The sequence below is a fragment of the Pseudomonas sp. S2_F07 genome (genome assembly GCF_054668325.1).
Window position 1 is genome coordinate 1320090 of sequence record NZ_CP162758.1, and the last position, 52409, is coordinate 1372498.

Consider the following 52409-nt stretch of genomic DNA (forward strand, 5'->3'; position numbering starts at 1 on the left):
TCCAGCTGGGCGGTGATCTTGGTGAATTCAGCTTCACCATAGGCACCGGTTTGGGTCAGCTTCGCCAGGCTGTCACGTTGTTTGGCCAGTTCCTGCGTGGAGGTCGCGCCTTTCGAAAGCGACTTCTCCAGCGCCTCCATCTCTTTCATCAGGCCGACGGCGGACTGCTCAGCGCGATCACCGGCCTTCGTCAGCTTGTCGAGATCGGTCGCAGCGTTGGCGGCATCAGCCGAATCGACCTTGATGCCGAGTTCTGCAATGTTCATCGACTCACCTTGAATAATCGCCCGCTCTCACGGGCTGTTGTCGCGGGCTTCAGCCATAATCGCGATGGCTTCCGACTCCATAACGCGGATGTCCTGAAACACACCGGGGCGATCCTTCACCGAGATGCCGACGAGCTTCATCACATTGGGCAGAACGCCGTAATCGAGACCGGTTGCGCCGCACGCGCCGGTACGCCACTGGGTGCCCATCGAATCCATGACGAGGAAAGACGGCCAGTTGTCCGGCCAGACTTCAATGGAGTCATCGATATCTGAAGGAGAAAGCCCAAACACCGAAAGGACATCGGAATCAGTGGTCTGCTCGTACAGCGCGCGTGCGACGTCGGTCAGTTTCCCAGGCGGGCCTTACCGAACGCTTCGCTATAGGCCTTCACCACGGCATCCGAGACACCGATGCAGCTCTTCACCAATGCGGTGATGGATTCGTCGCTGAGCTTGTCGGTGAAGCCCCAAGAAACAACCAGGTCCTTGATCTGCTCAACGCCCTGCTCGACTTCTGCGGCGGTGACCTCAGACAACGTCGGCTCAGTGCCCTTGAAGCGCTCGCCGATGGCTTCTGCCCTTTCCTTCCAAGCGTCGAACAGTTCAGCCAGCGCAGTGCGATCACGGTATTTGAACGTGAACGGCACCACGGCCGCCTTGCCGCCGACCTGCGGGATAGCTACGTCGACAGTGAACGTCGGCTTCGGTGCGATGGAAAACTTTGCCATGAGAATTCCTTACGACAGGTAGCGGGTAGGTTCAGCCTGCAGCGCCAAGTTGACGGTGCGGGTGAGCAGGTTGTTACGCGACACCGCCGGCTGCTTCGAGAACGAGGTGTACGCGCCGTAGAGAACGGTATCGGTACCAGGAAGGTTCATCCGTGCAGCCTGGATCTTCTTACCCGCATCTGCTGCGAGCAGCACAGCGTTGAAAGCCTGTGCCGGATCATCGGCAATGGTCAGCGCCATGCTCGCAGCAGATTTATCTGTCGGGATTTGCTTGCCTTGGTCGTCTTCGAGGAAAACCACGTCCAGGTAGTTTTGCTCTCCACCAGAGAACGCGACGTCAGTCACTTGCGGGATTTGCACCCAGGTGAGGACCTTCTTCAGGGTGCCAACACCACCGCCAGCCGGATAGACCTGGATGTCGGACGTATCGATGCCTTCGAGAGTGGTCGACGTTGCAGTGGCCATTTTTACTCGCACTACACGGTTGTTCAGGCGGCTCCAGCCAGCAGTGACCAAGACGATGTCACCTGCTGCCAATGTGCTGCCTACCACCGTGGCAACTGCTTCTGTGGCATTGGACATCGCAGTGAATGGCAGCTCGGCGGCGTAGGTGGCACCGTGCTGGATAGTCGCGCCGTTGGGGAGTTTGTAGCCCATTGGTTTTTCCTCTTTGCAGATATGACAAAACCCACTCAATGGCGGGTTTCGGGGGTGCCCAACGGGCGGATTTAGTTGGTGTCGGCTCGGTACAGAAACGAGACCGGCACCGTGTAGGTGGTGTCGTCCGGAATGCCGGGGCCGGGGTCTACCGGGCTCATGGTCACCACCGTAAGCGCGCCTTTCGTGTTTCGCTCGTACAACGGGAACAACGCGGCGATCTGGTCGGCCAGTGCGCCTGCCGCGCCGCGGTACTTGCCGGATGGCGTCACGATGCTGACCTGAAACACGCCGGTATACAGCTTGTGGTCGCCGCCGAGCGTGTTGCTTGCGGTGTCGGCGGGCAGCGTAAACGCCTTCAGGTAGGTGGTGCCGTCGACGGGCGTGTAGGTCTCGTTCTCGACTACGACTTTCAGCGGTACCGGCAAGGCTTTCGCCCAGTTGATCAGCTTAGTTTCGAAGATCGACGCGATGATTTTGTGGCTCATACCTGGTTGTTCCTGATGGCCTCCTGCACGATCTGCTGGAAGCGGGCCACGGTAATGCGGACCATACCGCCGGGTGCCTGGGTCGAATGCCCGAACTCGAGAGGGATCGCGTACGGCAGGTTGTTTATGAGGTAGGCAGTCTGGCCGGCGTTGAAGTCGCTGACTGCCGAGACCAGCGCGGCGATGGTTTCGCTTCCACTCGGGTCCACCTCGTCGAAGATGACGTTCTCGACGACATCAATCGAAAGGTGCCAATTGGCCCGGAACCGTCCGCCGACGTAGCCTTCTGGCGCAACGATATCCATGCCGTCGTTCAGCTTACGTCCTGGCTTGAGGCGGCCCGCTTTCGTCAAGTTGGCCGGATCGCTGCGCAGATCACTGTTGTGATCGTCTACGGCCTTGTTGTACTGACGGGCTACGGTGTTCTGTGCCCAAATCTCGGGATTGCCCACGGGTGACATGCGGATAACGCTACTGCCGACCTCGATGATGATCTCGCGCAGGCTCGCATCGATGGCCTCCTCGGCTTGGACCACGAACTCGGCAAGGCTCAGGGCAAAGCTGCCGGACTGGCCGGCGCCGGCGCGGCTCACGACCGCACCTGCAATTCATACAGAATTGGCGTGCCGGCCGGGTTGATCTCTTTCAGTGGAGGAACAATTGACCAGGTGCGCCCCCGGACGATGACTTTGTTCAGCAGATCAGGTACCCATGCCAGCCCTTGCGCTGCGATCTTGAGTTTTTTGTCGCCCTGCTTGATTAGGCTGTTGTTCTGAAATTCTTGGCCGGTGAAGTCGAGCAGGATGCCTTGGGCGGTCTGCTCGGTGATGGTGTCTGGTGGTGCGGTACCGGTTTCCGGATTGTACTCGCCGACAGTTGTTGCGCGGATGGTCACGGGCTGGCCGAACTCCGTGATCATCTCCAAAGCCATCACGGCCATATCGTCGTAAAAGGCCATGGTGGGCTCCAGATATGAAAAGCCCAGCGCAGTGGCTGGGCATGCATTCGATTACTCTCGATCAGGGTCCGATTTTTGCCGCTTCAAAAAACCAGCTTTCTGCAGCCAAATATCCAACATCCGATCCGCATAATCAGCAGCTTCGAGTGCTGCAGCTGCCGGGTTCAAGTCGCTTTTTGCGATAATAATTGCCCCTAAAGCTTCCTGGCTATACCGCATCCATGCTTCAAGTTTTGGCGGAAAATCTGCCATTTTAGAACTCCATTCTATTGAAGTTCGAAACGTACTCTAAGCACGGACAGCAAACAACCCGCGCCGCTGCAGGTAATCAGCAAACTGCGTGGCGCTCGGCCGGTCCGGCGCCGCCGGTAGCAGTCGGCCGCTTGTGTTCGGAATCGTTGCGTACTCGCGAGTCACCGCCCCTTCGACACGCTCCAACGTCACCGCGCCTTTGCGCTTCTCGATCGGATCAATATCGTCCTGATGGATTTCGGCAGCCAAGGCCATCTGCCCGTACTGGATCCGCGCCGGCAGGTAGTTATCGGGTTTGATCTGGTAGTCCAGTTCAACACCCCGGCGCGGCCAAGCCAGAGCCTGATCGCTGCCCGTCTTGCGCCCCTTCCAGGTCTTTCCATCCATCGCCAAGGCAGCCCGACGAAGTAGCGCTTCTTGCGCAGGAACTTCCGCCGGGATGGTCACGCCGAACTTTCCGGCGTACATGACCAGGTCCTCGGCGCTCGCGTAGCTTTCGGCGTCTGGCTTGCCGGTGCCGTCCTCGATGATGAGTGTCATGGATCAACTCGCTGGATTGAGTTTTGAACGATTGGCCGCCGGGTTACCGACAGCCTGCAGTATCACGCCTTGGGCAGATCAGCGACGAGCTTTTCCAAGGATTCTTTCGAGGCGTTGGCCCGGTAGTTCACACCAGCAGCGTCGAGCTTGGCCTTCAGGGCTTCGACGTCAACGTCTTCCGCCGCCTTCAACTCGGCGAGTTCATTGCGTAGCGTCTCATTTTCCATTGCGAGATCATCGCGCTGACCGGCCAAATCGACCATCTGAAGGCGGATGCCGTCGAGCGCCTGAAACAGACGGATTGCGAGCTCGCCGGCTTCCGGCTTTTCAATCTCGCCAGCGTCAAGCCCATCAATGACAGCGCGGACCATATCGCTTTCGATACGCAGCTTGCCGATCAGCTCTTCGAGTTCAGCCTTGGTATCACCAGCACCAATAATCAGCACCCGCGCAACGTTCTTCACCTCCACATCGACGCCGACATTCTCGTAGGCATCAACAACGTTCGGCCAGTCGCCAACCACCAACACGCTTGTCACGCCGGCTTCTGGCCGTTCGAAGTGCTCAGGGTTCCGGTAGCGCTTTTGCGGATCAAAATCCGACTTCTGAGCGGAATAGATGAGTTCCATGAATACCTCCAGGGCGACCATTGAAGGCCGCCCGCTGCGAGTAAGCCGATTAAGGCGCGGACAGGTCGATCAGGACGCCGGCAGTAACTTTGTCGCTGGTCGCGTATTTGGTCCAGTTGGCACCTGCACCGATTGCAGCCAGGTTCGGGTTAACACCACCGGTGGAGTCCTTCCAGCTGTACCCCAACAGGTCCAGGTTGAAAGTACCTTCGGCGCGGAAGCCCATCGCCAAGTTTTCCTGGTTGTCGATGTTGTACGAACGGAAGCCTGGAGCCTGGGACTCAGTGATTTTGATCGCACCTGCCTGCAGGCCGAAGATGGTTTCCGCAGGGATGGTGTCCGACACCAGGACAGGCTTGCCCATGGTGCCCGGCTGGCCACCGTAGATGACCACGCCAGCTTCTTCGTAGACCTTCTCGGTGATGGCCTGATCGACCATATCGAAGTAGGTCGCCGAATCCATGGTCCACAATGCGATGCGGCCGAAGCGGTCACCAAACTTGCGCATGCCCTTGGTCAGCGCTTTCTTGCCGTCGGTGGCAAAGCTAGCCGTAGCCACCATATTTGCGTTGGCGCCGATGGCCGCCTTCAACGCTGCCATGGCGTACTGGATGTAGCCCTCAAGCACAGCATCGGCGTAGTCCTGCCCCACCAATTCGGAGAACTCTTCAGGCGACCGAGCGCGGCGTTTGAAGGCCTCTTCAGTGGTTTCGTACGGACCGTACTTGAAAGGTACTTTTACGCCGACCATCTCGCCGGAGCCGATCTTCTGGCCGGCAACGGCAGCGACGGAGTTCACATCACGGTGAGCGATAGAACCGCCGAGTTTGTAGAACGAACGCTTGCGCAGGTCGCCTTCGATCAGTTCGTTATCGAGAATCAGCGCACCATTGGAAGAGGCATTGAAAACATCGATGACATCCTGGATGCGCTCCAGATAAGCGGTTTGGGCAAGGTCGTTGTAAACGATCATGTCCGAGGTGACGGTAGTCGCCATGGGTTACTCCATTATTTAGGCAATTTCAGGTACGCGTCCTGGCCGTTAGCGGTGATGAACTCACGCTTGGCCACAGACGTCATTTCAGAGCGTTTCAGAGCGGCCCCACCGCCATTTCCAGCACCTCCGGCCCCGCCGCCAGATGCCTTGCTACCCGCGATCAACGGCGCGAAGGCGGTATTGTTTGCAAATTCTGCTTTCAGCTCGTCCAGCGAAGATGCCGAGAGCTTGCCTTGCTTATCGAGCACGACAACCACAGGCTTCCCGTCACGCTGCTCGACACTCAGGCGGCGTTCAATGTGGGGCAGAAGAGCTTCTGCGCTACCCGGGATCGCTAGGGCAGACGCGATATCAGTAGCGGTACGGCCGACAGTCAGATCCCGGATCTGCCCACTCAGCGTTGCGCGTTCCTGCTCCAGCGAACCGTTCAGTTCAGCTTCGCGGCGGTTGTACTTCTCGGACCAGGAACGTTCGAGTTCTTCGACGTTGCCCGATTTGCGGGCCGCTTCTTCGCGATCAAGGCGAGCTTGCTCTTCAGCATCCTTGCGCGCCTTGTCGGCAGCCTTCTTCTCGTCCAGCAACTCCTGAACTTTCGACTTCAGGCCTGAAACGTCTTCGGGTTGTGGCAGACCTTCAATGCCGAGTACGAACTTGCCGTCCTTCTCGGTGTAAAGAGCGCGCACGGATTCATCGACACCGTCCAGGCTGTCCAGTTGGAACTTCAGCATTGGTTGTCTCCCAGAGACTATTTGCAGGCCCTGCCCGCAGATATGAAAAAGCCCCGTCATTGACGAGGCCTGTGTAAATCGTTGGCATAAAAAACCCCGGCGGCTGCCAGGGCTTGATTCAAAGCATGTAGGTCCGTGCGAATGGGCGGGCCTTTTGGGTGTTACATTTTTCCGTGTCAGTCGTCTTGATCTATCTGATCAAGAAAATCAACGTCATCATCATCTTCGTCAACAATTGCCTGAGCGTCTTCTTCAACCCATGACTCGTCATCATGGAATTCATGATCGAGCAGGTGGTCGTGCTCAGGCTCGGGAATATCTCGTTCTTCGCTCATGACTTACCGAAAAAAAAAATGAAAGAACGGACTGTATATGCAGATCCCCTCCCTCAGTCAACGATCACGAAACAACGACGCGTTCACGGAATAGCTTGGCGTTGTCTCCCAGAGACGAGGATGCAGGCCCTGCCTGCAGATACAAAAAAGCCCCGTCGCTGAACGAGGCCGGTGTAAAGCGCGGGTATAAGAAACCCAGCGGATGCCAGGGCTTGGAATTAGAGCATCGCGAAGTCGCGGAATTGTGTTCCGATGAATCTAATTACAGAAAGTCGAATTACCCACCTGACTGCAAGAGTGCCCGTCAGAACCGTAAACCGTATTTCCGATCCGGGTAGCACTAGAGCCGTCTGAGTTGTACATCGTATTGCCAATCTGCGTACTCGTCGCACCACTGGAGTCGTAGGTGCTGTTCCCGATGCGCGTGGACGTCGAGCCGTTTGAACCGTAGGTAGTGTTCCCTATTTGGTTATAGGAGCTGCCATCAGATCCGTACACCGTATTACCGATGCTGTTGTAGTTCGTGTTTGGCTGCCCGTAAATGTAGCCCTGAGCATTGGCGCCAGCGGCAGCAGTAACGATCAGAAGTGACGCGGCGATAAGAGGCCATTTCATGGCAGAGCTCCCTAATTGATATCAAGAAGCTATCAGATGCGCTTGACGCATACAATCAGAGCTAGACCAACAGTACCCTTTCCCGTTTCAACAAGCAGTAAACGCACTGCAGCGCCTTCGTCCCGCCATACGTCTTGTTCTTATTTGATGCCTGCCCGCTGGAACGCCAGAGGCTCAAGAGCCTTCATCTGCACAAGAGTCAGAGGTGAAAAATTGCGATCAAGCTGCAGCTCGGCGAACCGCTCGATGCTCAGACCGCCTTCACGAAACAGCTTGGCGCGGACCGGGCCGATGGCCTTGTCTTGAAACGCTGCCGGCTGCTGCTTGAGCCAGTCGTAGTAGCTAAGGTCTGCCCTCACCTGCTGGGCGCCCCCATCACCGATGGATGCGCGGGTGGCATCCTTGGCGAACATAGCACTGAAGCGTGTCACCGCCACCACCGTCGAGCGACAGTTGATGTGGATCGGAGGCCTTGGCCCCTCGGTCAGTTTAAAACGGTGCTTGTCGAGCGTCCGGCACTGACTGGTCGTCTTCGAATCCAGGGTGCTGACCCACTCCACCGCCTGCACGACGTCGGAGTTCTCTTTCAGCGTCTCCATACGCGCTTGGGTCGCGACGTGTTGCACCGCCGTCCGCACCACGGCGCCGGCATTCCGGTTCGTTGTGGCCAGGATGCCGTCGTTGTACTGGAGCGCCTTGGTCCCGCGAATGTTCTTGATGATCTGGAAGTTCGTTTGGCCTTCGAAGAAGCCCTGCCGGATCGCACCAGTGACTCGCTGCCGCTCGGTAGCTGTGAAGCCATCAATGAACGACTTGAGCAGCTTGCCGCCGTCCACACCACGCACGCTAAGCGGATTGGTGAGAATGGCAGCCCTGATTGCAGCAGCGCCTGGCACTGCGGCATCGAATGAGACGCCCACCGGCGCCGCTCGGGTCAGACTGGTCGCCTCAAACTCAGCCTCGTAGTTCGCGATATCGATCAGGTCAAGGTTCAGCTTCTCGCTGTACCGGTCGAAGATACCCAGCAGCAGGCTATCAACCTCACTCAGCAGCCGCTCCAGCCGAGCAACGGTGTAATCCGTCAGGTCGGCCCGCGTCAGCCGCTCACGGATCGAGCGATCAATCTCCTTGAGGAAAGGCCCGAACTTGGCAACCTCTCCCGACTTCAGTTGCTCAAGGAAGACGGCGTGCCGAATCGTGGCGTCAAGGATTGCCTGGTTTGCCGCCATTCGGGATTACCTCATCGTCGTCCAGGTCGGGACCGGGGTTCTCGGTTTCCAATTCGTCGCGGATCTGGTCGTCGGTCTTCTCGGGATCAATCACGCCGCGATCACGCAGGTACTGCCAGAAGTCGCCCGCCGGCAACTTGCCGCCCTGCACCGCATTGAACAGTGCAGAGAGGATCGTCGCGTCCAGAGTGATCTGGCTGAAGTCCTGATTGAGTTTGTAGAGCGTTTCGCCCGCCGCATTCACAAACTCAGCCATCCAAACCAGGCACTGGCTGTAAGCCTCGCTCACGTTGCTCACCACCAGCGACAAAACGCTATGTTCGGCGGCGCTGTCGTTGTCGGCCTGGGTCGCTGTCTTCACCGCACTACCCTGCTCGATCAGCCGGGCGCCCAGCGACACCATGTCCTCTTTCTTGGCGTCCATGGCCTCTTTGGCTACCGTGTTCGGCTGGGCTTGCCATACGCCGCATGTGCCACTGACCGGCAGTAGCCAAGGCGCACGAGAGCCGAGGAAGATGCCGTTCTTCTCCATATGGTCGCGCCACTGCTCATCGAGTCCAGCCATCCACGGCTGAGGCTGGCCCACCAGATATGCCGCCTCTTCGTAGTCAGCACTGTTGCGGTAGTGGCCGATATTGACTTCGGCCATGTCGTACAGCGGCGAATCATCGATGGTCGTGTCGTTGTTCTCGCTGCCCAGAAACTGGAACGGAATCACGCGCCAAGGCTGGCCAAGGCCACTCAGTGGGGTGAAGGGAGCGATGGTCATTGCTGTCTGGCTCGATCCCTCTTCCCACACTTCTTGCGTGTATACGCCGGCGGCATCCAGGCGTAGCACACGGTATTGGACAGCCTGCTCGCTGCCAAAGCCGTCGTCGGTGTCGACGTCTACCGTCTCGCGCAGCACGACGAGGCATAGCAGGTGCTGTCCGCCAACCTGGCGAGTCTTCCAGTTGATGATCGCCTCGGCGGGGTAGCTGGCGATGTTCGCCCGAGCTCGACCTGCTTGTTCGTCCGCCTTGCTCACGGTGCCGGCCTGGACAGCCGCGTAATCAACCAGCAGCCCGTGGCGGCCAACTTCGAGCAGATGCCCAATGACCGATTGCGACTGTTGGTAGATGCTCACGCCCTGCCCGTCGACATCCTTCGACACATAGTCGAGAGCCCCCGGAACTGTCAGCGTCGGCCAAGTGCGGAATACCGCGCCCACCAGACTGTGCTTCGTCCGCCCCGTGGCGTTGTAGAAAACAGCGCGCTTCTTGTACGCGTCGTAGCGGTCCTTGTTGTCCTGACTGGTGTCCGATGCGTTCGGCCGCGGCAGATATCGGTCGCCGGCAGCTTTGATGGTTTCCGAACCTTTGCAGGCGTCACGCACCAAGCGCCAGCGGTACTGTGCCGCGTCGTATTCGGGACGAGTAAAAGTGACGTCCGTCATCGGGCGACTCCCATTTTCATTGAGGTTACCGGCTTCACGATCGGGTACTCGCGGTGGATGAAGTAACCGCCGCCGTCGTTGGCGTGGTCGTTGCCTTGGCTCTTATCTGGCTCGCCGTTGGGCGCCCAGATCTGCTGCTCAAGACCATCGGCGTAAGTCGGGCATGTGAAGGGGTTGACCAGGTAGCGCCGTTCGCCCTGCGCATTGCAGAACATGGCATTCATGGCGTTGATCCGGTCCTTCACCGGAGGGTTGGCCGCCGGCGCGATGACAGCGAAACCGGCCTGCTTAAGCATGGCCAGGTCCGTGACGCTTGCGTTGACCGACTTCCGTGAATCGCCAGAGGCGTCCGGGTAGATCCGGATTTCACAGGTTTTCTCGAAGTCGTTGCCGTTGTGTCGCCAGTAGCGCTCCTTGATTCGTCGAATCATGTCCGGTGTGTCGTAGCCATCCATCAGCTCATCCACGGCGCGCGGCAGACCCTGATCACGTTTGACATGGGTGATGGCCGCCATCTTGCCGACGTTGAAGTCCATACCGATGAAAAGCGGTTCACCGGGCTGAACAGTGTCAACACACTGGTTCAGCTTGCGGTCGTACGCGTGGTAGATCGAGCCGGACGTCAGGTTAACGAATTGACCGTTGAGGTAAGCGCGGATCAGTTGCTCGGGATACGACTCCATCAGCGATGGAATGTAGTCGTCCGGCAGATTCAGTTCGTTGTCGAAGGTACTGGCCTGGATCAGGCCGTACATTTCCTTCAGCGCCGGCTTATCGCGCAGTTGCTTCACGAACTGAAGGAAGACGAACTTGAATCCTTCTGGCGTAGTGGTCACATCTACGCCGTTCTTCAGCCCGGGCAGGTTGTAGCGCATCCGGGCGATGATCTTGCGCCAGGCCTGCTGAGCCTTCAGCGACGTCAGCACATCCAGCTCATCGACCAGGGCGTGGCCAATCTTGAAACCGACGATTGTCTGCGGCTTCTCCATCGAGCGGCAAATCACAGTGCCGCGGTACTGCCGGCCGCTGAAAATATGAACCTCATGGTTCGCCTGGTTGATCTTGGTTTTTAGCCCCCAGTCGTAGGCAACCTCCTCCATCGTGGGATAGAAGATGTCCCGGATCTGCGGATACGTCGGCGCGAAGTAGCCAGCGTTGACGCCGGGCCACTCCATGAAGTGCTTGCTCAGTGCCGAGCATCCTACCCAGGTCTTCCCAGAGCCGAAGCCAGCAACGAATGCGCGGAACTTGTGGGGCAACAGAAGGAACTGCGACTGCGGAACGTTAAGGCTCGGCATTCGACTTCCTCGCATCCACCACATCCACCTGGATACGGGTCGGGATCGCCGGCTCGTCGTCAGGCTCGTCCTTCCGGTTGCGATTGACGTAGATGTCGCCGACTTCCTTCGCTGCCTGCTCCAATAGCTGAGCAGTCAGTGACATGTTCTTCATGTTCTCGGCTTTCTCAGCCATGCGACCAAGTGCCCGGAGTCGATACGCCCTATTGGCAATCGGGATGTCTTCCGTCTCTTCGCGGAATCGCTTGCGGGCAGAGTGAAATAGCTCCACCCACTTTGCGCCCAGGGCTCGACCGGCGAACTTTGTCGGGTCGTGTGATTCGCACTGCTGCCGGCTGACTTCAATGCCGAATTCTTTCTTGACCGACTCGACCACCTGAGATGGCGTATCAAAGCAGGCTAGAGCCTGAACGATGAAGGCTTTGACCTCGCTTCGTAGTGCTGCCATATGGTTGTCATCCGTCAAAACCTGTCAGAAATTCAGGCCGACTTGAGCAGACAGGTTCCGCAGGCCCTCGAAATGTTCAGTTTCCCCACCTCGGCAGGTTTGTTTGCAGCGTCTACCAACTCCTGCACGTCAGCACTCGCACCGTAGCGTCGGACGACACCGACGAACTCTTCAACGTCGTGTCCGCGCAGCTTCAGTTTGGGTATGCCTTCTTCGGTGAATGCTGAAGCGCCGTACTTATCTGTCGCCTGGGCGATGTGGTAGAGCTCGTGTTCGACCAGTGCGCAGAACTCAAGGTCGCTGCATTGAGCGCAGTAATCCGCTGCCAGTGTGATGATGAAAGCCGGCACTTGGCCGAACCAATCACGCATCTGCTGCTCCATCCGGAGCTTCTGCCAACCACCAGCGCGGAACGCTACCTGTTCGGCCTTGCCCAGAACTGTGCGGCCCTGCTTCTCGAAGCTGGAGGACGCCCACATGATTCGGATATCAGCATCCAGTAGATGTGCATGGTCTTCGTTGTGAATGGTGCCGGTGTCGGCAAGGATCTCGGCCTGGAGCCATTCCCATACTTCAGTGGCTGGAGTCAGGCGAATGCCGAAGTCGGAGAGCTCGGACAGGTCAAGCAGTGACGATGGAGGGTACGGCCTATCCATGGGTCACCTTGTGCTTGAAATGGTAGCGCGTAGCCGGTACGGCAGGAGTTGAGTCAATGCAGGAGGGAGAGCTATGCCGAAAGCTAATGTAGTTCCGCGCAAGCTAGGCATGATCACTGATTCATCCTGCCTGCCATGCGGCACCCTAATCTAAGTACTCGCATGAGAGGCCGGCCCTCTTAGCTTTCACCATCATGCACAGTGACCCTAACTCCCGTAGCGACAATCTCGTACTCAGTCTCAGAAATCTTTTTCACGTCACCACCAGATTGCATTTCGAAATGCTTCAGGCCTTCATGTCGAACCATGCCGTTTGGCGAGCGCTCAATGGTCTCGTCCTGATAGATGTTAATCACGTAGTGCAAGTTATCCGTGCCGACCCCAACTATTTTTCCAACATATTTATCTGCCATGTCCGAACTCCTTGCGTGGAATCTCAAAGTAGCTGGTACTGACAGATCAATCCAGAGCGTTGAACAGTTCAGCTCACCATGATGTTGGTCTGTACTTGGGCGTGCCCGTGCAAGAGAGATACGACTAGGCCCTGAGGCATACCGGCAGCCTTTGCGGCATCGATCGCCTTGGCGATGGCGCTATCCAGATCAGTGATGGCCTTGTTGATGGCTGGGCTCAGTGGCAATGCGTGATGTAGCCGAGTGACGCTGCTCATTTGTTCAGCTTCGGCTGAAGGATCACCCGGGCAACCATCACCAGAAGGCCCAGTACGCCGTAGGCTATCGGTGGCAACACGGCTTGCAGTTGCGGCATCAGCTGTTCAGCGATACCCAGGGCGGCAATGGCGCCACCCGCCTGAACGCTGTTCATGCTCAGCGCTTGTTTCCAGTTGTCGATCAGTTGCATGGGTCACTCCTGCCGCTTGGGCAATTTGAAGTCGGTAAATCGGTCAGCCAGGGCGGCAACCTTCTTCACGCCGAGAGTGCCGATGATGGCGCCCAGCGCTGCCGCCAGACTCGACGGTAGGTTGAAGTACTCGAGCAGCGGGAATGCCCCGGCCGTGATCGCACCACACAGGCAGGATTCGAGCAGGGCCTGTCGCCGCCCCCCTCCCCCGTAGATCACGCGCAAGAAGGCGATCCAACACGACAGCGCCGCGGCATAGAACATCGGGGCATGCTGGCTGAGCCAGGCCATGACGATGAGCCAGGTGTCTGGTTTGTCGGGCATGTTTGGCATCCGGATTCCTCCCTTGTGGGGAGCGATAGTTGGTCCGGCAATCCACGCCTTCCTCATCCGCTCGGAGCAAAGACGGGGGCATGGGTGCCAGATACGAAAAAGCCCCGGCAAATGCCGAGGCTTTGGTTTTTCTTGACGTCTTAAGCGCGGACTTCGCACCCTGGACGCGTCGTATCGATGACCAAGTCGCCTTCGACGCGAAAGCCGATCATCCCGAACAAGAAGGAATGGTTCAGCTGACTCATGACAACATCCGTCAGGCCCACCGCACAACTGTCCTGCTGGATAGCGTTATCCATTGCTGTCTTCATGTTTGGGATGCCAGTCGGGAAGATAATTACCGGGTAGTTATCCTCTCCCGTGACGCGCTTACCCTTTACAAATTTTGAGGCATTGATGTTGTAGTTCTTGGTGCTCGCGACCGTCATGTCAGCAACACGAATAGTGCAGCCCGAGGTGGCAACAGCAGCAAAAAGAAGTGCGATGGCGGCTTTTTTCATGAGTCCCTCCTAAAATTAGGGCGGGAATATATCAATTAGCCACTATCACAAACAGAAGTTTTCCACAAAAAAGCCCAGCGGATGGCCGGGCTTCTATGTGTCAATCCCTAACGCGCAAGATCGACAGGATGGATAAATATTCCCTCATTCTCTCACTACTTGCAATAACTATTCGCTAAGCCGCACAACTTTCGATTAATCCTTCTGCATCCATGATCTCTTGCGCCGCAGTCAATGCTTCGTTGACCAAGTCATCCAGGCTCTTGCGGATCGATGAGCGCCACCGGTACCGAGTTGATTCCGGCTTGCCGTCGTTGTCCCAGTTCGTGATGTCGTACCACGCTGCCGGAAGCACTGCCGCAGATCGTTTGCCGTCGGTGCCCGCAACCTGAGGGATTGCCCAGGTCAGAATCGCGCACTCCCGGAACCGCTTCGGTGCTGGCGACTTGACCGAGTTCAGCAGCTCCAGGATGGCGCCATGCTTGCGTTCGTCATGCGTGGAGTACTTCGCAACCAGAGCTCTCCAGTGTGCAGCCGACAGCGACTTGTGCAGGCGGCCGAACACCCAGCAGTCTGTGAGGAAAGCGGCCTCCTTGCCCGCGATCTCCCCTTTCTGCTTGGCGCACTGCACCTTGGGCTCAAAGTCGCACCCACCGGCAGAGTTGATGGTTTCGGCGGCCAGCGCCCGAACTACTGCGGATACCACGTTGCGATAGGTCATGCTGCTCTCCCCTTCAGCTGTCTTGTCTTTGCCCGGTAATCGGCGGTCATCGCCTTCAGCTCTTCGACGGTGTACTTCTTGGGCTCATGAGGGCCTTCGAGCCATTCCACTTTTTCGGCGCCGATCCGCTTCACCAGCTCAATGCGGTAATTCACGACGTTCCCTGACAATTTGGTATTGCACGGCGAGCACTGCCGGTGGCAGTTGAGCGGTTCGAAGCGCAGCGCGGGGTTACTCCCAACTGTGCGGTAATGCCCCGCGTCGTACTTGCCCTGGTGGTGCCGGCCGCAACTGATGCAAGGCAGATCGGCGTCACGCTCACGCACCCAGGCGTTAAAGGCGATCTGCGTGTCCTTGAGGTGGTCAGCCCGACTCTTGAGCTTCTCCTTGCGGACCTTGATCTCCCGGCGCTCGATCTGAGCCAATGCCTTGCGCTTTTTCTCCTGCCTGCTTCTGGCGATCACAACAGCGCAATCCGGCGAGCACCAGCTCTGAAAGCTCTGCTTTGGGATGAATACGGCCCGGCACGACATGACACTGCACTTCTTCGGTCGAGGCTGTTTGGCGGCGAGACTCATGCAGCCACCTCGCCCAGCAGATCCGTGAACACCACGCCACGTTCCGTGAAGTCGGACACGATGCGGTCGGTGTAGGCGATGCCCTGGGCGCGACTGAACAACCGAGTTACCGGGAATCCGTCAGGACCGAACAGCGGGCAGCTACCCATAAGGTCCAGCTTCTCCGCATAGGACAGGTGGCGCATGGTCCGGTACCAGCCGTTGCGGAAATCGTCGTCCTCGTTCACCAGGATCTGGACGCCGAAGTGCAGCTTGCAGTACCGGCGGGCATCCTCCACGTCGCCGATCTGCGTCATCGCGGCGATGCGCTGGTACAGGGAGAACCACAGGGCGTTCTGGTCGAGCGTACGGTCCTTACCCGGGCGCAGTGACACCACCACGAACTTCTTGTCGCGAAACATCGCACTGAGCTTAGTGATGGCCTCGGAGAGCTTGGCCTGGCAGTTGACGCTGATTTTATCGGTCATCACAGGCGCTCCTTGCGAATCAATTGCTCTACCGCTTTCAGTTGGTCAGCCTTGCGCGAGGCAAGTCGTCGACGCTCTGCCCGAAAATCCCATCGGGATTGAATGTCTTTGCGGCGGCGATGTGCCTGCAGCTCATCCCTGACCTGCTGCCAACGGGCACGCAGTTTTTCGGATGGCTGAACAGGTGACCCGGTCAGCAAGCCAGCAATGACCTGGCCATCTGCGGTGATGGGCGCAATACGCAAATCAGCCAAATACTCAGTTCCGGCTTGCTGGGTGATCAGTTGCATGCGTACCGCCGACTCGATGGCTGTCACCCGCCGAGCAGGGTCGAAACCGAGGGACACGCTCCATGTCACCGGTGCTGCTTCGGCGCGAGCCGTTGTCACCAGCCGCTCGTAGGCGCTCATGAAGGCCATCCGAGCTCCGACTTTGTCGCCAAGTTTCAGAATTGGTGCGGCGGCACTCATGGCCTGCCGGACTTCTGCGGTCATCACCACTGTTTCGATTTCATCACCGGCCATCAACGCAATTGACCATGCCTCGTCCTTGCCTGGGCGGCCGTCGGCAGCCTGAACACGTTGCAGGATGTCAGCCATGGTCAGCTTGCCTTTCACCTCGAGGCGGCAGGCCTTCAGCGCACCGCGCACTACCGGCACCGGGTAGGCGCTCAGGTCTTCCGCCATGATCGCCGCAGTACCTGGGTTCATTTCCTGCCCCATGGCCTCGGCGGTGGCGATGATGGCCGCCGCCAACCCTGCTACCTGGGCGTCGTTCATTTCAGAGGTATTCATTGCGCTCTCCTGCCTGGCGCTTGGCCAAGACCATCTGGGCGGCCTGTTCCGCAGCGGAGACGTTCGCCTCGGTGCGCTCCATCTGGCGAGCCGTGGCCCCATTGATGCGTTGACCAGTCACCCACTGCGTGTGGTAGCTCTCAGCATTCGCCAGCAGTTCGTTGAGGCTGTGGCACTTGCGCAGGACGGCGGCGTCACTGGTCTTCAGGAAGTGGGCTGCGACGTGATGGGCAACATCGGCGCCGAGGCGGTCAACGAGTTGCCCGAGTTGGCCACCGACCTTGGCGTTCCACACCGGCCAGGTGTTGTAGCGCTTGCGGTAGGCCATGGCGTAGTTCGCCCAGACCTTGAAGGTTTTGCAGGACTGGTCTTTGGGGCCCGGCATGTCGGCGGGAATCTCGACCCGTGGCGCATCGGTGCGATCAACCACCAGCACCAAGTTGCGGACCGGCTTGTCCGGACCATCCTGCAAGTCCTGACTGGTATCCTGATTGGTACCCTGATGATTGGTATCCTGATTTGTCGGAGATTTTTCCGACCCTTGCTCGGATTTTTCTCCGACCTTGCTCGGATTTTTTTCCGAGGTAGATCGGATTTTTTTCCGACCTTTGTTATTCGGTGGGGTCGGATATTTTTCCGACCCATCAAGCTTCTGGTTCCACTCGACCGCCTTCTCGGTCAGGCGAAACAGCGTGATGTTCGAGGTACTGGAAAGCTCAATCAAACCGGCCTCCTCCAGGGCCTTCAACATGCGGTAAGCGGTGTCTGGCTTATCGGTGAGCAGCGGCAGCTCCTCAATGATCTTGGCCTTGCTCAGCGCGAAGAAGATCCCGTCATCAGTCTTGATTGGCTTGGTCCAACTCGGGCAGCCATAGACGAAGGCGAACAGCAGAGCTTGCTGGGAATTCAGCCCCCACTCGAGCGCCTTCACCTGGTTGATCGTGACGGTGTATTGCATGTCAGGTATTCCTGACCAAGTGAGAAAGCGCAGAAGTACGCGACACGCTTTTCGAATTCTGAAAACGTGTCGCGACATTGGAAGAGGTATTGCTTGAATTGGGCTGGCTCTGCATAATCGGGCCTCTCTAGTTTTGCGAATCAGCCGACCTTCTCCGTCGGCTTTTTTGTGTCTGAAATTCAGGCGGCCTTCAGCGATTCGCGCAGCACATGCAGCGCGTCAATGGCTTCTTGAATGGCTTTATCGCCCTGAGCTTTTTCGTGCTGACTTATGTGGTTGTCTGCGGTGGCATCGAAGATCAGTCGGCCCACGTCGCCGCACTCAGCGGTCAAATGGCACAGTGCGACGATCAAGGGTTTCGGTGCTGGACGCTTGCGCAGGACCACATCACATTCGAATTGATTGGCCAGCGAACCGAGTACGGCGAGACGCCCTTCTTCGGAGAGATGCGTAAGGACCTGGCCAAACATTTCCAGATTCATTCGGTGGGCTTCACGATTCGGGTTCGCGCAATCAAGCAAGCGCGTTTCGTTGACACCCATGCGTTTGGCCAACGCAGTACCGCCGCCCGCCTTCACTTCGCGGTGCAAAGTTCGTTCAAATTCTTCCATTGCGAAAACCTCTCTTCGTCTCGCGTGGCACACCGCCAGTAGTTCCGCGATGATCTTTTCATCAACCGATCAAGGACGCATCCATGGCCAATCAATCTGAATTACAAGGCGAGATAGCCGCCCTTTGCTGCTTGGTGGTTGCCTTGGCATCCACCCTTCCCTTGTCGTCTCAGCTCCGGCTGTGGCCTGCGTTTGAGCGGGTTGCCGGCCCTTTGCGTGATCAACTTGGCGGCGATGAGCTGCGCGGTTTTGAGCGTGCTACCGTTTCGCTTAGTTTGAAACGCAGCTAGGCGGCGCCGAGTAGGACTTTGTGAGCAAGATCAACGAGATCAGGGCGAAGGCCTGCGATAGTGATTTCGTTACTGGAGGCGTCCTGAAGACGCTCAGCAAGCTCGGCGGATGCCTTTCGGTGGCCGCCGGCGAGTTGCCATAGATGGCCAACGGTGGTTTTTGCGGCGGCAGCTACAGCCTGACGCCGATCATTCGTAGCGTTGGCCAGCCAGTCACGCAGATGGTCATTCATGGGAGCTCTCCTTACACATGGTTAAAATTTAGCTCATGGCTAATTTCAGAGCAAGGAATATTTAGCTGTGAGCATATTTAGCATTGAGCTAAACGCTGGCATGCTGGCGCGCATGGATATTTATGCGATTCGAAAACACAATCTTATTAATCTGCTCGGGAGCCAGAAGAAAGGCGCCTGCGCTGAGCGCTGGGGCATGGCTCCAGCACATCTGAGTCAGATTCTCTCGGACAAGACAGCGAAAAACTTGGGCGACGACGTAGCTCGAAGAATTGAAGGTATCGAAGGATTGCCAAGAGGCTGGTTCGATTCGCTTCCAGCTGGGGATGAAGTCGAGATATCGCCGCCTGCTGATGAGGAATCGAATTCTTCCGCTGCCGATCAGGTGAAGCTGATGCTTGCCAAGGTCAAAGGCCTTTCGGCCGATGCTCGTGATCGTATCGTCGCAGCAGCCGAAAGCGATGATGGCCGTGTTATCGAAGTTGACTACTACCGCCCTGGAGTAGTCGGTGACGAGGTGTGGATCGCACATTACGACGTCCGCGCTGCCATGGGTGGCGGCCAGATCCCTCATGACTACCCTGAGCTGCTCCAGGATGTGAGGGTAAGCCCTCAGCATCTGCGCGAGATGGGCGTCGAGTTCAAGGAGCACTTCCATCTCAAGATGGTTACGGGCTGGGGTCAGTCGATGGCGCCAACGATCAAGCATCGAGACCCGCTGCTCGTCGACATCAGTATTCGGGAATTCGTGGGGGATGGGATTTACATGTTCTCTTGGGAAGGCCACCTGTACATCAAGCGCCTCCAGTGGATTGGTGATGGTCAAATCAAGATGATTTCCGATAACGACAAGCATCCCCCGCAAACGATCAGGGCTGACGAGACCTACATCCAGGCTCGGGTGCTGCTGGTTTGGAACGCTCACCTGGTTTAACGCCAAACGGTGTAAGCAATGTTTTAACTAAGTGGGCTCTGGATGAAAGACGCGATTAAGGAAATCACCGAAGCTCTGGACCAGCAGATGGAGCTGAGTTTTTTCATGGCTCGCAAGCTGATAGAGCTCTCCCCACCCGACGAGCGAAAGCACCTGAAAAAAGAGCTGCATACCCGACTCAGCACGCTAAGGGAGCGGACCTTAAAAGCTACTTTCGCACTTGATAGCTTGGTGGGAGATGACAAGCAGCCCCGACCCTCAGTGCTGCTAACGATCAAGAATTGGTTTTCCCGCAGCTGATATCCGGCACACCGAAGTTTTCAGGAGCCCCTATGTCCCTCACCAAACCGAACCAAGACCTGAAGCGCGACCTCCAGGGTGTCGCCTCTGATCTGAAATGGTCAGCAGTTGAGCTGATGCGAATTGCTGAGCGCGCCAGCCTGGCCGGCAATGAAGCAGATGCCCAGGCACTGCTGAAGATGTGCACCGTCTTCCACGCTGATGAGGATCGGCTGACTGCCTACGCTGAGGAAGTGAAGGCTGGAACCATAACCAGAACAAAGATCGAGTGATCTTGCTCTGCCGTAATTTTTGAGTGATCACTATCGAGGGTTCACGGCATGGCGCACTCACTTCACTACCAGATAGGTCAATCCATCCGTGCCATCGAGGTTGAGGTTAGGAAACTGCTCGATTTGGTTGCAACGCTCAGAGAAGCAGGGGAAGAAGACCTGGCTGTAGCCGTCTCGACCCAGGCGAATAAGCTGCTTGGGGCTGCGGTAATGCTGAGAATTGCTATGACCTTATGAAAGCGGGAAGGATTGTGCGGGGGAAGGCTGAGCAGGTGCAAGCGGGACTTGTAGGTGTGCATTTAAACTGTGTAAACCACCTCCCCCCCAAAGTTGAAGACCAGAAGTGCTAGCAGGGAAAGCAGATGCTTAAGCGCATTACAGCAAAAGAAATTATTAAGCAGAGCGAGCAAGGGCTCTCGGTTCAGCCATTTCTGGTTAGGGCCGATGATGGTCAGTCATACTTCGTCAAGGGGCTTTCTCGAGCCTTGGGGAACGGGCTCGTATCAGAGGCCATTGCAGCAGAGCTTGGCAAGCACCTTGGCCTTCCGATCCCGCAATGGAGAGTAATGGATATCCCCCAAGGGTTGATCGACTTCAGCCTGGTAAGCGGTGTTCGGGATTTAAGCGGTGGCCCAGCATTTGCCTCTCTTCAAGTTGAAAATGCGGCCGACCTGATGTGGGCGAACCTCAACTCTCTTCCTGTGGAGCTCAAGAAAAAAATCCTCCTTTTTGATTGGTGGATTTTGAATGGCGACCGCGGGCTTGGCGAGTATGGAGGCAACGTAAACCTCATACTTGATCCCAAAGGCGAGCTGGTTGTGATCGACCACAACGTAGCTTTCGATGCAGCGCTAGCTAATGATGAGTTTCGGAAGTATCACGTTTTCCGTGATCAGCTAGGCTCATTTGACGGAAATTTACTCGCTCGTCTGGATTATTTACCACTTCTTGACGCAGCCATTGGAGACTGGGGTAGGATCACCTCCCTTCTACCGGAGGAATGGCTTTGTCGTGACCATGATCCCGACAACGAATATGAACCAACCCTTCAGCAAAGGCTTCAAATACTGGAAAGGTTCAAGGATGAGCAGTTCTGGGGGCAATTATGAATATTATCTGTAACTACTCGATTCTCAGGTTCCTCCCTTACCCGGAAACGGGTGAGTTCGTGAACATTGGGGTCGTGCTGCTCGCAAATAATGGTGAGTTCCGATACAAGATCGCCACCAAACGGCAGAGAGTGACCAGATTTTTCGAGACCTTAGAGCACAAGGTTTACCTTCGCGCCCGGAACGAGGTTGAGGACGAATTCAATCGCCTGGTTGGCTTCTTCGCGAGCCAAAAAAGTGAGATCGGCTTACTCGCCAGCACTTTCAAGCACCTTATCCATCCTCGCGAAACGATGATGCGCTTTAGCCAGCCTGGATCTATGACGACCGACAATATCGGGCAAGCCTTGGACGAACTGTTTGATCACTACGTGAATCACAGCTTTGCCAATAAGGAATACCAAGAGAAGGTCCTTGAGCGCCAGCTTGGAACGCTGCTTGCCTCATCGAACCTGAAGCAACGCTATAAAGAACAGCGTCTTGGGACTAAAGATTATGACGTCAGATTCCCTTTCGTCATGCTTGCAGATCAGGTTGCCGAGCAGGCAATTAAGCCGCTCTACTTCGGCCAGGCCGAACCCTCGAAGATTCTTGAGCACGGGGATGCATGGCTCTCAAAAGTGATGCGACTAAACAAGGCTCATCGTCTGGCAAAAGACACGCTGTTCATCGCCGAACCGCCAGCGCCTGGAAAGCCCAAGCTGCTTAAGGCATACGAGGAAGTAACTCATGCATTGGCAGAGTTCGAAGGAGTAAGGGTGATTAGCGCTCAGATCCCCAATGCCCAAAAGCTTGAAGAAATAAAGCGAGGGGTGCCTGAAACCCTGCACTAAACCAGCCCGGCCCAGCGCCGGGCTTTTCGAATCTGCGACATCCTTTTCACCAATTACTCACAGAGCAGAGCGCAGATTGACCCTGCTCCTTTGAAGAATTCCCATTTGGCCCGCCCGCATGCGGGCCATTTTTTTGGCTTTCAGAAAGGGGCGGCCTCCTCCACTTCCAGCGCATCCTCCACTTCGACCACGCGGTCCTCTTCCGAACTTGCCTCCCACTTCAGCGTCACCGACTCATCGTCGTTGAACGTCATGTCTATGCCGTCCGTATCGGATAGCAGCCCCATCACCTCCTCCCACTCCCTTTCCCCATCCGTATCCAGGCGGTGAATCGTTACCCAGCGCTGAATCTGCGCGACGGGGTGATTGATCATCGATGAGACGCGGAGGCCGAGCCTTTCAAGGCCTGTCATCTCCCTTTGCTCGAGCTTTTTTTGCTTTTGCGGCTTGGCCATCAACTACTCCTTTTTAACTGTACATATATACAGGTTTTTTTCAGAATCATAGCTCAGTGCTAAGTCGCAGGTAAAGACGACCTTTCCCACTCCTGTCGATATTCAGCTCATAACACCCATCAAAAAATATCACTTAAAGCTAAATTATTTAGCTTGGAGCTATTGACGATCTTTTAGCTAATGGCTAAATTCACCTCAAGCCAACGCAACATCGGCCAGCAGCGAAAGCCGCGCCGCTCTTTAACACTTAGGAATCTTCGCGGATCGATCCTCGGCAACGGGTACAGCGCGAAACACAAATTTCGATCTCCATGCCAGCTCTGGAACTGGCCGGGCTCCCTACAAGGGAGAACGCCAAACCATGCAAGCCAGCCGGCGAAGAACACCGAACACGAAATGTGTGACGCCGGCCAGGTGGGGAAACCGAGGCGCCGAGCATGGGGCGGAAACGGAATTTTTCATTGATGCACCTGGTTACCCGGGTGCATTGGGAAATCAACCGGAGCAATAGTCATGAGTGAACCAGCAACAGCGGTGCCTACGAAATGCACTCGCTGCGGTCAGCCAGCCGATCCTGTGATTTACAAAAACATCATCGACCAGGCGTATGACCCAGTTCGCAAGAAGAAATACGTTCGCCAGCAGAACCTGCCGTTCTGCAGCGAGGAACACGCAAACCACCACCAATGGTCTTGCGAGGGTTGAAGCATCACTTCTGCCCATTCACTGAGTGGGCAGAAGTGATGTGAGTGATGTCAGTTGTTCTCGTTTTCTTCGGCAACTCGCCGCTCTTCGGCCAGCTCCAATTTTGCCTCTTGCAACAGAGTAATCAGTTCATCGACCTCCTGCTCAGCAAAGATCAAAACGTGCTCTTCACAATCCCCCTGATCCTGCTTGATGCAAATGTTTCCGCCTGCCGAAACGTAAACCTCAGCCCCGTATCGCGGCTCAATTTTTCCAACCATGGAGTGCACCTATGCGATTTACCTACGAAGTAAAGTGTGGAATGTACATCTACAAGGGTCCGCAAGGCCACGGCGGAATCGCTTACTCGCTCGACCAAATCAACCAGCGCCTGACCAAAGCCTTTGGTGCTTCTGGCTACGAACTGGTGAGATCCTGAACAACCAGCGCCACGTCAGTCTGACGATAACTGCCCAATGCCCTGGTACTCCCCAGCACCAGGCCGCATCGGAGTGTGATCTGGTTTGCAGCTGTCACAGCAGACCGAGGATGAAGCCAGCGATCGTGCCGACTTAAGCGTTCGGTATTTGTCTCGTTGCGATGTGAACGGCGGGCTGTTGAAGAGACCGCGCCTCTGACCAGATCACACCCCGATGCGGACGATTCTGCACCGCGCAACGCGGCCCCCTGCATCAACCTTTCAACTCCAACACCACCCGCATGCACTCCCCTCCGCGCCCAACGGCAACCAGCGGAATGGATGAGTGCAGCCGGGTTTTGTTGGATCTACACCGCCACTCTGGAGGCGACCATGAACGCACTCGCAGCAGCACAGTCCCGCTGGGACAACATGATCCCTTGCGACACCTCAGCGCGTGATGAGGCCGCAGACAATTGGTCCTACAACGCTGCAGAGCAACTGGTGCTGGGTTGTGACGTTGTGATTCGTACTCGCCGGCAGACGAAGGTCATCGGGTACGCGGAGTTTCTCGGCAAGATTCAGGCGCAGCTGAATCAGCGCCAGATCGACGGCGAGGACGACGAAGACCTCTTTGCCCAACTGGTCGTCGCCGCAATCAAGGGCGGCAACGTCAGGGGCTTCGCGGAAAAGCTGCTCGGCCCGCACAACCTTCAAGACATCGCCCTGGAGCTGGTCGAGCCTTGGTTTGATCTGGCCGTGGAACAAGCCCGGGAGGATGTCGACTGATGAGCCCGCACATCCTGATCGACGAAGCGCTGGATAGCCTTGCCCATCCAGACAGCCCGCCCGGCAACAGCATTCTGGTTCAGCAGATCATCACCAACCTGATGACGGACCAGTTGATCACCCTCGAAGAATTCAGCCACTACTGCCAGCGCCTGCTGAAGCATTGCAGGCAGCGCAAGGAGTTCGCATGAGTACTGCACCGGTTAAAAGTCTGACCGACGAGTTGTTGGAAGACATCGAACGCAAAATCGCCGTGCTTGGCTTTGGCCTTCCCTTCAACGAGGTGATCGGACGCCAACGTGACGAGCTGGTAGCCAACTTGCCGCAGCGCCTGGCACCGACAATGAAGGGCCGCCGCATCGCCGTAAGGGTTCGGCCATGACCAACCACCAACGCGCCCGCCGCGCGCTCATCTGGCGCGGATCATTGCCGGTCCTTGCCCTCTTCACCTTCCTAATGCTGCTCAGCGCCCTCGCCGATCGCATCTCTCAATAACTCGAACTTCAACACGCCGCCTGCACGGCGGAAGGAATCCCCATGTCTGACAACACCAGAATCTGGGACCAGGTCGACACCACTGACCCCAGTGCAACGAAAAACTTCACCGGTATGGGCGGCTTCAAAGGCACAGCCATCAAGCCTACCTATCTCATGCGCAAGGCGACCGAGGTTTTCGGGCCCTGCGGTGAAGGCTGGGGCTGGACTGTTCTTGAGGACCGGTTCGACGAGGGTGGGCCTCTCCAAGCACCCACGAAAGAATGGCCGGAAGCACCACGTATCAACGCCAAGCTGCACACGCTGAAGATCGAACTTTGGTACCTGGGCAAGGGCGGCCAGAAGTGCACGGTGCAGCACTACGGGCACACGCCGTTCGTGCTGTTGCAGCAGGGAAAAATAATCACCGACTGGGAGGCGGCGAAAAAGTCGCTCACGGATGCCATAGGCAAATGCCTGCAGCCCCTCGGTTTTGCCGCAGACATCCACATGGGCCTGTTCGACGACGCCGCTTATGTCGAGACGGTTCGGGATGAGGTGGCACTAAACAAGGCCGAAGACCGAGTCGCCGAGGAGGATCGCCAGAAACAAGAGCGACTGGACTACATCAAGTCCGTGATCGACACCATGGCCGGCGCCCAGTCCGCTCAGGAACTGAAGAAGATACACGACGTCGCGGTACGCAAACTGACCATTCGAAAAGACACCAAGGGGGCCGAGCGCATTTCACTGGAGTGGAAGCGCATTACGGAAGCCTCTGAAAGGGAGAACGCAGCATGACCCAGCTCTACAAACTCACCGGCCAGATGGCCGAACTTCAGGCGATGGCCGACACCGACGACGAGGGCCTGAAAGAGGCCCTGCAGGACACCATGGATGCGATCCAGGGGGAGTTCGAGGTCAAGGCTGACAACATCGTCATGCTGCGCCGCAACATCGAAAGCGATATCGACGCCATCGACAAAGAAGTCGATCGGCTCAACGAGTTGAAGCGAGTGAAGAAGAATAGCGTCAGCCAGATCAGCGACTACCTGCGCCGCAACATGGAGGCCGCCGACATCAAGTCGATCAAGCGCCCCCTCTTCACCATCACCCTGGCGCTGGCACCGGAAAAGGTCATCGTCGACAAGGAAGACGAGATTCCGGATGACTTCATCGAAACAAAGACCGTGTTCGCGCCAGACAAGAAGTCGATTGCGGCGAAGCTGAAAGAAATCCGTGATCACAACGAAGCGGTGCGCAAGCGCATGGAAGCGGGCGAAGACGCCGAACACGAACTGCTCCCTGAACCGGTCTGGGCTCACTTGGAGCGCGGCGAAAGTTCCATCCGCATTAAGTGAGGACATCATGATCAGCAACCACCTCAACCTCATTGAGCAGCAGCGACAGAGCGCCGAATCAATCAACGACCGGGTCGCCCAGTACCTGGCAGCCGGTGGGCAGATCGCCCAATTGAAAAACCCGCCACGCAATCCGCTGCCACCTCCCCGCTCACAGAAAATAGACCCTGAGACAACTCTCAAGCGCCGACGCATCTCTCCGAGTCGGACCGAGCGCCAGGCGCTACGCAAAATGACGGACTCACTATGAGCAGGCGCAAGCCCAATAACATGCGTGCCCGGGTCGAGCGATCATGCAGGGCACTGCTCAGCACCAACCACGTCGCAGTGGTGAACATCGACCCATGCGGCCGCCAGGGCATGATCAACTGGAAGAGCTGCAAGAATATCCCGCCAGGCCAGCGCCTCGCCGACGCCGTCTGCGACTTTGCTCACCGCTGGACGATCTATCTCAGCGTTCAGTGCCGCGATCAGCGCGGGCACCGCTACACCAAATCGGTAGAGGTTTCGCCCCAAGGCAACTATCTGGCCGCGCACCTCGAAGACGTGATTGAGGAAACCTACAAGGACCTGGTCGCCGAGAGCAATCCGAACCATCGGATCGCTTCGGGATGGATCGCGATTCCCGCTGCAATATCACTGACTGAAGAGCAGGCCGCCCGGGTTTTCGACACCGTGGGTGTCTGGAATCAGCAGAGGGCAGCATGAGGCGTATCAACAACCAGGTGCGCCAGCGCCGACGACAGACATGGCTGGATCTACCGGCCCACGGAATTGAAGAGGCAGGCCATGGCCAAAGACAATGCGCAGATTCAGCGAGACAAGCGCGCCAAAGAGAAAGCCTTGCTGGACCGGATCGGCGCCGAGAAGCGGTCGTTGATTGTGTCGAAAGCGCTTGATGATGCCCTTCAGATCCTGGGCGAGCGCCACGGCTTCGAGGAGTGGCAGGAGACGGTGTCGACCTTCATCCTGAATCTTGCGGCGGCGCCGGCCAATGAGTCGGCTCGCTTCGCATGCATGTCGCGACCTGAAATAGTCATCACACAAAATCAGTCGCGACAGCTTGAAGAGTTCGCCAAGACTGGTATCGACCGAATTGGAAGTAGCTCACCTTTGTAACGGAGCACGCTCAGTACGCAACGGCGATCTATGTTTTTGCTTCCTGCGGGCACCATAAATATGCCACCGCCCGCATTGAACAGCCCATTTTCAATCAGCACTCTAAGATCTACTTCGCTGGCCTCATGAAAAATCCTTTCCTCGGGGTTAAAGGTATAGATGTATCGCCCTTTTTTTGACCCCAACTTGAATTTATATGGGTGGCAGATAAGACCTGCTCTGTTTATCCCTATCACGTCTTCCAGCACTTCCAGCATACGCCCCCCACGTAAAATCCGGCACTTGCTAGATATCAGTAATAGCTCACCGAAATCATAAACACCACCCTACTGTCGCATCCGGTCACGGAGCGCGGCGCCTGCATTGGAGGACACCATGAAAATAAGAGGCGAAGTCGTCCGCAAGTGGGAGTGCGGCGCTTGCAATGAACTGCATGACCATGAGTTTCAGGCTGAAAACTGCTGTGCACCTGAGATTACAGAGTTGTGGGTCTGCCCGATCTGCGATGAGGGCCATGACAAAAAAGCAGATGCCGAATCCTGCTGCCAGGATACGGACGCTTGCGTCACCTGCCCGCAATTCCTGAGAGATCACGACATTGGCTCGCTGAGTTATGAGGCAGTAAAAGTCGCCGGTCACTGCACAACTTGCACACCGAGTTTCACCATTGATCAACAGCAAGCGATTCAGGATCTGCACTACCAGCAGACAGGGAAGCGCGAACACTTGCACGACTGAGGCAAAAACATGCCCCCTCAATTCGAAAGCCCCAACGGGCTATGGCGACGACTGGGCTACGCAGTTGAGCGCGGCCCGAGCGGCGAAAGAACGATTCGCCGACCAGACGGTTCAACAGTAAGCATTGATACCGAGCACGGTCACCACACCGGTGAAGTGGCCGCGGCCAAACAAGAGCTCGCGCGCCTACCGCACGGCGAACTCGAGTGCAAAGCTGCTCAGATCGACATTTTCGCCTGACCCACGTCACCTAGCGGCCAGTAGGTTTCCAATGATCAGATTCCAACGCAGTGTTGCACCTTTTCCAATAATCAATTATTGCGGCGCGGGCTTCATCAACTGTTTCGAAAGTACCGTTAGGTTCAGGCGCGCCCCTGACCCCGTCGTCGACTTGGCAGCATAGTTCTCCGCCTGGAATCTTTCGAACAACACGACCTCGTGTGGTCCGATCGCTGTTGATGAAGCCAGAAGCCTCAAGCTCAAGAACGATTTCGACAACGTCAACCATAACAACTCTCCTTGATCCGGCTCCATGCCGGGTCGAACACAAATACCCCACTTCAACGAATCACGCCAGCCGGCGAGGATCCTGTATGGAAATTACCTATGGCTCGGTCTGTTCGGGCATTGAGGCTGCGACTATGGCCTGGCACCCGCTTGGCATGCGCGCCACCTGGTTCGCCGAAATCGAAGCCTTCCCCAGCGCCGTGCTGGCCCACCACTACCCGAACACGCCGAACCTCGGCGATATGACCAAACTCGGCGCCCAGGTGCTGACCGGCAAGATCGCCGCGCCGGACATCCTTGTCGGTGGCACCCCGTGCCAGGCCTTCAGTGTCGCCGGCATGCGCGAAGGCCTTGCCGATCCGCGCGGCGCCCTCACCATCAAATATGTGGAGCTTGCAGATGCAACTGACTATGTTCGCGCCAGCCGCCGACAGCCTCCCTGCGTCATCGTCTGGGAAAACGTCCCAGGCGTCCTCAGTGACAAAGGGAACGCCTTCGGATGCTTTCTTGGCGCGCTTGCTGGGGAAGACTGTGAACTGCAGCCTTCAGGGAAAAGATGGCCGGACGCTGGTTGTGTGTATGGACCCAAAAGAACAATCGCGTGGCGGGTCCTGGACGCCCAATATTTCGGCCTGGCCCAACGACGCCGCCGTGTGTTCGTTGTCGCGAGTGCTAGAGACGGATTCGATCCCACCGAGGTACTTTTTGAGCGAGAAAGCACTCGCAGGGATAGCCCGCCGGGACGGGAAGCGAAGTCGGCACTTCATCCTACTCTCACGGCACAAGGGGGAGGCTCTCTCGATGACCGAGAGGCATATGTACTGGAGCTCTCCGGGATTCGCAGAACGACTCCAAAAGAATGGGAATGCTGCCAAGGTTTTCCTGACAACTACACGATGATTCCTTGGCGCGGTAAGCCCGCCAGCGAATGCCCAGATGGACCGCGCTACAAGGCGATCGGTAACAGCAAGGCCGTGCAGGTGGTGCGCTGGCTAGGCTTGCGAATCCTACAGCAGCTCGATTGCAAGCCTAACACTTCGGTGGAGCATATCTAGAAAAGCGCGCCTGCTCAGTCGTGAAGCCCTGTCGGCAACTTACTTGGAGAGCGCCGCACTCTCCTTGAGCAAACGATGAACTACTCTGTGACAACTTGCACAGAGACATTGCAAATCCTCAAGACGGGTCTGATGACCAAGCGCCATTTCAGCTATCTGTACATCATGGTGATGCACCTCGATGCAGGCTTCGCCATGATCACCACCGTAAGTTTCAACCGGATCCATACGGCAACGCTCGCAAAAAAGTCGTCGGTGCACACGTAGAAACTCTGCTTTTTTTGCGCGAGACAGTCCTGGGGCACGCTCGCGCCGCAAATGAAAGATCAGCCTAGGCTGCCCCTCTGCCCACTGACGATCTTCTGCAGGTAGAGGGATCCCGGGCTGCTCATCCGCTTCACCCTTCCGAACAATTCGAAAGCCCGCCGCCTCCAGCACGTTAAAGCATGGACTGTTAACTCCAGCAGTGAAATGCCTTGGCTGCACTGCAAAACCAAATGTTTTCGAGGCGGCAAGTCCGTAGACAGCTTTCGGAGGCAGCCTGATCTGCTCATCAGTGATCAGGTCATAATCGGTAGACGGCCCGAAGCCTGGTACTTGCTTACCGCTGAGCAATTCCTGAACAGCCTGCCAGACATACTCGGCAGTAACTGTTCTGAGCTCCTCCGCAGGGATTCGGTCGAGGCTCCGAAGATCCTTTACCACCGGGGCACCTCCCAAGGTATCAACCAAGGTAGATTTGGCGGTGCCAGAGAAAACCTGTAAACAAATCCGGCGGGTAGAGTTGCCTCCACCTTCTTGGGATTTTTCGGCTCGTCCGACAGATTTCATTCGCGAAGAAATCAGCCTCAACGCAGCATTTGGCGAGGCGGCTCGATCAGCTTCATCGAAGATGGTTCTCTGCTCAACCGTTAGTCCTTGGACACGGCTGCTGTCAACCCAAACGCGAAGTAGAGGGATTGAAGCTGCAGAAAGACGTAACAAGAGAGCTTCGAGGCCTTGGGCATATTCGGTATTGATGGCGCTTTTGCCTTTAGTACCGCCTCGGCTGTGGAAGATAATCGTATCCCCGTCTACCTCGTAGTGGGCATCTATTGCGGTACCGTCGTTAGCAGCGACTCGGAAAACCTGACCCATCGTATTAACTCCACTCCAGCTAAGCCCAATCTAGAAGTTCTAGCAGATCTTGCGACCCGACAATCACCGGCCAACGATGCACATGGCAAGCAACGCCGTGCCCCCTCTGGCCGGTCACGAATTATCGAAGCGCTCAAAGCAGCGGACTGACTAGTCCTCACCTATTGGACTGAACCAAACAAAAAAGGCACCCGCTAAGCAGGTGCCTCTCACCGGATTAAGCAGGGGTAGGGCCCCGCTCCGGCACTTCAGTAATACCCCACTTCAACGTATCACGCCAGCCGGCGAAACACAGCTTCAGCGAGATCACCGATAGCTTATCCGCTTAATCCTTACAACACAGCCGACTTTTTATTCATGACACTTGCTATAGATTCTTTCATTGCTGGCAGCGTGATTTTATTAAAAACTACGCCATTAGTGCTTGGATCGAGATCATAAAAAAAAGATTCTAGATGTTTTTTGCCACCGTCATCCAAATAATCGATAAGGCACATCCCCATCCTACTGCTCTCTCCGACCTCATAATTAACATCTATTACAATTTCGCTACTGGAACTTATAGAAGAAATGGCGCCAACCCCCATATCTCCAAGAGGCGGGTCAAACCGGTAATGAACCGCATGCGCTATTGGCCCAGAATTAACAATACGAATTTTGGCCTTCGTAACACCAGACACATCAGTATCAGTCTCTAAAACTAACAATCTCAAATCTGCTTTATAAAGTCGATCACGCTCTTCAATTTGCAACAGACTAATCTTACGCTGCTCATCAATTTGAGCCAATGCAGCCTGCGCCATGATTGTTTGTTGCTCTACAGAATTTTTTAGTTCTGCTGCCTGTAATTGCAACGCATCAGAGCTCAGCTTTAGCTCTCGACCCTGCTGCAAATAACCTAAGATTAGCCATAAAAATGCAACTGGCCCAAACACACCAGCAGCAAGATCCCCAATTTCATTCAACTTCAGGGTTATCAAATCATCAAATCTTGCACCCATAATGGTAATAGCACCACCTATGTAGAGTGCTGTGAGATGCGCAGCCCACCACTCTAAACTGCGGTTGCTCCACCATTTTACCTGATCAACCCAGTACGTCCGTAAGCGATTCAACGAATTCTTCCTTGCAGAATTTGAGGTGTCACTTTAGCAAAAAATCAATTACAAACCAGTACACACAGTAACTCCTCCCCCTTCAAAGTCAGCCGCTATAGCGGCAAGGACGAAGTCATGCCTGAAGAAAAGATAACGTTCGTAAATGGCGAGCCGGCGAAGTGCGGCTGCCAGATGGAGTTCAGCTCCGGCGGTGGTGAGTACTCCGACGTGCTTTACGTGATGCCTTGCCCGAACCACAGCCCGAAGTCCTTTGGCCCCGTCGAAGTGAAGCGCGACAAAGACGGTTGGTGGTGGCACCCGGGCATCCCTGAACTCGATGGCGGCGAAGATCCGGCGCCGTACAGGGCCTGGGTAGCAGAACAAGGGTTAGAGGTGAAAGGCTGGCACTCGGGAGACGAAACTTACGACCTTCCTGAAGAGGATGCAGCGTGCACCGCCTGGAATCCCGAGTCACCAGGGCCCGAGTGGTTCCTGATGGGGATCTTTGATACAGAGGACGGCCCGTATGTGCAGTGGGCGCGCCGGGAGGTGACACCATGACCCAGCAACGTGAACCGATGCGGCGATCAGCAACAGACGAAGACCGAATGAACCTGCCGGAAGGCAAGACCTGCGGCAACTGCGTGCATGCCCGGCGCTGCACCATGATGTTCGGTCACATCCCGGAAGACGAGGTTTGCGACTGGGCACCGTCCCGATTCCGCGAGGCAGCTCAGCAGGCGGCGCCATGATCTTCGCCCCGCTCTACATGCTCTGGCTCATCTACAAGGGGCCGCGGCGATGAAAGCGCGCATCGAGAAGAAGCTCAGCAAGCGTCTTGTTCAACTGCATCCCACACTCTATCGGCGCGCCTGGGTAGATGACGATCGTTCAGAACTTGCCTACGAGCAGAGAACCAGCGTGAGTCACTGCCTGAGTGTCGGCGGCGGAATCGACTATTGGGGAGAAGGCCAGGATGCATACACCGTATGGGCTGATTGGAAGAGCAGTTGGCCCTGGCATGGACCGTTCGATTCGTTCCCAGAAGGCCATGAATTTGAATGTTACCCGGACACCGGCGGCTTCAGGTCTACCACAAAGAACCTGCTGAAGCTGGCCGCCGAGTGCGAGCTGACCTCCAAAGCAACAGCCTGACAACCCCATCACCACCTTCTGCCGCCGCGGGCGGCATGGAGCACACACATGGTCAGATACAAGACCGTAGAGCAGTTCTCTCGGGAGTCGGGCTATACACCCGATGCCGTCAGAACCAAAATCCGCGACGGCAAATGGCCGAAGCATCTTGTTTGGCGGAAAGCGCCTGACGGCAGAATTTTAATAGACGTAGAAGGATATTACTCATGGGTCGAGATGGGGGAGGCGTCCGCGCCGCATCTGCAAGTAGTATCGAAATCACTTTCCAATACCAGGGCGTCAGGTGCCGCGAGCGCGTCGCGCTCAAGCCCACCGCCGCTAACCTGAAAAAAGCTGAACAGCACAAGGCCGCTATCGAGTATTCGATTGCGAACGGTACTTTCGATTATGCAGCCACGTTCCCAAAGTCGAAGCGCGCCCTCACCTTCAGGCGCACCGATGCCAGCCAGACTATTGGGGATTACCTGACGGAATGGCTGGAGAGGAAAACACCGACACTCAAATCAAGCACGGTCGCATTCTATGCGACAACCATCCGCGCAATCCTCAAGCCGATGTTCGGCGACCTGCCTCTGAATGAGCTGTCGAAAAAGATCATCAGAGAAAAGATGTCGACCTACCAGGTAGTCAACAAGACCCTGATGAATGTTCAAAGCTGCTTTCGCTCTGCGCTTAACGATGCAGTTGAGGATGAAATATTGGAGAGCAATCCGCTCTCTGGGTGGGCCTACAAGAATCGTGAACAGCTCAAGGAGGAAGATGACGTTGACCCATTCACTCGCGAAGAGCAACTGGCGATATTGGCGGCAGCCAGAGGCGACACGTGGCCGCAATTGCAGTTCTCCTTCTGGACAGGACTTCGGCCGAGCGAACTGATCGCGTTGGAATGGGGGGATATCGACTGGATCGCGGGGGAGGTAAGGATCGTCAGGGCCAAGACGCGGGCTGCAAAAGAGCCAGAGTCGACCAAGACGTTAGCAGGAAGGCGCACCGTGAAATTGCTGGCTCCGGCGCGAGAAGCGCTGCTCAAGCAGAAGGAATTGACCTTCCTGGCAGGCGGCAGGGTGTTTCTCAATACAATCACTGGCGAGCCGTGGAAGCATGCCGGATACATTTACCGTGTCATCTGGATGCCGGCGATGAAGAAGTCTGGCGTCAGGTGGCGGCGACCCTACCAGAGTCGCCACACCTATGCCTCCATGATGCTATCCGCTGGCGAGAATCCAATGTGGGTAGCCAAGCAACTTGGCCACAAAGACTGGACCATGATCGCCAAGGTTTATGGTCGCTGGATGCCCTCCGCTGATGTGGGAGCCGGAGGGCGAGCCGAGGCACTTTTTGCCGGTAATGCCAGCGTTATGACAACATCTCCTCTAGACGACGCGGTTTAAGTCGAAACGGTCCAGGTTCATCACTTTGGTCCACGCAGCGACGAAGTCCTTGACGAACTTCTGTTGCGCATCGGCGGTGGCATAGAACTCGGCCAACGCACGCAACTGCGCATTGGAACCAAAGACCAGGTCAACCCGGGTCCCCGTCCACTTCACTGCACCGGTCTTGCGATCACGCCCTTCAAACTCCTGCTGGGCATCCGACACGGGCTTCCACTCCACCCCCATATCGAGCAGGTTGGTGAAGAAGTCATTGGTCAAGGCTTCCGGCCGTGAGGTGAAGACACCGTGCTTGCTCTGGCCGACATTGGCGTTCAATACCCGTAGCCCACCCAGCAATACCGTCATTTCCGGGGCGCTGAGCGTCAGCAGTTGTGCCTTGTCGATCAGCAGTTTTTCGGCCGGCACACGGTACTGTTGCTTCAGGTAATTACGGAAACCGTCGGCGATCGGTTCAAGGAAACCGAAGGAGTCGACATCGGTCTGTTCCTGGCTGGCGTCCATGCGTCCCGGCGTGAAAGGCACCGTCACACTGTGGCCGGCATTTTTCGCGGCCTGTTCCACGCCCACGCCACCGGCGAGCACGATCAGGTCGGCCAGGGAGATTTTCTTGCCGCCACTGTTGAACTCGTTCTGGATGCTTTCGAGTTTTGCCAGCACGCGGGCCAGTTGCTCTGGCTGGTTGGCCTGCCAGGACTTCTGCGGCTCCAGGCGCAAGCGCCCGCCGTTGGCACCGCCGCGTTTGTCGGAACCACGGAAAGAGGAAGCCGCCGCCCAGGCCGTGGATACCAGCTGCGAAACTGTCAGCCCCGAGGCCGCAATCTTGCCCTTGAGCACGGCGACATCGCTGTCATTGACCAGCGGATGATCGACAGCAGGGATCGGGTCTTGCCACAGCAACTCTTCGTTCGGCATTTCCGGGCCGAGGTAGCGCGAGAGCGGGCCCATGTCACGGTGAATGAGCTTGTACCAGGCGCGAGCGAAGGCATCGGCCAGTTGCTCGGGATTGGCCAGGAAACGCCGGGCAATCGGCTCGTAGATCGGGTCGAAACGCAGGGCCAGGTCCGAGGTCAGCATGGTCGGGTCACGGCGTTTGGACGGATCAAAGGCATCCGGAATGGTCCCGGCACCGGCGCCGTTCTTCGGTTTCCACTGATGGGCACCGGCCGGGCTCTTGGTCAGCTCCCAGTCGAAACCGAACAGGTTCTCCAGGTAGTTGTTGCTCCACTTGGTCGGCGTGGTGGTCCAGGTCACTTCCAGGCCGCTGGTGATGGTGTCGGCCCCTTTGCCGGTGCCGAATGTGCTCTTCCAGCCCAGGCCTTGCAGATCCAGGCCAGCGGCTTCAGGTTCTGGCCCGACGTTGTCGGCAGGCCCGGCGCCATGGGTCTTGCCGAAGGCGTGGCCACCGGCGATCAGGGCCACGGTTTCCTCATCGTTCATCGCCATGCGGCCGAAGGTTTCGCGGATGTCCTTGGCCGAAGCGACCGGGTCCGGCTGCCCTTCCGGGCCTTCCGGGTTGACGTAGATCAGGCCCATCTGCACTGCGGCGAGGGGGTTTTCCAGATTGCGGCCCTCGTCGGTCCGGCTGTCCTCGTTTCGCCCCGGCTCGGCCACGAGCGGGACGTCGCCAGGTTTCTGTGCCGGTTTGTCCTCTTTGCCGTAGCGCGTGTCACCGCCCAGCCACTTGCTTTCAGAACCCCAGTAGACGTCTTCGTCCGGTTCCCAGACATCCGGGCGGCCGCCGGAAAAACCAAAGGTCTTGAAGCCCATGGATTCCAGTGCGACGTTGCCGGTGAGGACGATCAGGTCAGCCCAGGAGATTTTGTTGCCGTACTTTTGCTTGATCGGCCAGAGCAGCCGGCGGGCCTTGTCGAGGCTGACGTTGTCCGGCCAGCTGTTGAGCGGTGCAAAGCGTTGCTGGCCGGAACCGGCGCCACCCCGGCCATCGCCGGTGCGATAGGTGCCTGCGGCGTGCCAGGACATGCGGATAAAGAGAGGGCCATAGTGACCGAAGTCCGCCGGCCACCAGTCCTGGGAATCGGTCATCAGCGCAGTCAGGTCTTTTTTCAGCGCCTGGAAGTCCAGGCTCTTGAAGGCTTCGGCGTAGTTGAAGTCGCCTCCCAGCGGGTCAGACTTGGGCGAGTGTTGACTCAGGATCTTCAGGTTCAGTTGGTTCGGCCACCAGTCGCGGTTCGTAGTGCCACCGCCAGCGGCGTGATTGAACGGGCATTTCGATTCAGTTGACATGGCATCTCCTCTTGATTTTGTTTTCAGCTAACCATCCTTAAGCGTGGATCCGGATCACCGATTGAAGAAATAGCTTTTCGGTATGGGATCCATAGCCTTGAGGCTATGACGGCCCAGTGATCAGTTGCTCCAGACCATCCATTAAAGTACCGGACGGGGAAACTGTCGCTTCATCTGGGGGAGATAGCTGATAAACAGCTCAAATCAGTCAGGAGGTTTGCAAAGCTTCCATGACCCGGGACAAAAGTGGTGGCGACGATTCGAATCGCCACGGCCCCCGAAATGTCCAGGCCGTTACTGCACCCAATAAAAAACCGGCCTGTTTCAGCCGGTTTTTTGTCTCACTCAACAGCACTTCGGTCCGGCTTTACTGCCGTAACGGGCTTCCTGGCGTTCCCGAAAGAACGCCTCGTAGTCCATCAGCGGTTTGTCCGGGTGCTTGGTCTGCATGTGCTCGACGTAGTTGTCGTAGTCGGGCATGCCGACCATCAGGCGCGCGGCCTGACCGAGGTATTTACCGAGGCGACTCAGGTCATTGAACATGATCAGGCATCCGGCAGCGCTTGATATGGCGCTTCCTTGTCCGTGCGTTCCTTGGTGCCCCAGGCAGCGATGCCGACCTTGAGTGCGAAGAACAGGATGCTGAACACCACGAACAGGAACAGCGCAGTCAGGGTCGCGTTGGTGTAGGCGTTGAAGATCACGTGCTGCATCTGGTCGATGCTCTTGGCCGGGGCCAGCACCTGACCATTGGCCAGGGCATCACTGTACTTCTTCGCCAGGGCCAGGAAGCCGATCGCCGGGTTGGCGTCGAACAGCTTGATGAAGCCTGCGGTGGTGGTGCAGATCAGCAGCCACACGGCCGGCAGCAAGGTCACCCACACATAACGCTGGCGCTTCATCTTGATCAGCACCACGGTGCCGAGCATCAGCGCGATACCGGCCAGCATCTGGTTGGAGATGCCGAACAGCGGCCACAAGGTGTTGATGCCGCCCAGTGGATCGATCACGCCCTGGTACAGCAGATAACCCCACATGGCCACGCAACCGGCGGTGGCAACCAGGTTGGCGGTCCAGGATTCGGTGCGCTTGAGCGCCGGCACGAAGGAGCCGAGCAAGTCCTGGAGCATGAAACGCCCGGCACGGGTGCCGGCATCCACGGCAGTCAGGATGAACAGCGCTTCGAACAGGATCGCGAAGTGGTACCAGAACGCCATGGTGTTCTCGCCCGGCAGGACGCTGTGCAGGATCTGCGCGATACCGACCGCCAGGGTCGGCGCACCGCCGGCACGGGCCAGGATGGTGGTTTCACCGATGTCATGGGCTACGGCTTGCAAGGCTTCCGGGGTAATGGCGAAGCCCCAGCTGCTGACGGTTTGCGCAACGGCCACCACATCACCGCCGACCACGGCCGCCGGACTGTTCATGGCGAAGTACACGCCCGGATCGATCACTGAAGCGGCAACCATGGCCATGATCGCCACGAAGGATTCCATCAGCATGCCGCCGTAACCGATGTAGCGGGCATGCCCCTCGCTGGCGAGCAGCTTGGGCGTGGTGCCGGAAGCAATCAGCGAGTGGAAACCGGAAACCGCGCCACAGGCGATGGTGATGAACAGGAACGGGAACAGACCGCCCTTCCAAACCGGACCGGTACCGTCGACGAACTGGGTCAGGGCCGGCATTCTCAGCTCGGGCATGGTCACCAGGATGCCGATGGCCAGGGCGACGATGGTGCCGATTTTCAGGAAGGTCGACAGATAGTCACGCGGTGCCAGGATCAGCCACACCGGCAGTACCGCCGCGACAAAACCGTAGCCGATCAGCATCCAGGTGATCTGGATACCGGTAAAGGTGAAGGCCTTGGCCCACACCGGATCGGCGGCAACCTGCCCGCCGAGCCAGATCGAACCCAGCAGCAACAGCACGCCGATTACCGAGATTTCGCCAATGCGACCCGGGCGGATGTAGCGCATGTAGATGCCCATGAACATCGCGATCGGAATGGTCGCCATCACCGTGAAAATCCCCCACGGACTCTCGGCCAGGGCCTTGACCACGATCAGCGCCAGCACCGCGAGGATGATGATCATGATCAGGAAGCAGCCGAACAGCGCGATGGTGCCGGGGATGCGGCCCATTTCTTCACGGACCATGTCGCCCAGGGAACGGCCGTTGCGGCGGGTAGACATGAACAGGACCATGAAGTCCTGAACGGCACCGGCCAGCACCACGCCGGCAATCAGCCACAGCGTGCCGGGCAGGTAGCCCATCTGCGCCGCCAACACCGGGCCGACCAAAGGCCCCGCGCCGGCAATGGCCGCGAAGTGGTGACCGAAAAGTACGTGCTTGTTGGTCGGAACATAGTCCAGACCATCGTTATTGAGCACAGCCGGCGTGGCCCGATTGGGGTCGAGCTGCATCACTTTATTGGCGATGAACAGGCTGTAATAGCGGTAGGCAACAAGGTAGATGGCGACGGCTGCGACTACGATCCACAGGGCGTTGATCGCTTCGCCGCGGCGCAGGGCCACGACACTCAGCGCAATCGCTCCCAGGACAGCCACGGCAAACCAGGCGAGGTGTTTAGCCAGACGGGGCATAGCGTGTCTCCTGCCGACAGCCAGTGACTGCGGCGGTAATTTTTATAATTGTGTCCGCGATGCGGAGCTGGCCCAATATCCGCGCATGCCGTCCACAAATAAATCCGCGTTACTACGTACGTGGTCTCTACGTAGTTCTACGTAGATGACACCGATCTCCTGTGGGTTGACCACCGGATCCGGGGCCATCCCCGATCAAATGTGGGAGCGAGCTTGCTCCGGGCGGCGCTCCGACGATAGCGGACTTTCAGCCACATCACTTCCGAATGTGCCTCCCTCATCGCGAGCAAGCTCGCTCCCACAGGTTTTGCACACTCCCAACCGGTCATTCCGTCCAGCAACGCTACAAGCCCAGCGCCTCTTTGGCATATGATCCCGAGCCTTCGCGCGGGCAGGAGTCAACATGCAGCTCAAACACAAGATCGTCGCCCTCGGGATTCTGCCGCTGGTGCTGGCCATTGCCGTCATCTGCGCGCTGGTGATTTCCCTCAACCGCCAACTGGGCGATCAACAGGCGCAACTGATCGAAGACAGCATTCTGGCGAGCAAGCGCGCGGAGCTGAAAAACTACGTGGAAATGGCCCAGAGCCTGATCGCGCCCCTGTACGACGACGGCCACGGCAATGCCCAAGCCCAGCAACAAGTGCTGGAAGAACTGCGCAAGCTCAGCTTCGGCATCAACGGCTACTTCTTCGTCTACGACCACGAAGGCCGCAGCCTGATGCACGCGCGCCAGTCGGAACTGGTGGGCCAATACCTGTGGGACATGAAAGACCCCCACGGCCTGCCGGTGATCCAGGCGCTGCTGCAAAGCGCGCAGTCGGGTGAAGGCTTTCAACGCTACGCCTGGAACAAGCCCTCCTCCGGCCAGGTGACCGACAAGCTCGCCTACGTGGTGATGCTCGATCGCTGGGGCTGGATGCTCGGCACCGGCATCTACCTCGAAGACGTCGAACGCGCCACCCAACAAGCCCGTGCCGAAGTGGCCATGGGCATCCGCAAGACCATGATGGCGATTGCCGTGGTCGCCCTGGTCGCGGTGCTGTTCGTGTTCGCCACCGGCATGACCCTCAACGTCAGCGAACATCGGCTGGCGGACAAGAAACTGCAGCGCCTGACCCAGCGCATCGTCAGCCTGCAGGAAGAAGAACGATCCCGGGTGTCCCGCGAGTTGCACGACGGCATCAGCCAGGTGCTGGTCTCGATCAAGTTCCAGTTCGAACTGGCCAGCCATCTGCTGGAACGCGGACAAGCCGACGACAAGGGTTTGAACGCGCTCAGAGACGCCACCGAGCGCCTGGGCGATGCCATCGGTGAAGTGCGCAGCCTCTCCCATGACCTGCGCTCCTCCTTGCTCGACACCCTCGGCCTGCCGGCGGCCATCGGCCAACTGGCCGCCGAATTCGAGCAGCGCAGCGGGTTGACCGTGACCTATGACGAAAATGAATTCGACTGCCTGCTGGTCGACGGCGCGGCGGTTTCGCTGTTCCGCATCGTCCAGGAAGGCCTGACCAATATCGAACGCCACGCGCAGGCGAAAAACGTGTCCATTACACTGCGCGGCTGCGACGAGTCCGTGCGGCTGACGGTGGTCGATGACGGTATCGGTTTCAACGTCGCCCAGGTCGAACGTCGTCAGGCCGGCATTGGCTTGCGTAACATCCGCGAACGCGTCGAACATTTTGGCGGGCGCTTCGATCTGATTTCGATGCCGGGCAGAAGCGAGCTGGACGTGCGGCTGCCAATGAAACCTGCGGTAAAACGCTGAACCCGCGCAAAACTACAAGAGTGAATATTGCGATGAACCTGCCCTCCCCGATCCGCGTCGCCCTGGTCGACGATCACTCCCTGGTCCGCGACGGCATCAAGGCACTGCTGGCCGTGATGTCGCCCCTGGAAATGGTCGGCGAAGCGGAAAACGGCGCCGAGGCCATCGAAATGGTCGGACGCTGCCAGCCCGACCTGCTGCTGGTCGACATCAGCCTGCCAGACATGAACGGCCTGGAACTGACCCGCGTGCTGCGCAGCCAGTACCCGTCGCTCAAGGTGCTGGTGCTGAGCATGTACGACAATTACGAATACGTGAGCGAGTCGGTGCGCTCCGGCGCCAGCGGCTACGTGCTGAAGAACGCCCCGTCCCGGGAAATCATCGCCGCCATCGAAGCCATCACCAGCGGCGGAACCTTCTACAGCGCCGAAATCGCCCAGCGCCTGATCGCCGACCGCAACACCGACAACGAACTGACCCCGAGGGAAAGCCAGGTCCTGTCGAAGATGGCGCAAGGCTTGAACAACAAGGAAATGGCCCGGGAACTGGACATCAGCGTGCGCACGGTGGAAACCCATCGCCTGAGCATCCGGCGCAAACTCAACATCGACAAGCCGGCAGCGCTGGTCAAGTACGCCCTGGATCACGGCCTCATCTCCCGCTGACACCTGGAACCCTGTGTTCACTGCAAAAACCTGTGGGAGCGGGCTTGCCCGCGATAGCGTAGTACCAGGCACCATCAATGTTGAATGACACACCGCCATCGTCGGAACGCCGCCCGGAGCAAGCTCGCTCCCACAGGGATTAGCGAATCATCCATTGACTGCATCAATAGTCACCATTAACTCAATGAAGTTCTCTTAAAAAATCCACGGCGTAACATCTGCTCCATACCAACCCATAAGTACCCCGGAGCACACGATCATGAAACGCCAGACCCTCCTCAGCATCGCTTTCTCGGTTTTCGCAGTTAACGCTTTTGCCGCTACCTCTGCTCAACCTGTGGTCGCTGAAGGCGGCTCGGATCGTCTGATTGAAAGCCGTGTGGCCGAGGGCGGTTCCGACCGCCTGATCGAAAACCGCGTCGCTGCGGATGGCTCCGACAAGCTGATGCAGAACCGCGTCGCTGAAGGTGGCTCCGACAAACTGCTGCAGAACCGCGTCGCATAAACAAACCGCGTCACCACAACACCCAACAAAAACCCGGCCTGATCAGCCGGGTTTTTTCATGGTTTTTTTTAAACCGGCAGATCATCCGTTATCTACCAATGATTCAGGCTTTCAAAGCTTGGCAATGGAGACCTCCGTGGACTTGACGAAGGCAATCACCTCGCTGCCCACCTTCAACTCCAGGCTGCGCACCGAACGCGTGGTAATCACGGAAGTGACGATCCCGGAGGCGGTTTGCACGTCGATTTCGGAGACCACTTCGCCTTCGAATATTTCCTTGATGACGCCCTTGAACTGGTTACGGACGTTGATCGCTTTGATGGTCATGATAAGGCTTCCTGTCTGGCGTCGAGACCATCCGCATGGATGGGCATGACCTCAAGATGCACCGCATCAGCCAACACCAAAAGGAATATATAATTACATGTTTATATCTTATGAGAATATAAAAGACGCTTCATACAACCTGAAAATCCCTCACCAACAAGAACCAAAAAGAATTAACAAATAAAAATTCAGTATTTATCGTTATAAAAATAGAAGCGTACTCTCCAGTCATCCCGTCATTCATCACCACAGTGAAGTGCCCCATGAATCCGACTGACAACCTCATCGATTTCGCCAGCTACCGCAAACGCAAACAAGCTCAGCAACGGGCACGGGCCATGTGGGAGATGTACGCACGCAACGCCGGACTACAGGCATTGCAGTGGGTTCAGGCGTCTCGGTCTACCGAGACACGTCAGGCGTGAACGCGTACGAACCCTCGCGCTTTCTGATAAGCGCGGACGAGCCTGTGCTGGATCTGAACAATCCGGAAGAGGACCCGATCTGCGAACGAGTCGGACAAAACCTGCTGCGTCTGCGCAGCAAGCGCCATCTGTCCCTTGATGCCCTGGCCCGACAGTGCGGCGTGAGCCGCGCCATGCTGGCGCAAATCGAATCGGGGCGCAGTGTGCCGTCCATCAAGGTGCTGTGCAAAATAGCCAAAGGCTTGAAGGTATCGGTGGCGGCGTTTCTGGAACATCGGGCCTTCGAAGGTGTGGCCCTATTGTCGGCGAGCCAGAGCAAACGCCTGGTCAGCGCCAACGGCGCTTTTGTCAGCCGCGCCCTGTTCCCCTTTGACGTGGCGCGCCAATCGGAATTCTACGAGCTGCGCCTGAGCGCGTTGGGAGAGGACCAGTCGCAGGGCCATGGCCCTGGTGTCCAGGAAAACCTGGTGGTGGCGCAGGGTGTCCTGGAAATCAGCGTCAACGATGAACGTTACCTGCTATCCACGGGGGACTCGATCCTGTTTTACGCCGACCAGCCCCACCGCTATCGCAACCCCGCCGACAGTGAGGCCGTGGCCTATCTTGTGGTGACCTACCCCGAACGCCTGGACTGATACCGCCTTCTTGTAGGAGCGAGCCTGCTCGCGATGGGCTCAAGGCTGACGCGTTTTTTCAGAAAACCCGCGTCATCGTTGACGTCCATCGCGAGCAGGCTCGCTCCTACAGGTACAGGTACAGTGCAGGGATCAGCAGGTGCAGCACATCAGCGGCATGCCGTTGCAGCTCATCATCATCGGCATGCTGCAGTCGTTCATCATTTTCATCATCAGGGCACAGCAGTTTTTCATCATGTCCATGTTCATGCCGGCCATCGGCATGATTTTGCACATCATGCAGTCCGCCATGAGCGTGCATTCCATCACGCACTTCATCGACGGCATCGGCATGCCCATCACCGGCATCGACATCATCATGTTCATCATCGGCATGGCCATGCTCGCCGGGGACATGCACATCATGCTCATGTTGCCGCAGTGCATCATCATCGGCATGCCGCAGTTCATCATCAACTGCATCATTTCAGCGCTGTTCCTGAACATGGCCATGTCCATGCCAGCGGCCGGCATCATCTTGCACATCATGCCGTCGTCCATCATGTCGCAGGACATGGTCGCCATCATCATCGGCATGCCCATCATCGACATCATTGGCATGTTGGCGTTCATCGGCATTTGCATCTGCATGGCATTCATCATGGTGTTGTTCCCTAAAGGACTGGATAATTGGACGAAGCTGATGGAGGCGGATTCTAGGGAATCGGCCGAGCGCGACAAGCTGGCGATCAAACAGCCAAAGTCGATGTCGCGACAGGCTTAACGAGGCAGGCAGGAGGATTATTTCTGCTGTGACGAACGATCCGATTCGATCACGGACAAGGTAAAAAACATGACGCGGATTATTCGGTTATGGATATGCAGATTGCATCTATTCAAATACCGTAAAGAAATAAACGTTCTAACCGGTGTAGCAATCTTTCCCAGCTGGTTGAGTTGAAGTTCGTCGGAACGCCGCCCGGAGCAAGCTCGATCCCGTAAAGAACACCGAATCATCCATTGACTGCGTCGATAGTCACCATTGATTCAATGAAGTTCTCTTAAAAAATCCACGGCGTAACATCTGCTCCATACCAACCCATAAGTACCCCGGAGCACATGATCATGAAACGCCAGACCCTCCTCAGCATCGCTTTCTCGGTTTTCGCAGTTAACGCTTTTGCCGCTACGTCTGCTCAACCTGTGGTCGCTGAAGGCGGCTCGGATCGTCTGATTGAAAGCCGTGTGGCAGAGGGTGGTTCCGACCGCCTGATCGAGAATCGTGTGGCCGAAGGTGGCTCTGACAAACTGCTGCAGAACCGCGTCGCTGAAGGTGGCTCTGACAAGCTCCTGCAAAACCGCGTCGCTGAAGGTGGTTCCGACAAGCTCCTGCAAAACCGCGTCGCTGAAGGCGGCTCGGATCGTCTGATCCAGAATCGCACTGCCTGAATAAATTGCTTTACTACCGCCCCACAAAAAAACCGGCCTGATCAGCCGGTTTTTTTGTAATGGTCAGCCTGGCGGAGGACTGAGATCCTCAGGCCAGAGTAGGGGCAGTCTCATCCCTGCTTGCCCGCTGAGCATCCAGCAGCACATCCAGAGTGGTGAGAAACAGGTCATGACTCATGATCCCGGTGCACAGCGTTGACAGCATCTGATTCCCGGCTGCGTCTTTTAGAGTGACCTTTTCACTCCAGGCATTTAAATCAATTGAAGCAAGGGTCGACACCGGGACTTTACGTCCTTCAACTTCCAGAAACTCGCGTGTCACAATAATCGGTTGTGTAACGACATTCAGGAAGTCCCCCGAGACTCGCTTGCGCCAGACCTGCCCGGTCGGCACATACTTGAAAGTCACTGCGCAGTCAGACTCAAGCTTGTTCATCACAACCGGCAGACACTCGCGAACATGCAACTCACGCACCAGTTGCTGGAATTCCTGAAAGCCTTTCAACGTCTCGATGACGCGATGAAATGGCTCACTTTCATTACGCCGATACGCCAGGTTGGTGATCAGGCCAGTGAATACGGTTTGCCCTGAACTGAACAGGTAAAGGTCTTCTATATCAGCAAACGCCGTATATTGTTGCTGCTTACCACTGACAGCAACAATGCCGTGTTCGTAAACCTCATAATGGGTTCCGCGCAACTTCTTCTGCCACGGATAAAGCCCGAAGAAGACCGCCGAAATGACGACCAGCAGGCCACTGACTGAATAGATCAACAACTGCGGGTTGGAACCACGACTGGTATTCGCCCCGGAACTGGCCACCGGCAGTAGGGTACCCAGGTACAACACAAATCCCGCCATACAGAACAGGCCGATTGCGAGCAACAGCAAGAAGACCAGAAAGCCTTTGCCGTGACGGAAGGTGGAGATCAGTTGACCTGTCACCGTTGAAGCGGGTGTCCTTGACGTGGTCAAACTGGCTGGTGTTGAAGTTCAGCCGGTTCGCCGCGGCGTCGTAGCGGAATTCTTCGCTGTCGATCAGCTGGCCGGTGTCGCGGCTGTGCAGTTGGCCGTTGGCTTCGTATTCGTACTTGATCTCGCCGCGCAGTTTGTCGAGGGTACGGGTCAACTCGCCGGCCGGGTCGTACTGGTGGCGGCGGTGGATCGGGTTGTAGGCGTGCTCGACCAGCAGGTCGGGCTGGATGCCGGGGTTGTGCAGGCGCGAGAGTTTTTCCGCCGGCAGGCGCGAGGCGAACTGCCAGCTCTTGCGGCCCAGGGCGTCGTAGCCGAAGCAGCTGGTGAGCGTGCCCTGGGTGCGCAGGACTTCGCGGTGCAGGTCGTCGCGCTCGATGTCGCTGATCAGTTGGCCGTCGAGGTTGAGTTGGTGCAGGTGGCCGCTGCCGTAATACAGGTGATTGAGGTGTTGGCCGGTGGGCAGCGTCAACGTGGTGAGGTTGCTCAGTGGATCGTATTCGTAGGACAAGGCGCCTTGCGCTGTCTTCTCCTGGATCAGCCTGCCGAGCAGGTCGTAGGCGAATTCGAGCGTTTCTTCGCTGACACCCAGTTGCTTACCCTGCGCGGTCGGCAGGCGCTGGATCGACAGCAGGCGATCAGCGTCGTCATACACATAATCCTGACGGGCATCGGCATTGAGTCTGGCCAGCAACCGGCCAATGCGGTCGCGCTCGAATTCGGTGCGGCGTTGTGGCCGCTCGCCGCGTTCGCCGTAGCCGGTTTCATCGACCTGGGTCAGATGTCCGCCGAGGTTGTAGCTGAAGCGCCGGGTCAGGTTGTCGATGCGTTTTTCTTCGATCAACCGGTCGCACGCATCGTAGGCGAACTGGTACGCCGCGTTGTTTTCATTGATCAGCGCGGTCAGGCGAATCGCCAGGTCGTATTCGTAGCGGATGCGCTGGCCCTTGGCGTCCTGGCGGCTGCTCGGCAGGCCACGGGCGGTGCGCAGCAGGCGCGTGGTCTGGCCTTTGCCGTCGGTGTGCGTCAGCACTTGGCCGAGGGCGTTGTAGGTGAACGATTCGGCGCTGCCGTCCGGGTGGCGGATGCGCAGCACTTCGCCGTCGGGCTTGCGCTCCAGCGTGGTGGTCTGACCCAGCGCGTCGGTGACGGCGACCAGATGCTGGCGCTCGTCGAAGCGGTAGGTGGTGTTTTTACCCGAGCAATCCTGGAAGCGCTCGACCTGGGCCAGGGTGTTCCACCACAGGTATTTGGACTTGTGGGTTGCATCGATGATGGTGTGCGGCAGGCCGTCGTCGCCGTTGAGGTATTCGGCAGTGTGACCGAGGGCGTCGACTTCGGCGATGAGGTTTCTTTTGGGGTGCGCCAGGCCCTGTAGTCGGGGTAATTCATCTGGATGTCGCAGGCCATAGTATTTTTTCAGGCGAATTTAAGCTTTGAATTTAGATTCTTTTATCAATACATCACTTCGTGATTGTGTATCTTCCAGAAATATAGAAATCCACGTATCCATCACCTCAAAAACATCTATACCCAATTCCGGCTCCATGGGTTGCTCATGCCACCAGATAACACCTTTATCATCCGCATGATTATTTATATCGACAGCTAAATAATCCCCGCCCCCATTAGAAAAAATTGTGACCCAGTTTGCTGCGAAGCTCGTTTCTTCTTCATCAATTAAATCTGCCACACATGAAAAGTCTTCGATCTTTTGAGGCCCCATTGATTGCGCGGGAAAAAAAGTGAAGCCATTGTGTACATGCAAATAGAAATCCGACAACCTACCCGCAATCAGATTGATCTTATCTGACTTCAATGGACAGCTACTTAGTGGCAACCCGCCGACATAGTAATAAAGACCACTAGCATCATGGAAGACATATAACAATTCAACTTTCTCGCCACCCAAGACAAACGTGCCGACCAAGCATGTATCTAGCAAGGACAACACCCAAGGCATTTTACCAGCAAAAGAATTCCATGCTGTGGGAAACTTAGGTTTCTCAGAAAAAACAGCACCAAACTCTTTCCACTCCGCAGGAATAATTACATTCACGGGCAATTCATTCGGCGAAAAATACACATCACGACCGACAAAAGAAGTTTTAACTTGCTCTACCACGCATTCCAATGTAATCACTTTCGACTCCTTCTAAGGCAAAAGGCTATAAATTTTTTCCTGCAGTTCAACTTCGAGCTTCGCCGCACGCTCCATCATACTACGTCTAAAGGCAGGATCAACATCCACATTTCCTTTTTTGTAGCGCGTCCATTGTTCGTATGTCTTAGCCCCCCTTGAAGTATTTGCAGTTTCGCTCAAGGGCGAAAAATTCGGCTTATGATTTAATACTTCCAGCTGATTACCAAAGGAAAGTTTGTTAAAACCATCCATTTCCGTAATTTGCTTCATGGGAACGATGTGGTCCGCATGTAAAAGGAAAAAGGGGGCAGATTTATTTACTTCAAAATAAATCTCCCCCCTTTTCCGTCGTCCCTTTTCCAGTCCCCTTTTCCCCTGTCCCCTTTTCCGTTCCTTTTCCGCTCTATCCACCAAAATCAAATAACGACTATTTTGTTTTTAAAGAAACCAACAGGCCAATGACCGGAATAATATAATCTGATTATTGTCAACCATCGATCACCAAGCCCGTAATAACTTTCGGACACATATTGCCTAAAGGCAAAACACACCCCATTTCTTGCAGCAAGGCTAAAATCATGCGGCGCACAAATGAATTTGCTCTTGTCAAGATTTTTAGTAGCGGCCATTACTGCCTTATTCGCTTTAATCCTCATGGCGACCAAGTCCGATGGTGGCTTAGGTATCTCATAAAACGGATCAGGTTGAGTTGGGGATGTGGGCAACCATTCAACACCATCATAACACCCATAAAACTCAGACTCAGATGGTTCCACGAAAACCTTTCGAACGCTTTCTATATATATATAATTATCATCTTTAGGCCCACGACCTCCCATGTTAGAAAAAAACTCAAACCCTTCTATCTTTCTACACTCCTCATCAATATCAATCATATTACAATCTCAAATCAGTTATTGTACCAAGTGGCAGAGCTTTTCTTCCTTGTTGAATCGTGCTCCTTAGAACCCCACCTGCGGCATGCGGAACTGGAATCCCAGGCAAAGAGTGATTAGGCAACGTGCCATGTGTCGGCATCAGATTCCACCACTTGTTCGCGCCACCACTTTCCAAAGGTACGATGTGATGGGGAGTTGCACCAGATGGCCATACTCTACCGGTGTTAGCTTCCCATTGTTTCATCAAATAGTTCTGACTACCCACAAATTCTTTCCGTGCCATCTGATTCTGAAACACAGTACGTCGCTGAACAACGGGTAGATTTCCTCTCAAAATTTGAGCTTGTTTGGCGGTGATTTCACCTCCAGCAGATGCGACTTTGTTCGCATCATTTACTACCCTTTCATGAAGAGACGAACATGCTAATCCTAATGGATCGATCCAACCTAAAGGGTTACTCCCATACTGATAGAGATTATCTCCGCCCAACAGCCCAATCGGATCCTGCGTAACAAACCGCCCCACCTCCGGATCGTAATACCGAAACGTGTTGTAGTGCAGCCCCGTCTCGTCATCGAAATACTGCCCCTGAAACCGCAAATTCTGCTCGATGTCATTGACCGCCAGCTTTTCAACCGCCCCCCAAGCCTTGTACGTCGCCTGCCAGACAATGCTCCCGTCCGCGTCCGTCATCTCCAGCGGCGTACCAATCTGATCAGTATGGAAGTAATAAAGCTGCTGCTCTTCACCCTCTGCCTGATCCACCCGCGCCAAGGGCGCATAACTCCCCGGCTCATACAGGTACAGACTGCTCTGCCCCGGTCGCTCCTCACGCAACATCCGCAGGCCTTGCCACAAAAAGTGCTTATGCTCGGTCTTGCCGTTGACCTCTGAAACCTTGGCAACCCGCCGCCCCAGGCTGTCGTACCGATAAGAACCGGTACTTTCCAGCTTGCCGTTGACCAGCGTCTCGGCCTTGACCAAGCGATTCTCACAGTCATAAACAAACGTCTGCAGCGTGCCCGTGCCGCTGCGTTTTTCAATCAGGTTGCCCCAGGCATCGTAGGCATATTCCTGGTCCCGCCAGCGCTTCAGGCGGTTGTCTTTGACGTGATCAAACTGGCTGGTGTTGAAGTTCAGCCGGTTCGCCGCGGCGTCGTAGCGGAATTCTTCGCTGTCGAGCAACTGGCCGGTGTCGCGGCTGTGCAGTTGGCCGTTGGCTTCGTACTCGTACTTGATCTCGCCGCGCAGTTTGTCGAGGGTACGGGTCAACTCGCCGGCCGGGTCGTACTGGTGGCGGCGGTGGATCGGGTTGTAGGCGTGCTCCACCAGCAGGTCGGGCTGGATACCGGGGTTGTGCAGGCGCGAGAGTTTTTCCGCCGGCAGGCGCGAGGCGAACTGCCAGCTCTTGCGGCCCAGGGCGTCGTAGCCGAAGCAGCTGGTGAGTGTGCCCTGGGTGCGCAGGACTTCGCGGTGCAGGTCGTCGCGCTCGATGTCGCTGATCAGCTGGCCGTCGAGGTTGAGTTGGTGTAGGTGGCCGCTGCCGTAATACAGGTGATTGAGGTGTTGGCCGGTGGGCAACGTCAGGGTGGTGAGGTTGCTCAGTGGGTCGTATTCGTAGGACAAGGCGCCTTGCGCCGTGGTCTCCTGGATCAGCCTCCCGAGCAGGTCGTAGGAGAACTCCAGCGTTTCTTCGCTGACACCAATTTGCTTGCCCTGCGCGGTCGGCAGGCGCTGGATCGACAGCAGGCGATCAGCGTCGTCATACACGTAATCCTGACGGGCATCGGCATTGAGTTTGGCCAGCAACCGGCCAATGCTATCGCGTTCGAATTCGGTGCGGCGTTGTGGCCGTTCACCGCGTTCGCCGTAGCCGGTTTCATCGACCTGGGTCAGATGCCCGCCCAGGTTGTAGCTGAAACGCCGGGTCAGGTTGTCGATGCGTTTTTCTTCGATCAACCGGTCGCACGCATCGTAGGCGAACTGGTACGCCGCGTTGTTTTCGTTGATCAGCGCCGTCAGGCGAATCGCCGGGTCGTATTCGTAGCGGATGCGCTGGCCTTTGGCGTCCTGGCGGCTGCTCGGCAATCCTCGGGCGGTGCGTAGCAGGCGCGTGGTCTGGCCTTTGCCGTCGGTATGGCTGAGCACCTGGCCGAGGGCGTTGTAGGTGAAGGACTCGGCGCTGCCGTCCGGATGATTGATGCGCAGCACTTCGCCGTCGGGTTTGCGTTCCAGCGTGGTGGTCTGGCCCAGCGCGTCGGTGACGGCGACCAGATGCTGGCGCTCGTCGAAGCGGTAGGTGGTGTTTTTACCCGAGCAATCCTGGAAGCGCTCGACCTGGGCCAGGGTGTTCCACCACAGGTATTTGGACTTGTGGGTTGCATCGATGATGGTGTGCGGCAGGCCGTCGTCGCTGTTGAGGTATTCGGTTTTATTGCCCAGGGCGTCGACTTCGGCGATCAAGTTGCCCTTGGCATCGTAGCGGGCTTGCCAGGTGCTGCCGTCCAGGAAGGTCGTTTCTGTGACCAGCGTAGTGCCGAGGTGGTACTTGTATTTGATCTTGCGACCCAGTGGGTCGGTTTCTTCAAGCAAACGCGAAAAGTCGTCGTACTTGAACCCCAACCGGTTGTCATCCGGCAGCTTGAGACCGGTCATGTTGCCGGCTTCGTCGAGGTCGATGGCGTACTGCTCACCGCCGAAGTCGCGAAAATGGATTCGTTCAATTATTAATCATTTTTAGCGTGAATTGTAAGAACGCGCTTGCACAGCATTTTTAGATTAAAGAGGAAAGTGGCTTAAGAAAACCTTAAGCCACTCTAGAGATAAAATTTTAAAGAACGGCACAAACCCCACTAGTTTTTGACTACCAATGAACAACCAAACACATCCATGAAATGCTGCGCCACCAGTACAACGGAGCGCTGCACCGTTTACATACAAACATCAGAGAGCGGTTTTTTTCCACTTATCACCACTTTTTGTTTCTTTTTTCACTATCAGCCAACCATTTCCAGTATCTTTTAGAACAAACTTATATACAGCCTTTAGCCTAGCCATCTGCTCGACAACCACAGCGTAATTTTTACCTTCTTGAACAGGCTTGTTTATTACATCCCTCTCTGGATCATAAGTCGGAGGAGACCCACAACCGAGATCTACAAGCCTAGCCCAGCTTCGCTCATCTGACACAGAAAACCTGGTTAAAACCTTCTTAAGCTCGAGTTCATACTTTTTATCACAGTCAGAGGTATTTTTTTCCGCATCGATCAGGCTCATTTGCTCATCGCGAAAAGCCGTCTCCCAATCTCGCATTTCTGACATAAAGCCTTTCAACGCCTCAACCACCGAAACTTC

The 52409-nt window shown here is 56.6% G+C and carries 70 protein-coding genes and 5 pseudogenes (2 of these 75 cut by a window edge); 29 read left to right on the forward strand and 46 right to left on the reverse strand.

Features of this window, described 5'->3' with window-relative positions:
* From AB4O40_RS05770 to AB4O40_RS05910, 29 genes are all read right to left on the reverse strand, one after another.
* Window positions 1-266, reverse strand: partial view of a phage tail tape measure protein gene (locus tag AB4O40_RS05770; protein ID WP_460055556.1) — the start only. Its footprint begins 2734 nt before the window's first position; 266 of the gene's 3000 nt are visible here — the first part of the coding sequence; the start codon lies at window positions 264-266; its stop codon lies off the left edge, out of view.
* A gap of 27 nt (window positions 267-293) precedes the next feature.
* Window positions 294-560 carry a DUF1799 domain-containing protein gene (locus tag AB4O40_RS05775; RefSeq protein WP_460055553.1) on the reverse strand — a complete coding sequence of 89 codons (267 nt, stop codon included), beginning with the start codon at window positions 558-560 and terminating at the stop codon, window positions 294-296.
* A gap of 53 nt (window positions 561-613) precedes the next feature.
* Complete coding sequence (locus tag AB4O40_RS05780) at window positions 614-997, reverse strand: phage tail assembly chaperone (RefSeq protein WP_460055550.1); 384 nt, start codon at window positions 995-997, stop codon at window positions 614-616.
* A 9-nt stretch (window positions 998-1006) separates the two neighbouring features.
* Window positions 1007-1654: a phage tail protein gene (locus AB4O40_RS05785; RefSeq protein ID WP_460055547.1), complete on the reverse strand. Its 648-nt coding sequence runs from the start codon at window positions 1652-1654 to the stop codon at window positions 1007-1009.
* Window positions 1655-1725: 71 nt separating this feature from the next.
* Window positions 1726-2142, reverse strand: coding sequence for a phage tail terminator-like protein (locus AB4O40_RS05790; RefSeq protein ID WP_460055545.1), 417 nt, complete (start codon window positions 2140-2142; stop codon window positions 1726-1728).
* The gene (locus tag AB4O40_RS05795) at window positions 2139-2735 is read right to left on the reverse strand and encodes a hypothetical protein (protein ID WP_460055542.1); all 597 of its coding nucleotides are present in this window, start codon (window positions 2733-2735) and stop codon (window positions 2139-2141) included. The genes AB4O40_RS05790 and AB4O40_RS05795 overlap by 4 nt, the downstream gene beginning before the upstream one ends.
* The gene (locus AB4O40_RS05800; RefSeq protein ID WP_460055539.1) at window positions 2732-3100 is read right to left on the reverse strand and encodes a hypothetical protein; all 369 of its coding nucleotides are present in this window, start codon (window positions 3098-3100) and stop codon (window positions 2732-2734) included. Before AB4O40_RS05800 ends, AB4O40_RS05795 begins: the two co-directional genes overlap by 4 nt.
* 51 nt (window positions 3101-3151) lie before the next feature.
* Complete coding sequence (locus AB4O40_RS05805; RefSeq protein ID WP_409078671.1) at window positions 3152-3352, reverse strand: hypothetical protein; 201 nt, start codon at window positions 3350-3352, stop codon at window positions 3152-3154.
* 36 nt (window positions 3353-3388) lie between these two features.
* Window positions 3389-3892 carry a DnaT-like ssDNA-binding protein gene (locus AB4O40_RS05810; RefSeq protein ID WP_460055536.1) on the reverse strand — a complete coding sequence of 168 codons (504 nt, stop codon included), beginning with the start codon at window positions 3890-3892 and terminating at the stop codon, window positions 3389-3391.
* 62 nt (window positions 3893-3954) lie between these two features.
* Window positions 3955-4521: a hypothetical protein gene (locus AB4O40_RS05815; protein ID WP_460055533.1), complete on the reverse strand. Its 567-nt coding sequence runs from the start codon at window positions 4519-4521 to the stop codon at window positions 3955-3957.
* A gap of 49 nt (window positions 4522-4570) precedes the next feature.
* Window positions 4571-5518 carry a major capsid protein gene (locus AB4O40_RS05820; protein WP_223507821.1) on the reverse strand — a complete coding sequence of 316 codons (948 nt, stop codon included), beginning with the start codon at window positions 5516-5518 and terminating at the stop codon, window positions 4571-4573.
* 11 nt (window positions 5519-5529) lie between these two features.
* Window positions 5530-6246, reverse strand: coding sequence for a hypothetical protein (locus tag AB4O40_RS05825; RefSeq protein ID WP_460055530.1), 717 nt, complete (start codon window positions 6244-6246; stop codon window positions 5530-5532).
* Window positions 6247-6422: 176 nt separating this feature from the next.
* Window positions 6423-6581, reverse strand: a complete 159-nt coding sequence (locus AB4O40_RS05830) for a hypothetical protein (RefSeq protein ID WP_409078666.1) — start codon at window positions 6579-6581, stop codon at window positions 6423-6425.
* A 755-nt stretch (window positions 6582-7336) separates the two neighbouring features.
* Window positions 7337-8425, reverse strand: a complete 1089-nt coding sequence (locus AB4O40_RS05835) for a minor capsid protein (protein ID WP_460055525.1) — start codon at window positions 8423-8425, stop codon at window positions 7337-7339.
* Window positions 8400-9860 (reverse strand): DUF4055 domain-containing protein, encoded by a 1461-nt coding sequence (locus tag AB4O40_RS05840; RefSeq protein WP_460055522.1) that lies wholly within the window; start codon window positions 9858-9860, stop codon window positions 8400-8402. Before AB4O40_RS05840 ends, AB4O40_RS05835 begins: the two co-directional genes overlap by 26 nt.
* Complete coding sequence (locus AB4O40_RS05845) at window positions 9857-11158, reverse strand: terminase large subunit domain-containing protein (RefSeq protein ID WP_460055519.1); 1302 nt, start codon at window positions 11156-11158, stop codon at window positions 9857-9859. The genes AB4O40_RS05840 and AB4O40_RS05845 overlap by 4 nt, the downstream gene beginning before the upstream one ends.
* Entirely contained in the window at window positions 11145-11606 is a 462-nt protein-coding gene (locus AB4O40_RS05850) for a DUF2280 domain-containing protein (RefSeq protein ID WP_409078661.1), read from the reverse strand. Before AB4O40_RS05850 ends, AB4O40_RS05845 begins: the two co-directional genes overlap by 14 nt.
* Window positions 11607-11638: 32 nt before the next feature.
* On the reverse strand, window positions 11639-12262 hold the full coding sequence (locus AB4O40_RS05855) for a putative metallopeptidase (RefSeq protein WP_460055516.1): 624 nt from the start codon (window positions 12260-12262) through the stop codon (window positions 11639-11641).
* A gap of 179 nt (window positions 12263-12441) precedes the next feature.
* Window positions 12442-12675, reverse strand: coding sequence for a hypothetical protein (locus AB4O40_RS05860; RefSeq protein WP_460055513.1), 234 nt, complete (start codon window positions 12673-12675; stop codon window positions 12442-12444).
* Window positions 12676-12743: 68 nt separating this feature from the next.
* Complete coding sequence (locus tag AB4O40_RS05865) at window positions 12744-12932, reverse strand: hypothetical protein (RefSeq protein ID WP_460055510.1); 189 nt, start codon at window positions 12930-12932, stop codon at window positions 12744-12746.
* On the reverse strand, window positions 12929-13123 hold the full coding sequence (locus AB4O40_RS05870) for a DUF7940 domain-containing protein (RefSeq protein WP_460055507.1): 195 nt from the start codon (window positions 13121-13123) through the stop codon (window positions 12929-12931). Before AB4O40_RS05870 ends, AB4O40_RS05865 begins: the two co-directional genes overlap by 4 nt.
* 3 nt (window positions 13124-13126) lie before the next feature.
* Window positions 13127-13456 carry a phage holin, lambda family gene (locus AB4O40_RS05875; protein ID WP_409078656.1) on the reverse strand — a complete coding sequence of 110 codons (330 nt, stop codon included), beginning with the start codon at window positions 13454-13456 and terminating at the stop codon, window positions 13127-13129.
* Between the two features lie 140 nt (window positions 13457-13596).
* Complete coding sequence (locus AB4O40_RS05880) at window positions 13597-13956, reverse strand: hypothetical protein (protein WP_460055504.1); 360 nt, start codon at window positions 13954-13956, stop codon at window positions 13597-13599.
* 175 nt (window positions 13957-14131) lie between these two features.
* Entirely contained in the window at window positions 14132-14677 is a 546-nt protein-coding gene (locus tag AB4O40_RS05885) for a hypothetical protein (protein WP_460055501.1), read from the reverse strand.
* On the reverse strand, window positions 14674-15255 hold the full coding sequence (locus tag AB4O40_RS05890; RefSeq protein WP_460055499.1) for a recombination protein NinG: 582 nt from the start codon (window positions 15253-15255) through the stop codon (window positions 14674-14676). Before AB4O40_RS05890 ends, AB4O40_RS05885 begins: the two co-directional genes overlap by 4 nt.
* Entirely contained in the window at window positions 15252-15722 is a 471-nt protein-coding gene (locus AB4O40_RS05895; protein ID WP_460055496.1) for a hypothetical protein, read from the reverse strand. The genes AB4O40_RS05890 and AB4O40_RS05895 overlap by 4 nt, the downstream gene beginning before the upstream one ends.
* Window positions 15722-16516, reverse strand: coding sequence for a hypothetical protein (locus AB4O40_RS05900; protein WP_460055494.1), 795 nt, complete (start codon window positions 16514-16516; stop codon window positions 15722-15724). The genes AB4O40_RS05895 and AB4O40_RS05900 overlap by 1 nt, the downstream gene beginning before the upstream one ends.
* On the reverse strand, window positions 16503-17474 hold the full coding sequence (locus AB4O40_RS05905) for a phage replication protein (protein ID WP_460055491.1): 972 nt from the start codon (window positions 17472-17474) through the stop codon (window positions 16503-16505). The genes AB4O40_RS05900 and AB4O40_RS05905 overlap by 14 nt, the downstream gene beginning before the upstream one ends.
* A 179-nt stretch (window positions 17475-17653) precedes the next feature.
* Complete coding sequence (locus AB4O40_RS05910) at window positions 17654-18085, reverse strand: phage regulatory CII family protein (RefSeq protein ID WP_460055488.1); 432 nt, start codon at window positions 18083-18085, stop codon at window positions 17654-17656.
* 83 nt (window positions 18086-18168) lie between these two features.
* Between AB4O40_RS05910 and AB4O40_RS05915 the strand changes: the two genes are divergently transcribed.
* A complete protein-coding gene (locus AB4O40_RS05915) occupies window positions 18169-18375 on the forward strand; it encodes a hypothetical protein (protein WP_460055485.1) in 207 nt (68 codons plus the stop codon).
* On the opposite strand, the gene AB4O40_RS05920 is transcribed toward AB4O40_RS05915, so the two are convergent.
* Window positions 18372-18608, reverse strand: coding sequence for a hypothetical protein (locus AB4O40_RS05920; RefSeq protein ID WP_460055482.1), 237 nt, complete (start codon window positions 18606-18608; stop codon window positions 18372-18374). The two genes, AB4O40_RS05915 and AB4O40_RS05920, sit on opposite strands and share 4 nt — an antisense overlap.
* A 112-nt stretch (window positions 18609-18720) precedes the next feature.
* Between AB4O40_RS05920 and AB4O40_RS05925 the strand changes: the two genes are divergently transcribed.
* The 5 genes from AB4O40_RS05925 (at window position 18721) to AB4O40_RS05945 (ending at window position 22056) form a co-directional block, all read left to right on the forward strand.
* The gene (locus AB4O40_RS05925) at window positions 18721-19542 is read left to right on the forward strand and encodes a S24 family peptidase (RefSeq protein WP_460058162.1); all 822 of its coding nucleotides are present in this window, start codon (window positions 18721-18723) and stop codon (window positions 19540-19542) included.
* A 42-nt stretch (window positions 19543-19584) separates the two neighbouring features.
* Window positions 19585-19842, forward strand: coding sequence for a hypothetical protein (locus tag AB4O40_RS05930; protein WP_460055477.1), 258 nt, complete (start codon window positions 19585-19587; stop codon window positions 19840-19842).
* Between the two features lie 32 nt (window positions 19843-19874).
* Window positions 19875-20114, forward strand: coding sequence for a hypothetical protein (locus tag AB4O40_RS05935; protein WP_460055475.1), 240 nt, complete (start codon window positions 19875-19877; stop codon window positions 20112-20114).
* A gap of 362 nt (window positions 20115-20476) precedes the next feature.
* Window positions 20477-21223: a HipA family kinase gene (locus AB4O40_RS05940; RefSeq protein ID WP_460055473.1), complete on the forward strand. Its 747-nt coding sequence runs from the start codon at window positions 20477-20479 to the stop codon at window positions 21221-21223.
* Entirely contained in the window at window positions 21220-22056 is an 837-nt protein-coding gene (locus AB4O40_RS05945) for a DUF3037 domain-containing protein (RefSeq protein ID WP_460055471.1), read from the forward strand. Before AB4O40_RS05940 ends, AB4O40_RS05945 begins: the two co-directional genes overlap by 4 nt.
* A gap of 140 nt (window positions 22057-22196) precedes the next feature.
* Here the strand turns inward: AB4O40_RS05945 and AB4O40_RS05950 are convergent, their stop codons facing one another.
* Window positions 22197-22511 (reverse strand): DUF1654 domain-containing protein, encoded by a 315-nt coding sequence (locus AB4O40_RS05950; protein WP_460055468.1) that lies wholly within the window; start codon window positions 22509-22511, stop codon window positions 22197-22199.
* 513 nt (window positions 22512-23024) lie between these two features.
* Between AB4O40_RS05950 and AB4O40_RS05955 the strand changes: the two genes are divergently transcribed.
* Complete coding sequence (locus AB4O40_RS05955; RefSeq protein WP_460055465.1) at window positions 23025-23216, forward strand: hypothetical protein; 192 nt, start codon at window positions 23025-23027, stop codon at window positions 23214-23216.
* Between the two features lie 50 nt (window positions 23217-23266).
* On the opposite strand, the gene AB4O40_RS05960 is transcribed toward AB4O40_RS05955, so the two are convergent.
* Window positions 23267-23476: a hypothetical protein gene (locus tag AB4O40_RS05960; protein ID WP_409078639.1), complete on the reverse strand. Its 210-nt coding sequence runs from the start codon at window positions 23474-23476 to the stop codon at window positions 23267-23269.
* 11 nt (window positions 23477-23487) lie between these two features.
* On the opposite strand from AB4O40_RS05960, the gene AB4O40_RS05965 reads away from it, so the two are divergent.
* From AB4O40_RS05965 to AB4O40_RS06015, 11 genes and pseudogenes are all read left to right on the forward strand, one after another.
* Window positions 23488-23634 carry a hypothetical protein gene (locus tag AB4O40_RS05965; RefSeq protein WP_460055462.1) on the forward strand — a complete coding sequence of 49 codons (147 nt, stop codon included), beginning with the start codon at window positions 23488-23490 and terminating at the stop codon, window positions 23632-23634.
* Between the two features lie 372 nt (window positions 23635-24006).
* Window positions 24007-24402 (forward strand): hypothetical protein, encoded by a 396-nt coding sequence (locus AB4O40_RS05970; protein ID WP_460055459.1) that lies wholly within the window; start codon window positions 24007-24009, stop codon window positions 24400-24402.
* Window positions 24402-24593 (forward strand): hypothetical protein, encoded by a 192-nt coding sequence (locus AB4O40_RS05975; protein WP_223535783.1) that lies wholly within the window; start codon window positions 24402-24404, stop codon window positions 24591-24593. The genes AB4O40_RS05970 and AB4O40_RS05975 overlap by 1 nt, the downstream gene beginning before the upstream one ends.
* Complete coding sequence (locus AB4O40_RS05980; RefSeq protein WP_460055456.1) at window positions 24590-24784, forward strand: hypothetical protein; 195 nt, start codon at window positions 24590-24592, stop codon at window positions 24782-24784. The genes AB4O40_RS05975 and AB4O40_RS05980 overlap by 4 nt, the downstream gene beginning before the upstream one ends.
* Before the next feature lie 155 nt (window positions 24785-24939).
* Entirely contained in the window at window positions 24940-25677 is a 738-nt protein-coding gene (locus AB4O40_RS05985; protein WP_460055453.1) for a hypothetical protein, read from the forward strand.
* A complete protein-coding gene (locus tag AB4O40_RS05990; protein WP_460055450.1) occupies window positions 25674-26237 on the forward strand; it encodes a siphovirus Gp157 family protein in 564 nt (187 codons plus the stop codon). The genes AB4O40_RS05985 and AB4O40_RS05990 overlap by 4 nt, the downstream gene beginning before the upstream one ends.
* 7 nt (window positions 26238-26244) lie before the next feature.
* The gene (locus AB4O40_RS05995; protein WP_460055447.1) at window positions 26245-26487 is read left to right on the forward strand and encodes a hypothetical protein; all 243 of its coding nucleotides are present in this window, start codon (window positions 26245-26247) and stop codon (window positions 26485-26487) included.
* Entirely contained in the window at window positions 26484-26945 is a 462-nt protein-coding gene (locus AB4O40_RS06000) for a hypothetical protein (protein WP_460055444.1), read from the forward strand. Before AB4O40_RS05995 ends, AB4O40_RS06000 begins: the two co-directional genes overlap by 4 nt.
* A gap of 81 nt (window positions 26946-27026) precedes the next feature.
* On the forward strand, window positions 27027-27356 hold the full coding sequence (locus AB4O40_RS06005; RefSeq protein WP_460055441.1) for a hypothetical protein: 330 nt from the start codon (window positions 27027-27029) through the stop codon (window positions 27354-27356).
* Between the two features lie 375 nt (window positions 27357-27731).
* Entirely contained in the window at window positions 27732-28094 is a 363-nt protein-coding gene (locus AB4O40_RS06010) for a hypothetical protein (protein WP_460055438.1), read from the forward strand.
* Between the two features lie 593 nt (window positions 28095-28687).
* Window positions 28688-29347, forward strand: a pseudogene (locus tag AB4O40_RS06015) (DNA cytosine methyltransferase); the annotation flags it as partial.
* 348 nt (window positions 29348-29695) lie between these two features.
* On the opposite strand, the gene AB4O40_RS06020 reads toward AB4O40_RS06015, so the two are convergent.
* The gene (locus tag AB4O40_RS06020) at window positions 29696-30793 is read right to left on the reverse strand and encodes an HNH endonuclease (RefSeq protein ID WP_409078625.1); all 1098 of its coding nucleotides are present in this window, start codon (window positions 30791-30793) and stop codon (window positions 29696-29698) included.
* 52 nt (window positions 30794-30845) lie between these two features.
* Here AB4O40_RS06020 and AB4O40_RS06025 point away from each other — a divergent pair.
* Window positions 30846-30943: pseudogene (locus AB4O40_RS06025) on the forward strand (DNA cytosine methyltransferase); the annotation flags it as partial.
* Between the two features lie 182 nt (window positions 30944-31125).
* Here the strand turns inward: AB4O40_RS06025 and AB4O40_RS06030 are convergent.
* Window positions 31126-31908 (reverse strand): hypothetical protein, encoded by a 783-nt coding sequence (locus AB4O40_RS06030; RefSeq protein ID WP_460055435.1) that lies wholly within the window; start codon window positions 31906-31908, stop codon window positions 31126-31128.
* Window positions 31909-32025: 117 nt separating this feature from the next.
* Between AB4O40_RS06030 and AB4O40_RS06035 the strand changes: the two genes are divergently transcribed.
* The 4 genes from AB4O40_RS06035 to AB4O40_RS06050 all read left to right on the forward strand — a co-directional run bounded on the left by AB4O40_RS06035 (window position 32026) and on the right by AB4O40_RS06050 (window position 34436).
* On the forward strand, window positions 32026-32451 hold the full coding sequence (locus AB4O40_RS06035; protein WP_409078623.1) for a hypothetical protein: 426 nt from the start codon (window positions 32026-32028) through the stop codon (window positions 32449-32451).
* Window positions 32448-32642, forward strand: a complete 195-nt coding sequence (locus AB4O40_RS06040; RefSeq protein WP_409078622.1) for a hypothetical protein — start codon at window positions 32448-32450, stop codon at window positions 32640-32642. Before AB4O40_RS06035 ends, AB4O40_RS06040 begins: the two co-directional genes overlap by 4 nt.
* Before the next feature lie 49 nt (window positions 32643-32691).
* Window positions 32692-33045 (forward strand): hypothetical protein, encoded by a 354-nt coding sequence (locus AB4O40_RS06045; protein ID WP_409078621.1) that lies wholly within the window; start codon window positions 32692-32694, stop codon window positions 33043-33045.
* 206 nt (window positions 33046-33251) lie between these two features.
* Window positions 33252-34436 carry an Arm DNA-binding domain-containing protein gene (locus AB4O40_RS06050; RefSeq protein ID WP_460055430.1) on the forward strand — a complete coding sequence of 395 codons (1185 nt, stop codon included), beginning with the start codon at window positions 33252-33254 and terminating at the stop codon, window positions 34434-34436.
* Here the strand turns inward: AB4O40_RS06050 and katG are convergent.
* The 3 genes from katG to AB4O40_RS06065 all read right to left on the reverse strand — a co-directional run bounded on the left by katG (window position 34419) and on the right by AB4O40_RS06065 (window position 39286).
* Entirely contained in the window at window positions 34419-36683 is a 2265-nt protein-coding gene (katG, locus tag AB4O40_RS06055) for a catalase/peroxidase HPI (RefSeq protein ID WP_460055427.1), read from the reverse strand. The genes AB4O40_RS06050 and katG overlap by 18 nt on opposite strands.
* Before the next feature lie 345 nt (window positions 36684-37028).
* On the reverse strand, window positions 37029-37226 hold the full coding sequence (locus AB4O40_RS06060; RefSeq protein ID WP_034150399.1) for a YbdD/YjiX family protein: 198 nt from the start codon (window positions 37224-37226) through the stop codon (window positions 37029-37031).
* A 2-nt stretch (window positions 37227-37228) separates the two neighbouring features.
* Window positions 37229-39286: a carbon starvation CstA family protein gene (locus tag AB4O40_RS06065; protein WP_223542069.1), complete on the reverse strand. Its 2058-nt coding sequence runs from the start codon at window positions 39284-39286 to the stop codon at window positions 37229-37231.
* Between the two features lie 403 nt (window positions 39287-39689).
* Between AB4O40_RS06065 and AB4O40_RS06070 the strand changes: the two genes are divergently transcribed.
* From AB4O40_RS06070 to AB4O40_RS06080, 3 genes and pseudogenes are all read left to right on the forward strand, one after another.
* The gene (locus tag AB4O40_RS06070) at window positions 39690-41054 is read left to right on the forward strand and encodes a cache domain-containing protein (RefSeq protein ID WP_409078617.1); all 1365 of its coding nucleotides are present in this window, start codon (window positions 39690-39692) and stop codon (window positions 41052-41054) included.
* Between the two features lie 32 nt (window positions 41055-41086).
* Window positions 41087-41719 carry a response regulator gene (locus AB4O40_RS06075; protein ID WP_056724176.1) on the forward strand — a complete coding sequence of 211 codons (633 nt, stop codon included), beginning with the start codon at window positions 41087-41089 and terminating at the stop codon, window positions 41717-41719.
* A 259-nt stretch (window positions 41720-41978) separates the two neighbouring features.
* Window positions 41979-42221, forward strand: a pseudogene (locus AB4O40_RS06080) (hypothetical protein); the annotation flags it as partial.
* Window positions 42222-42335: 114 nt separating this feature from the next.
* Here AB4O40_RS06080 and AB4O40_RS06085 read toward each other — a convergent pair.
* Window positions 42336-42551, reverse strand: a complete 216-nt coding sequence (locus AB4O40_RS06085; protein WP_056724180.1) for a TOBE domain-containing protein — start codon at window positions 42549-42551, stop codon at window positions 42336-42338.
* 263 nt (window positions 42552-42814) lie between these two features.
* Between AB4O40_RS06085 and AB4O40_RS06090 the strand changes: the two genes are divergently transcribed.
* The gene (locus AB4O40_RS06090; protein ID WP_177336468.1) at window positions 42815-42976 is read left to right on the forward strand and encodes a hypothetical protein; all 162 of its coding nucleotides are present in this window, start codon (window positions 42815-42817) and stop codon (window positions 42974-42976) included.
* 53 nt (window positions 42977-43029) lie between these two features.
* Window positions 43030-43611, forward strand: coding sequence for a helix-turn-helix domain-containing protein (locus AB4O40_RS06095; protein WP_409078793.1), 582 nt, complete (start codon window positions 43030-43032; stop codon window positions 43609-43611).
* Window positions 43612-43743: 132 nt separating this feature from the next.
* Here AB4O40_RS06095 and AB4O40_RS06100 read toward each other — a convergent pair whose 3' ends face one another.
* A complete protein-coding gene (locus AB4O40_RS06100) occupies window positions 43744-44253 on the reverse strand; it encodes a hypothetical protein (RefSeq protein WP_082562944.1) in 510 nt (169 codons plus the stop codon).
* 462 nt (window positions 44254-44715) lie between these two features.
* On the opposite strand from AB4O40_RS06100, the gene AB4O40_RS06105 reads away from it, so the two are divergent.
* On the forward strand, window positions 44716-45039 hold the full coding sequence (locus tag AB4O40_RS06105) for a hypothetical protein (protein WP_056724204.1): 324 nt from the start codon (window positions 44716-44718) through the stop codon (window positions 45037-45039).
* Between the two features lie 88 nt (window positions 45040-45127).
* On the opposite strand, the gene AB4O40_RS06110 is transcribed toward AB4O40_RS06105, so the two are convergent.
* From AB4O40_RS06110 to AB4O40_RS06140, 7 genes and pseudogenes are all read right to left on the reverse strand, one after another.
* On the reverse strand, window positions 45128-45739 hold the full coding sequence (locus tag AB4O40_RS06110) for a hypothetical protein (protein WP_460055420.1): 612 nt from the start codon (window positions 45737-45739) through the stop codon (window positions 45128-45130).
* A gap of 253 nt (window positions 45740-45992) precedes the next feature.
* A pseudogene (locus tag AB4O40_RS06115) lies at window positions 45993-47369 on the reverse strand (type IV secretion protein Rhs); the annotation flags it as partial.
* Window positions 47370-47441: 72 nt separating this feature from the next.
* The gene (locus AB4O40_RS06120; RefSeq protein WP_056724005.1) at window positions 47442-48155 is read right to left on the reverse strand and encodes an SMI1/KNR4 family protein; all 714 of its coding nucleotides are present in this window, start codon (window positions 48153-48155) and stop codon (window positions 47442-47444) included.
* A gap of 12 nt (window positions 48156-48167) precedes the next feature.
* Window positions 48168-48425 carry a hypothetical protein gene (locus AB4O40_RS06125; protein WP_223542544.1) on the reverse strand — a complete coding sequence of 86 codons (258 nt, stop codon included), beginning with the start codon at window positions 48423-48425 and terminating at the stop codon, window positions 48168-48170.
* Window positions 48426-48571: 146 nt separating this feature from the next.
* Window positions 48572-49051 (reverse strand): hypothetical protein, encoded by a 480-nt coding sequence (locus tag AB4O40_RS06130; protein WP_223542545.1) that lies wholly within the window; start codon window positions 49049-49051, stop codon window positions 48572-48574.
* A gap of 414 nt (window positions 49052-49465) precedes the next feature.
* Window positions 49466-51761 (reverse strand): annotated as a pseudogene (locus AB4O40_RS06135) (RHS repeat-associated core domain-containing protein); the annotation flags it as partial.
* 237 nt (window positions 51762-51998) lie between these two features.
* Window positions 51999-52409 carry the 3' portion of an NTF2 fold immunity protein gene (locus tag AB4O40_RS06140; protein ID WP_056725177.1) on the reverse strand. It continues 9 nt past the right edge of the window, so 411 of the gene's 420 nt are visible here — the last part of the coding sequence; its start codon lies off the right edge, out of view; it ends in the stop codon at window positions 51999-52001.

What these genes read in the sequence shown, in the direction of transcription:
- AB4O40_RS05780 (WP_460055550.1), bottom strand. Translation starts at nt 997, where the DNA reads ATGGCAAAGTTTTCCATCGCACCGAAGCCGACGTTCACTGTCGACGTA.
- AB4O40_RS05785 (WP_460055547.1), bottom strand. Translation starts at nt 1,654, where the DNA reads ATGGGCTACAAACTCCCCAACGGCGCGACTATCCAGCACGGTGCCACC.
- AB4O40_RS05790 (WP_460055545.1), bottom strand. Translation starts at nt 2,142, where the DNA reads ATGAGCCACAAAATCATCGCGTCGATCTTCGAAACTAAGCTGATCAAC.
- AB4O40_RS05800 (WP_460055539.1), bottom strand. Translation starts at nt 3,100, where the DNA reads ATGGCCTTTTACGACGATATGGCCGTGATGGCTTTGGAGATGATCACG.
- AB4O40_RS05805 (WP_409078671.1), bottom strand. Translation starts at nt 3,352, where the DNA reads ATGGCAGATTTTCCGCCAAAACTTGAAGCATGGATGCGGTATAGCCAG.
- AB4O40_RS05810 (WP_460055536.1), bottom strand. Translation starts at nt 3,892, where the DNA reads ATGACACTCATCATCGAGGACGGCACCGGCAAGCCAGACGCCGAAAGC.
- AB4O40_RS05815 (WP_460055533.1), bottom strand. Translation starts at nt 4,521, where the DNA reads ATGGAACTCATCTATTCCGCTCAGAAGTCGGATTTTGATCCGCAAAAG.
- AB4O40_RS05820 (WP_223507821.1), bottom strand. Translation starts at nt 5,518, where the DNA reads ATGGCGACTACCGTCACCTCGGACATGATCGTTTACAACGACCTTGCC.
- AB4O40_RS05825 (WP_460055530.1), bottom strand. Translation starts at nt 6,246, where the DNA reads ATGCTGAAGTTCCAACTGGACAGCCTGGACGGTGTCGATGAATCCGTG.
- AB4O40_RS05830 (WP_409078666.1), bottom strand. Translation starts at nt 6,581, where the DNA reads ATGAGCGAAGAACGAGATATTCCCGAGCCTGAGCACGACCACCTGCTC.
- AB4O40_RS05835 (WP_460055525.1), bottom strand. Translation starts at nt 8,425, where the DNA reads ATGGCGGCAAACCAGGCAATCCTTGACGCCACGATTCGGCACGCCGTC.
- AB4O40_RS05840 (WP_460055522.1), bottom strand. Translation starts at nt 9,860, where the DNA reads ATGACGGACGTCACTTTTACTCGTCCCGAATACGACGCGGCACAGTAC.
- AB4O40_RS05845 (WP_460055519.1), bottom strand. Translation starts at nt 11,158, where the DNA reads ATGCCGAGCCTTAACGTTCCGCAGTCGCAGTTCCTTCTGTTGCCCCAC.
- AB4O40_RS05850 (WP_409078661.1), bottom strand. Translation starts at nt 11,606, where the DNA reads ATGGCAGCACTACGAAGCGAGGTCAAAGCCTTCATCGTTCAGGCTCTA.
- AB4O40_RS05855 (WP_460055516.1), bottom strand. Translation starts at nt 12,262, where the DNA reads ATGGATAGGCCGTACCCTCCATCGTCACTGCTTGACCTGTCCGAGCTC.
- AB4O40_RS05860 (WP_460055513.1), bottom strand. Translation starts at nt 12,675, where the DNA reads ATGGCAGATAAATATGTTGGAAAAATAGTTGGGGTCGGCACGGATAAC.
- AB4O40_RS05865 (WP_460055510.1), bottom strand. Translation starts at nt 12,932, where the DNA reads ATGAGCAGCGTCACTCGGCTACATCACGCATTGCCACTGAGCCCAGCC.
- AB4O40_RS05870 (WP_460055507.1), bottom strand. Translation starts at nt 13,123, where the DNA reads ATGCAACTGATCGACAACTGGAAACAAGCGCTGAGCATGAACAGCGTT.
- AB4O40_RS05875 (WP_409078656.1), bottom strand. Translation starts at nt 13,456, where the DNA reads ATGCCAAACATGCCCGACAAACCAGACACCTGGCTCATCGTCATGGCC.
- AB4O40_RS05880 (WP_460055504.1), bottom strand. Translation starts at nt 13,956, where the DNA reads ATGAAAAAAGCCGCCATCGCACTTCTTTTTGCTGCTGTTGCCACCTCG.
- AB4O40_RS05885 (WP_460055501.1), bottom strand. Translation starts at nt 14,677, where the DNA reads ATGACCTATCGCAACGTGGTATCCGCAGTAGTTCGGGCGCTGGCCGCC.
- AB4O40_RS05890 (WP_460055499.1), bottom strand. Translation starts at nt 15,255, where the DNA reads ATGAGTCTCGCCGCCAAACAGCCTCGACCGAAGAAGTGCAGTGTCATG.
- AB4O40_RS05895 (WP_460055496.1), bottom strand. Translation starts at nt 15,722, where the DNA reads ATGACCGATAAAATCAGCGTCAACTGCCAGGCCAAGCTCTCCGAGGCC.
- AB4O40_RS05900 (WP_460055494.1), bottom strand. Translation starts at nt 16,516, where the DNA reads ATGAATACCTCTGAAATGAACGACGCCCAGGTAGCAGGGTTGGCGGCG.
- AB4O40_RS05905 (WP_460055491.1), bottom strand. Translation starts at nt 17,474, where the DNA reads ATGCAATACACCGTCACGATCAACCAGGTGAAGGCGCTCGAGTGGGGG.
- AB4O40_RS05910 (WP_460055488.1), bottom strand. Translation starts at nt 18,085, where the DNA reads ATGGAAGAATTTGAACGAACTTTGCACCGCGAAGTGAAGGCGGGCGGC.
- AB4O40_RS05915 (WP_460055485.1), top strand. Translation starts at nt 18,169, where the DNA reads ATGGCCAATCAATCTGAATTACAAGGCGAGATAGCCGCCCTTTGCTGC.
- AB4O40_RS05920 (WP_460055482.1), bottom strand. Translation starts at nt 18,608, where the DNA reads ATGAATGACCATCTGCGTGACTGGCTGGCCAACGCTACGAATGATCGG.
- AB4O40_RS05925 (WP_460058162.1), top strand. Translation starts at nt 18,721, where the DNA reads ATGGATATTTATGCGATTCGAAAACACAATCTTATTAATCTGCTCGGG.
- AB4O40_RS05930 (WP_460055477.1), top strand. Translation starts at nt 19,585, where the DNA reads ATGAAAGACGCGATTAAGGAAATCACCGAAGCTCTGGACCAGCAGATG.
- AB4O40_RS05935 (WP_460055475.1), top strand. Translation starts at nt 19,875, where the DNA reads ATGTCCCTCACCAAACCGAACCAAGACCTGAAGCGCGACCTCCAGGGT.
- AB4O40_RS05940 (WP_460055473.1), top strand. Translation starts at nt 20,477, where the DNA reads ATGCTTAAGCGCATTACAGCAAAAGAAATTATTAAGCAGAGCGAGCAA.
- AB4O40_RS05945 (WP_460055471.1), top strand. Translation starts at nt 21,220, where the DNA reads ATGAATATTATCTGTAACTACTCGATTCTCAGGTTCCTCCCTTACCCG.
- AB4O40_RS05950 (WP_460055468.1), bottom strand. Translation starts at nt 22,511, where the DNA reads ATGGCCAAGCCGCAAAAGCAAAAAAAGCTCGAGCAAAGGGAGATGACA.
- AB4O40_RS05955 (WP_460055465.1), top strand. Translation starts at nt 23,025, where the DNA reads ATGAGTGAACCAGCAACAGCGGTGCCTACGAAATGCACTCGCTGCGGT.
- AB4O40_RS05960 (WP_409078639.1), bottom strand. Translation starts at nt 23,476, where the DNA reads ATGGTTGGAAAAATTGAGCCGCGATACGGGGCTGAGGTTTACGTTTCG.
- AB4O40_RS05965 (WP_460055462.1), top strand. Translation starts at nt 23,488, where the DNA reads ATGCGATTTACCTACGAAGTAAAGTGTGGAATGTACATCTACAAGGGT.
- AB4O40_RS05970 (WP_460055459.1), top strand. Translation starts at nt 24,007, where the DNA reads ATGAACGCACTCGCAGCAGCACAGTCCCGCTGGGACAACATGATCCCT.
- AB4O40_RS05975 (WP_223535783.1), top strand. Translation starts at nt 24,402, where the DNA reads ATGAGCCCGCACATCCTGATCGACGAAGCGCTGGATAGCCTTGCCCAT.
- AB4O40_RS05980 (WP_460055456.1), top strand. Translation starts at nt 24,590, where the DNA reads ATGAGTACTGCACCGGTTAAAAGTCTGACCGACGAGTTGTTGGAAGAC.
- AB4O40_RS05985 (WP_460055453.1), top strand. Translation starts at nt 24,940, where the DNA reads ATGTCTGACAACACCAGAATCTGGGACCAGGTCGACACCACTGACCCC.
- AB4O40_RS05990 (WP_460055450.1), top strand. Translation starts at nt 25,674, where the DNA reads ATGACCCAGCTCTACAAACTCACCGGCCAGATGGCCGAACTTCAGGCG.
- AB4O40_RS05995 (WP_460055447.1), top strand. Translation starts at nt 26,245, where the DNA reads ATGATCAGCAACCACCTCAACCTCATTGAGCAGCAGCGACAGAGCGCC.
- AB4O40_RS06000 (WP_460055444.1), top strand. Translation starts at nt 26,484, where the DNA reads ATGAGCAGGCGCAAGCCCAATAACATGCGTGCCCGGGTCGAGCGATCA.
- AB4O40_RS06005 (WP_460055441.1), top strand. Translation starts at nt 27,027, where the DNA reads ATGGCCAAAGACAATGCGCAGATTCAGCGAGACAAGCGCGCCAAAGAG.
- AB4O40_RS06010 (WP_460055438.1), top strand. Translation starts at nt 27,732, where the DNA reads ATGAAAATAAGAGGCGAAGTCGTCCGCAAGTGGGAGTGCGGCGCTTGC.
- AB4O40_RS06020 (WP_409078625.1), bottom strand. Translation starts at nt 30,793, where the DNA reads ATGGGTCAGGTTTTCCGAGTCGCTGCTAACGACGGTACCGCAATAGAT.
- AB4O40_RS06035 (WP_409078623.1), top strand. Translation starts at nt 32,026, where the DNA reads ATGCCTGAAGAAAAGATAACGTTCGTAAATGGCGAGCCGGCGAAGTGC.
- AB4O40_RS06040 (WP_409078622.1), top strand. Translation starts at nt 32,448, where the DNA reads ATGACCCAGCAACGTGAACCGATGCGGCGATCAGCAACAGACGAAGAC.
- AB4O40_RS06045 (WP_409078621.1), top strand. Translation starts at nt 32,692, where the DNA reads ATGAAAGCGCGCATCGAGAAGAAGCTCAGCAAGCGTCTTGTTCAACTG.
- AB4O40_RS06050 (WP_460055430.1), top strand. Translation starts at nt 33,252, where the DNA reads ATGGGTCGAGATGGGGGAGGCGTCCGCGCCGCATCTGCAAGTAGTATC.
- katG (WP_460055427.1), bottom strand. Translation starts at nt 36,683, where the DNA reads ATGTCAACTGAATCGAAATGCCCGTTCAATCACGCCGCTGGCGGTGGC.
- AB4O40_RS06060 (WP_034150399.1), bottom strand. Translation starts at nt 37,226, where the DNA reads ATGTTCAATGACCTGAGTCGCCTCGGTAAATACCTCGGTCAGGCCGCG.
- AB4O40_RS06065 (WP_223542069.1), bottom strand. Translation starts at nt 39,286, where the DNA reads ATGCCCCGTCTGGCTAAACACCTCGCCTGGTTTGCCGTGGCTGTCCTG.
- AB4O40_RS06070 (WP_409078617.1), top strand. Translation starts at nt 39,690, where the DNA reads ATGCAGCTCAAACACAAGATCGTCGCCCTCGGGATTCTGCCGCTGGTG.
- AB4O40_RS06075 (WP_056724176.1), top strand. Translation starts at nt 41,087, where the DNA reads ATGAACCTGCCCTCCCCGATCCGCGTCGCCCTGGTCGACGATCACTCC.
- AB4O40_RS06085 (WP_056724180.1), bottom strand. Translation starts at nt 42,551, where the DNA reads ATGACCATCAAAGCGATCAACGTCCGTAACCAGTTCAAGGGCGTCATC.
- AB4O40_RS06090 (WP_177336468.1), top strand. Translation starts at nt 42,815, where the DNA reads ATGAATCCGACTGACAACCTCATCGATTTCGCCAGCTACCGCAAACGC.
- AB4O40_RS06100 (WP_082562944.1), bottom strand. Translation starts at nt 44,253, where the DNA reads ATGATGAATGCCATGCAGATGCAAATGCCGATGAACGCCAACATGCCA.
- AB4O40_RS06105 (WP_056724204.1), top strand. Translation starts at nt 44,716, where the DNA reads ATGAAACGCCAGACCCTCCTCAGCATCGCTTTCTCGGTTTTCGCAGTT.
- AB4O40_RS06125 (WP_223542544.1), bottom strand. Translation starts at nt 48,425, where the DNA reads ATGAAGCAAATTACGGAAATGGATGGTTTTAACAAACTTTCCTTTGGT.
- AB4O40_RS06130 (WP_223542545.1), bottom strand. Translation starts at nt 49,051, where the DNA reads ATGATTGATATTGATGAGGAGTGTAGAAAGATAGAAGGGTTTGAGTTT.